The 57671-nt window shown below is 69.4% G+C and carries 49 protein-coding genes (1 of these 49 running past the window's edge); 27 read left to right on the top strand and 22 right to left on the bottom strand.

What is annotated here, in order from left to right:
* Together CBQ26_RS01670 and CBQ26_RS01665 are read left to right on the top strand one after the other, a co-directional pair.
* On the top strand, window positions 1–243 hold the final stretch of the coding sequence (locus CBQ26_RS01670; protein WP_244897968.1) for a hypothetical protein. 1806 nt of this gene lie to the left of the window's left edge; the window shows 243 of its 2049 coding nt (coding positions 1807–2049); its start codon lies beyond the left edge, outside the window; its stop codon occupies window positions 241–243.
* A gap of 31 nt (window positions 244–274) precedes the next feature.
* Window positions 275–1315, top strand: coding sequence for a zinc-dependent alcohol dehydrogenase family protein (locus CBQ26_RS01665; protein WP_088246877.1), 1041 nt, complete (start codon window positions 275–277; stop codon window positions 1313–1315).
* A 68-nt stretch (window positions 1316–1383) separates the two neighbouring features.
* Here the strand turns inward: CBQ26_RS01665 and CBQ26_RS01660 are convergent, their stop codons facing one another.
* On the bottom strand, window positions 1384–2814 hold the full coding sequence (locus tag CBQ26_RS01660) for a replication initiator protein A (RefSeq protein WP_172417869.1): 1431 nt from the start codon (window positions 2812–2814) through the stop codon (window positions 1384–1386).
* 922 nt (window positions 2815–3736) lie between these two features.
* Between CBQ26_RS01660 and CBQ26_RS01655 the strand changes: the two genes are divergently transcribed.
* Window positions 3737–5125, top strand: coding sequence for a hypothetical protein (locus CBQ26_RS01655; RefSeq protein WP_088246876.1), 1389 nt, complete (start codon window positions 3737–3739; stop codon window positions 5123–5125).
* 41 nt (window positions 5126–5166) lie between these two features.
* On the opposite strand, the gene CBQ26_RS01650 is transcribed toward CBQ26_RS01655, so the two are convergent.
* The 11 genes from CBQ26_RS01650 to CBQ26_RS01605 all read right to left on the bottom strand — a co-directional run bounded on the left by CBQ26_RS01650 (window position 5167) and on the right by CBQ26_RS01605 (window position 14856).
* Window positions 5167–5613, bottom strand: a complete 447-nt coding sequence (locus CBQ26_RS01650; RefSeq protein ID WP_088246875.1) for an HD domain-containing protein — start codon at window positions 5611–5613, stop codon at window positions 5167–5169.
* A gap of 213 nt (window positions 5614–5826) precedes the next feature.
* Complete coding sequence (locus tag CBQ26_RS01645) at window positions 5827–6279, bottom strand: hypothetical protein (protein ID WP_088246874.1); 453 nt, start codon at window positions 6277–6279, stop codon at window positions 5827–5829.
* Window positions 6280–6321: 42 nt separating this feature from the next.
* Window positions 6322–7809 carry a xylulokinase gene (locus tag CBQ26_RS01640; protein ID WP_088246873.1) on the bottom strand — a complete coding sequence of 496 codons (1488 nt, stop codon included), beginning with the start codon at window positions 7807–7809 and terminating at the stop codon, window positions 6322–6324.
* The gene (locus CBQ26_RS01635; RefSeq protein ID WP_088246872.1) at window positions 7793–8626 is read right to left on the bottom strand and encodes an ATP-binding cassette domain-containing protein; all 834 of its coding nucleotides are present in this window, start codon (window positions 8624–8626) and stop codon (window positions 7793–7795) included. The genes CBQ26_RS01640 and CBQ26_RS01635 overlap by 17 nt, the downstream gene beginning before the upstream one ends.
* Complete coding sequence (locus CBQ26_RS01630) at window positions 8623–9597, bottom strand: ABC transporter permease (protein WP_088246900.1); 975 nt, start codon at window positions 9595–9597, stop codon at window positions 8623–8625. The genes CBQ26_RS01635 and CBQ26_RS01630 overlap by 4 nt, the downstream gene beginning before the upstream one ends.
* A 174-nt stretch (window positions 9598–9771) precedes the next feature.
* On the bottom strand, window positions 9772–10782 hold the full coding sequence (locus CBQ26_RS01625) for a sugar ABC transporter substrate-binding protein (RefSeq protein ID WP_088246871.1): 1011 nt from the start codon (window positions 10780–10782) through the stop codon (window positions 9772–9774).
* 47 nt (window positions 10783–10829) lie between these two features.
* A complete protein-coding gene (locus tag CBQ26_RS01620; protein ID WP_088246870.1) occupies window positions 10830–11915 on the bottom strand; it encodes a LacI family DNA-binding transcriptional regulator in 1086 nt (361 codons plus the stop codon).
* Between the two features lie 386 nt (window positions 11916–12301).
* Window positions 12302–13105, bottom strand: a complete 804-nt coding sequence (locus CBQ26_RS01615; RefSeq protein WP_088246869.1) for a hypothetical protein — start codon at window positions 13103–13105, stop codon at window positions 12302–12304.
* 30 nt (window positions 13106–13135) lie between these two features.
* Entirely contained in the window at window positions 13136–13417 is a 282-nt protein-coding gene (locus tag CBQ26_RS01610) for a hypothetical protein (RefSeq protein ID WP_088246868.1), read from the bottom strand.
* Complete coding sequence (locus CBQ26_RS21170; protein WP_143341909.1) at window positions 13393–13590, bottom strand: hypothetical protein; 198 nt, start codon at window positions 13588–13590, stop codon at window positions 13393–13395. Before CBQ26_RS21170 ends, CBQ26_RS01610 begins: the two co-directional genes overlap by 25 nt.
* Before the next feature lie 132 nt (window positions 13591–13722).
* Entirely contained in the window at window positions 13723–14856 is a 1134-nt protein-coding gene (locus tag CBQ26_RS01605; protein ID WP_088246867.1) for a hypothetical protein, read from the bottom strand.
* A gap of 126 nt (window positions 14857–14982) precedes the next feature.
* Between CBQ26_RS01605 and CBQ26_RS01600 the strand changes: the two genes are divergently transcribed.
* The 9 genes from CBQ26_RS01600 to CBQ26_RS01560 all read left to right on the top strand — a co-directional run bounded on the left by CBQ26_RS01600 (window position 14983) and on the right by CBQ26_RS01560 (window position 22057).
* On the top strand, window positions 14983–15912 hold the full coding sequence (locus CBQ26_RS01600) for a ribokinase (RefSeq protein ID WP_088246866.1): 930 nt from the start codon (window positions 14983–14985) through the stop codon (window positions 15910–15912).
* A gap of 9 nt (window positions 15913–15921) precedes the next feature.
* Window positions 15922–16242, top strand: a complete 321-nt coding sequence (locus CBQ26_RS01595) for an ArsR/SmtB family transcription factor (RefSeq protein WP_088246865.1) — start codon at window positions 15922–15924, stop codon at window positions 16240–16242.
* A 9-nt stretch (window positions 16243–16251) separates the two neighbouring features.
* A complete protein-coding gene (locus CBQ26_RS01590) occupies window positions 16252–16713 on the top strand; it encodes an arsenate reductase ArsC (RefSeq protein ID WP_088246864.1) in 462 nt (153 codons plus the stop codon).
* A 1-nt stretch (window position 16714) separates the two neighbouring features.
* Entirely contained in the window at window positions 16715–18022 is a 1308-nt protein-coding gene (locus CBQ26_RS01585) for an arsenic transporter (protein WP_088246863.1), read from the top strand.
* A gap of 46 nt (window positions 18023–18068) precedes the next feature.
* A complete protein-coding gene (locus tag CBQ26_RS01580) occupies window positions 18069–18503 on the top strand; it encodes an arsenate reductase ArsC (RefSeq protein WP_088246862.1) in 435 nt (144 codons plus the stop codon).
* Window positions 18500–19213, top strand: coding sequence for a metallophosphoesterase family protein (locus CBQ26_RS01575; protein ID WP_088246861.1), 714 nt, complete (start codon window positions 18500–18502; stop codon window positions 19211–19213). Before CBQ26_RS01580 ends, CBQ26_RS01575 begins: the two co-directional genes overlap by 4 nt.
* A 90-nt stretch (window positions 19214–19303) precedes the next feature.
* On the top strand, window positions 19304–19624 hold the full coding sequence (locus tag CBQ26_RS01570) for an ArsR/SmtB family transcription factor (RefSeq protein ID WP_088246860.1): 321 nt from the start codon (window positions 19304–19306) through the stop codon (window positions 19622–19624).
* Between the two features lie 40 nt (window positions 19625–19664).
* Window positions 19665–20240 (top strand): DUF6428 family protein, encoded by a 576-nt coding sequence (locus tag CBQ26_RS01565; protein ID WP_088246859.1) that lies wholly within the window; start codon window positions 19665–19667, stop codon window positions 20238–20240.
* Between the two features lie 314 nt (window positions 20241–20554).
* Window positions 20555–22057, top strand: a complete 1503-nt coding sequence (locus CBQ26_RS01560; protein WP_088246858.1) for a SulP family inorganic anion transporter — start codon at window positions 20555–20557, stop codon at window positions 22055–22057.
* A gap of 195 nt (window positions 22058–22252) precedes the next feature.
* Here the strand turns inward: CBQ26_RS01560 and CBQ26_RS01555 are convergent, their stop codons facing one another.
* The 8 genes from CBQ26_RS01555 to CBQ26_RS01520 all read right to left on the bottom strand — a co-directional run bounded on the left by CBQ26_RS01555 (window position 22253) and on the right by CBQ26_RS01520 (window position 34659).
* A complete protein-coding gene (locus tag CBQ26_RS01555; protein ID WP_088246857.1) occupies window positions 22253–24166 on the bottom strand; it encodes a glycogen debranching N-terminal domain-containing protein in 1914 nt (637 codons plus the stop codon).
* A gap of 73 nt (window positions 24167–24239) precedes the next feature.
* Complete coding sequence (locus CBQ26_RS01550; protein ID WP_088246856.1) at window positions 24240–25760, bottom strand: carbohydrate ABC transporter permease; 1521 nt, start codon at window positions 25758–25760, stop codon at window positions 24240–24242.
* Window positions 25757–26851, bottom strand: a complete 1095-nt coding sequence (locus CBQ26_RS01545) for a carbohydrate ABC transporter permease (RefSeq protein ID WP_088246855.1) — start codon at window positions 26849–26851, stop codon at window positions 25757–25759. Before CBQ26_RS01545 ends, CBQ26_RS01550 begins: the two co-directional genes overlap by 4 nt.
* Before the next feature lie 129 nt (window positions 26852–26980).
* Entirely contained in the window at window positions 26981–28222 is a 1242-nt protein-coding gene (locus CBQ26_RS01540) for an extracellular solute-binding protein (RefSeq protein WP_088246854.1), read from the bottom strand.
* A complete protein-coding gene (locus CBQ26_RS01535; protein ID WP_088246853.1) occupies window positions 28219–29196 on the bottom strand; it encodes a LacI family DNA-binding transcriptional regulator in 978 nt (325 codons plus the stop codon). The genes CBQ26_RS01540 and CBQ26_RS01535 overlap by 4 nt, the downstream gene beginning before the upstream one ends.
* Before the next feature lie 512 nt (window positions 29197–29708).
* Window positions 29709–31187 (bottom strand): replication initiator protein A, encoded by a 1479-nt coding sequence (locus CBQ26_RS01530; protein ID WP_088246852.1) that lies wholly within the window; start codon window positions 31185–31187, stop codon window positions 29709–29711.
* A 793-nt stretch (window positions 31188–31980) separates the two neighbouring features.
* Complete coding sequence (locus CBQ26_RS23000; protein WP_088246851.1) at window positions 31981–33354, bottom strand: AIM24 family protein; 1374 nt, start codon at window positions 33352–33354, stop codon at window positions 31981–31983.
* A 99-nt stretch (window positions 33355–33453) separates the two neighbouring features.
* Complete coding sequence (locus CBQ26_RS01520) at window positions 33454–34659, bottom strand: PucR family transcriptional regulator (RefSeq protein ID WP_088246850.1); 1206 nt, start codon at window positions 34657–34659, stop codon at window positions 33454–33456.
* Between the two features lie 157 nt (window positions 34660–34816).
* Between CBQ26_RS01520 and hpaE the strand changes: the two genes are divergently transcribed.
* The 8 genes from hpaE to hpaI all read left to right on the top strand — a co-directional run bounded on the left by hpaE (window position 34817) and on the right by hpaI (window position 42344).
* Window positions 34817–36337 carry a 5-carboxymethyl-2-hydroxymuconate semialdehyde dehydrogenase gene (hpaE, locus tag CBQ26_RS01515; RefSeq protein WP_088246849.1) on the top strand — a complete coding sequence of 507 codons (1521 nt, stop codon included), beginning with the start codon at window positions 34817–34819 and terminating at the stop codon, window positions 36335–36337.
* The gene (locus CBQ26_RS01510; RefSeq protein ID WP_088246848.1) at window positions 36334–36897 is read left to right on the top strand and encodes an SMI1/KNR4 family protein; all 564 of its coding nucleotides are present in this window, start codon (window positions 36334–36336) and stop codon (window positions 36895–36897) included. The genes hpaE and CBQ26_RS01510 overlap by 4 nt, the downstream gene beginning before the upstream one ends.
* A gap of 33 nt (window positions 36898–36930) precedes the next feature.
* Complete coding sequence (gene hpaB, locus CBQ26_RS01505) at window positions 36931–38424, top strand: 4-hydroxyphenylacetate 3-monooxygenase, oxygenase component (protein WP_088246847.1); 1494 nt, start codon at window positions 36931–36933, stop codon at window positions 38422–38424.
* 1 nt (window position 38425) lies between these two features.
* A complete protein-coding gene (hpaD, locus tag CBQ26_RS01500) occupies window positions 38426–39394 on the top strand; it encodes a 3,4-dihydroxyphenylacetate 2,3-dioxygenase (RefSeq protein ID WP_088246846.1) in 969 nt (322 codons plus the stop codon).
* A gap of 175 nt (window positions 39395–39569) precedes the next feature.
* A complete protein-coding gene (locus CBQ26_RS01495) occupies window positions 39570–40355 on the top strand; it encodes a fumarylacetoacetate hydrolase family protein (RefSeq protein WP_088246845.1) in 786 nt (261 codons plus the stop codon).
* Complete coding sequence (locus CBQ26_RS01490; RefSeq protein ID WP_088246844.1) at window positions 40355–40747, top strand: 5-carboxymethyl-2-hydroxymuconate Delta-isomerase; 393 nt, start codon at window positions 40355–40357, stop codon at window positions 40745–40747. Before CBQ26_RS01495 ends, CBQ26_RS01490 begins: the two co-directional genes overlap by 1 nt.
* Window positions 40744–41556, top strand: coding sequence for a 2-oxo-hept-4-ene-1,7-dioate hydratase (hpaH, locus tag CBQ26_RS01485; RefSeq protein WP_088246843.1), 813 nt, complete (start codon window positions 40744–40746; stop codon window positions 41554–41556). The genes CBQ26_RS01490 and hpaH overlap by 4 nt, the downstream gene beginning before the upstream one ends.
* Entirely contained in the window at window positions 41553–42344 is a 792-nt protein-coding gene (gene hpaI / locus CBQ26_RS01480) for a 4-hydroxy-2-oxoheptanedioate aldolase (RefSeq protein ID WP_088246842.1), read from the top strand. Before hpaH ends, hpaI begins: the two co-directional genes overlap by 4 nt.
* 202 nt (window positions 42345–42546) lie before the next feature.
* Here the strand turns inward: hpaI and CBQ26_RS01475 are convergent, their stop codons facing one another.
* Together CBQ26_RS01475 and CBQ26_RS22180 are read right to left on the bottom strand one after the other, a co-directional pair.
* Complete coding sequence (locus CBQ26_RS01475) at window positions 42547–43800, bottom strand: vWA domain-containing protein (protein WP_088246841.1); 1254 nt, start codon at window positions 43798–43800, stop codon at window positions 42547–42549.
* 162 nt (window positions 43801–43962) lie between these two features.
* Window positions 43963–44628 carry a MerR family transcriptional regulator gene (locus tag CBQ26_RS22180; protein WP_088246840.1) on the bottom strand — a complete coding sequence of 222 codons (666 nt, stop codon included), beginning with the start codon at window positions 44626–44628 and terminating at the stop codon, window positions 43963–43965.
* A 596-nt stretch (window positions 44629–45224) separates the two neighbouring features.
* On the opposite strand from CBQ26_RS22180, the gene CBQ26_RS01465 reads away from it, so the two are divergent.
* Genes CBQ26_RS01465 through CBQ26_RS01435 form a run of 7 tightly spaced genes read left to right on the top strand, consistent with a single transcriptional unit; the run spans window position 45225 to window position 56995 of the window.
* Window positions 45225–46376: a hypothetical protein gene (locus CBQ26_RS01465; RefSeq protein ID WP_088246839.1), complete on the top strand. Its 1152-nt coding sequence runs from the start codon at window positions 45225–45227 to the stop codon at window positions 46374–46376.
* Window positions 46376–46705 carry a hypothetical protein gene (locus CBQ26_RS01460; RefSeq protein ID WP_088246838.1) on the top strand — a complete coding sequence of 110 codons (330 nt, stop codon included), beginning with the start codon at window positions 46376–46378 and terminating at the stop codon, window positions 46703–46705. The genes CBQ26_RS01465 and CBQ26_RS01460 overlap by 1 nt, the downstream gene beginning before the upstream one ends.
* Window positions 46706–49921, top strand: coding sequence for a tubulin-like doman-containing protein (locus CBQ26_RS01455; RefSeq protein ID WP_088246837.1), 3216 nt, complete (start codon window positions 46706–46708; stop codon window positions 49919–49921).
* Window positions 49922–49924: 3 nt separating this feature from the next.
* Window positions 49925–51148 (top strand): hypothetical protein, encoded by a 1224-nt coding sequence (locus CBQ26_RS01450; RefSeq protein ID WP_088246836.1) that lies wholly within the window; start codon window positions 49925–49927, stop codon window positions 51146–51148.
* 2 nt (window positions 51149–51150) lie between these two features.
* Entirely contained in the window at window positions 51151–51753 is a 603-nt protein-coding gene (locus CBQ26_RS01445) for an OmpA/MotB family protein (protein ID WP_088246835.1), read from the top strand.
* Window positions 51754–51755: 2 nt separating this feature from the next.
* Window positions 51756–54338: a hypothetical protein gene (locus CBQ26_RS01440; RefSeq protein ID WP_088246834.1), complete on the top strand. Its 2583-nt coding sequence runs from the start codon at window positions 51756–51758 to the stop codon at window positions 54336–54338.
* Window positions 54335–56995, top strand: coding sequence for a right-handed parallel beta-helix repeat-containing protein (locus tag CBQ26_RS01435; protein ID WP_088246833.1), 2661 nt, complete (start codon window positions 54335–54337; stop codon window positions 56993–56995). Before CBQ26_RS01440 ends, CBQ26_RS01435 begins: the two co-directional genes overlap by 4 nt.
* Window positions 56996–57671: the final 676 nt, after the last annotated feature.

The raw sequence follows: 57671 nt of genomic DNA, 5'->3' as shown, positions 1-57671 counted from the left end.
CACGCGCAGGCGCACGTGACGCCGGACACCGCCGTCGTGATCCTGGCGATCCGCTGGATGGCGCACGCGCACAACACCCTGCGGGACGTGGCCCGCGCGCGCGGCGTGCCGTACGTCATGCACCCCGGCGGCCTGTCGCCCAGCAGCGTCGCGTGGCAGATCGGGCGGCAGGTCAGCCAGCAGCTCGGCCAGCAGGCCGGTCAGGACGCCGGCCCGGCACTACCGGACAACACAGGCGATTGACCGGCCCGCCCGGCCTGCTACGGTGGGCGGCATGCGCGCCCTGGTGTACGAAGAGTTCGGAGTGCTTCCCACCCTCCAGACGGTTCCCGACCCGGAACCCACGCCCGACGGGGTGGTCGTCGAGGTCGGCGCGAGCGGCGTGTGCCGCAGCGACTGGCACGGCTGGATGGGCCACGACCCGGACATCCGCCTGCCGCACGTACCGGGCCACGAACTGGCCGGCACGGTCGTCGCGGTGGGGCGGGACGTCACGGCCTTCCGGGTGGGGGAGAGGGTCACCGTGCCGTTCGTGGCCGGCTGTGGCCGCTGCGGGCCCTGCCGCGCCGGGGACCAGCAGGTGTGTCACGCGCAGTTCCAGCCGGGCTTCACGCACTGGGGATCGTTCGCGCCGCTGGTGGCGCTGGGGTACGCCGACCAGAACCTCGTGCGCCTGCCGGACCGCCTGGATTTCGTCACGGCCGCCAGCCTCGGGTGCCGGTACTCCACGGCCTTCCGCGCCGTGTCGCAGCAGGGCCGCGTGCGCGGTGGGGAGTGGGTGGCCGTGCACGGCTGCGGCGGCGTGGGCCTGTCGGCCGTGCAGATCGCGGCCAGCCTGGGCGCGCGCGTGATCGCCATCGACATCGACGATTCGAAACTCGCCCTGGCCGCCCGTCTCGGCGCCGAACACACCCTGAACGCCACGCGCACCCCGGACGTATCGGCCGCCGTGGCGGACCTGACCGGCGGCGGCGCGCACCTTTCCCTGGACGCCCTGGGGCACCCGCAGACGCTGACCAACTCGGTGCTGTGCCTGCGGACGCGCGGCCGGCACGTGCAGGTGGGGCTGCTGCTGGCCGATCAGTCCCGGCCCGCCGTGCCGATGGACCGCGTGATCGCGCGGGAACTGGAACTGCTCGGCAGCCACGGCATGGCCGCCCACACCTACCCGCAGATGCTGGGCCTGATCGAGCGGGGACAGCTGAACCCGGCGGCGCTGATCGGGGCGCGCATCGACCTCGCCGGGGCCGCGCAGGCACTGGCGGGCATGGACACCTTCACGGGTGTCGGCGTGACCGTCATCGACCGTTTCTGACGGAGAACGCTACGCGGCCCGTCCGCCCGGATCGAACGGCGGGACGGCCCGTTCCACCGGAATCCGCGTCACACCTGGGCGCGCAGTTCGCCCAGCAGGAGCAGCAGGTCGGCCGTGTAGGCGTCCAGCGTGCCGTCCACCTTCGCCTTCGAAGCGGCGCGGGTCGCCTCGAGCGGGTCGGGGCGGCCCACGATCAGGCCCATGCGCAGCAGGGCGTACTCGCTGACGCTCAGGCGTTCGCGCAGCAGGAACTGCAGGGTCTTCAGGGCCGAATCCACCTGCGCCTCCAGCGGTTGCGGTCCGTCCACCGCCTCGGCCAGGGTGGGCATGTACGAGGTCCGCGCCGCGCTCCTGGCGTCACCCGCGTCGGCGCTCGCGGGAACGGGGCGCGGGTCCGGGCTGTCCGGGTACTTGCCGTCCTGATCGCGGATGACGTCCACCAACAGTGCCGAGCGGCTGCGCACGCGGTACCCAGCGCCAATCAGACGCTGGAACTTCTCCAGACGGGACTGCACGTGCGCCTCCCCGAACTCCTCGATCAGGCGCTGCGCGACGGCCAGGGAAACCCGGTGGCGCCGCAGTTCCTCGGTGAGGGCCGGGATGACGGCCGGCGGATCCGGCCGGGCCCCGTCCGTCTCCGCGAACCGGTACGTGAGTTTCTGGGTGCGGCCCCGTCCCTCGTAGTCGACGCCGCTCAGGTAACGCCGCTCCATCAGTTCCTCGTGGGCGCCCTGCAGGGTCGCGCGGATCTTGTTGCTGCGCTGATCGACGATCTTGCAGGCCTCGGCCCAGTCCATCAGGTTCACCGTGAAGCTCGGCAGGGGCACCGTGGGGTCCTCCGGCGGGTACCGGCGGGCGTCGAGCAGGCGGTACAGGGCGCGGGTCAGGGGCCGGTCGAGGCTGGTCAGGAATTCCAGGTCGAGGGGCTTGGTGTACTGCGAGCGGATGGACCGCACGATGGGTTCGGCCAGCCGGATCTTGAGGGTGCTGCTGCGGCTCAGGCCCAGGTCCTCGTCGCCGCTGGTGAATTCCAGACCTTCGAGGTAGTTGAAGGTGACGGTCGTCCAGTTCCCGCGCCGGTGGTCCCGCCACGCCTCCGAGGCGGTGTAGGTGGCGGTCCGGAGCCGGAACAGCGTCTGGCGCAGGTTCTGGTAGTAGCGGCCCGAGTCGTCCAGCCCGGCCCGCTTGAGGATCTGGTACGCGCTGGTGTTCAGCAGGCCGTCGGCGGGACTGCCGGTCTCGACGTACAGGTCGATCAGGGCAGTGGCAATGTCGCCGTCCAGGCCGTGTGGTACGCCGCCGTACTTGGGCATGGCGTCGCAGGTGAGCCGGGCGGGGCGACCGTCCACCCTGAAATCCACTGTCCAGGAGGAGAACGAGTCCGGCACCCGCTCCTGAATGCTGATCAGGCCCAGACGGCTGACGTTAGCCTCCTCGATCCGGCTGACGTCTGGCAGGGGAGTGGGGGCTGGTTTCTCCGGGCGCTTTCTTCGCGTCAACCCTCGGTCCTCCTGTGGGTAATACCCTTCATCATACGCCCACGACGGTCAGGGGCGCTATACCGGACAACTCAGGCGATTTGGAAAACTCACTACCGGACAACTCAGGCGATTGCTCAGCCCCGGAAAGCGATCGGCAGCGTCCCGCACGAGAAATACTGCCCTCTGCAGAACGGAGCAGCAGACTACCGGACAACTCAGGCGATTTGGGCTCCAGAGTACCGGACAACTCAGGCGATTCGGGCTCCAGAGTACCGGACAACTCAGGCGATTTGCCTCTGTCGACTACCGGACAACTCAGGCGATTCGGTCAAAAAGTACCGGACAACTCAGGCGATTCGGTGTGGTCAGATACCGGACAACTCAGGCGATTTGGGCTCCAGAGTACCGGACAACTCAGGCGATTCGGCCGAAAACTACCGGACAACTCAGGCGATTCTGACCCGGAAATACCGGACAACTCAGGCGAAAAAACCGAAAAACGTCGTGTTTATCGCGATCGACCGGCCGCCCTTGATGATGATCATCAAATATCTTTTAAAATCTTTTCTCAAAGAAAAAGATCATCATCAGCGATCGCACCCCCTGACTGATCCCACCAGGTGATGCCTCCCGCCCGCCGACCTAGCTGGATAGGTCCGAAACAGGCAGATCGGACCCACATTGAGGAACCATCAGGAAGTGGATGGTCATTCTCGGCTCTCCAGGGGGCCTACAGCTGCCTACGCAATTAGGTCCCGACTCGCACTCCATGAAAAGCATCGGAGACACCTTCTCGGCCTTTACAGGCGGAAGTTCCATGCGGTGGCCTTCCGGGTATGTTGTCTAGACATAATGGCGGGTTTAGCTGGCTCTCAAATCGGCGCCCCTGGCCTGTCCACCCTGCCATCATGGAGTTCACTGAAGAGGAGGACCGCCGCCGATGCATGAACTCATCCCTGGGGAGCGCCTGGACATCCGCCGACAGTTCGGGCCCACCGGACTGGAATCCCTGAACGTCCACCTGGGCCGCGCACCCACCGGCACCCGGCTGTGGATCGTGGCGACCGGACCGTCCAGTGCCCTCCCGGCTCCTGCCGACCTGGTCCGCACCGGGCCCTTCACTGCCGAGATCCGCCTCGGCCACGCCCCGGCGAGCGGCGTGACGCGCGTGACCATCGGTTGCTCGTGGCGCGGCCGGGCCGGCTGGACCGGCACACTGACCCTGGCCAGCCTGAACGCACCCCCGGCCGCGGCCGACCTGACCGTTCCCGCTGCCAGCGGTCCCGCCGACCGGGAGCGCACCCTGCTGCTGTGCGAGCTGTACCTGCACGACCGCCGCTGGCGGATGCGCGTGCAGGGCGAGGAAACGCGCGGCGGTCCGGAAGGCGCGGCCACACTGCTCGGTGTTCCTGCCGCGTCCCTGCGCCCCCCACCCGGCCCGGTATCACCGCCCGCCGTGTCCCCCGTCCAGCCGCGACCCGGCCCGGCCGCAGGAGCAGTCCCCCCGGTCTCTGCGGGAACGAGCCCTGCACCTCCGCCCGCTGCGCGGCCAGCCGCACCGCCCCCGCCTCCCACTTCCGTCACGCTGCCGATGGGGGCCGCCACTGCGCCTGGCAGCCCACCGCCCGCCGCGCCGTCCCCGACCGCAGAGGCGACGCAGGATTCCGTCCTGACACGCTTCCAGCGGGCGTGGCAGGCGCTGCTGGGACCGGCCGAGCCCGCGTCACCGACAGTCCGCGCCACGCCGGACGCTCCGGTCAGTCCGGCGCAACCGGGCGCGGTGACGGCCCGCACGCTTCAGGACCTGCGCCGCCGCCTCGACCTGATCGCGCAGGACCTGCGCCCCGCCACCCAGCTGGACGCGAACGTCGCGCGGCTGCGCGTCCGGCACGGGCAGCTGCTCGAAACGCACGCACGTATCCTGCGGGAAGCGCGGGACCTGGAGGACCAGCGCGGACGCCTGCGCGCCCTGAACCTGCTGGCCGCGCAGGAACCGTCCCTGCGGGCCGTCGAGAACGAGATCGAGCGGGCCGTGCGGGCGCTGGCAGGAGCCGTGGACGCCCTAGCGACCGAACTCGTGACCGGACGACTGGAAGACAGCCGCGCCCGCCTGGGAGCCGAGGACCGTTACCTGCGCGGCCTGCGTCCCGGCGGGGACCGCTCGCTGACTGACCCGCCGCCGGCGGGAGCCACTCCGCCCACCCGTCCGCCATCCACGCCGGGAGCCACGCCGCTGGAGCCGCCCGCCGGCCGCACGGCCCCCGCCCCGGACCGGCCGGACCCGTCGGACGACGGGCTGGTCATTCCCTGGCTGAACCGCGACAGCTGAACCACCTGCGCCGCGCCAGCCGGGTCGCGGGTCACGCGGGTTCAGATGGTCACGGTGAGGGTTTCCGCCTTTCCGGCGGCGGTGCTCATGTACCGCGCGTCGGGTTGCATGCCCACGCGCGTCAGTTCCAGGCGGTCGGCGTCCCAGCACGCGCCGATGGTGGGGTCACGGCTGACCTCACCGAGTTCGTGGCGTTCGCAGGCGCGAGCCAGCAGGTCCACCTGCGCGTCCGAGAGGGGCAGGCGGCCGCGCCACGCCCGGACGAGGGCCGCCGCGCGCGCCCCGTGACCCAGGTCGTCAGCTTCGTCGAGACGTTCGGCGTCATGGAACCACGCGAAGTACCGCGCCACCGTCATGTCCCCGCCGGACGCCAGCGCCAGCCGCTCGGCGTGCGCCTGCACGCGCGCCCAGTGGGCAGGTCCGTGAATGGAGCGTCTTCCCAGTCGGAAGTGACGGATCAGGTCGGCGCGCAGCTGGGCGTCAGGCATGCGGCCCAGCATAGAGGCCGCGGACGGCGCCGGAGGCCGCAGGTGCCCGGATGGTCATACGGACTGCCGTTTGTTTCGCCAACAATCCGGAATTTCACCGGATTGCTGACTCCATGTCCGGAACCCGTGTCTCTCCTACTCTGCGGGGCAGCTCTACGAGTCGCATCCGCTCGGACCCAGCGGGCTTTGCAGCCCATTCAATCGGAGTCCGTATCAGGCCGGGCGGGACGAGCCGCGCAGCGTCAATTCCAGGCCGTCCACCGTGAAGCGCATGCCCTGGGCGGTGTTCCGGAACCCCAGGAAGGAACCGGCCGGAAATTCCAGCGCCATCACCCCGTAACGGTCGAACAGGTCGCCGGTCGCGCGGGCGAACTGCGCGGCGTCCTCCTGGCCGCGCTGGCCGGCGGTCGCCTGGAAGGCGGAGGCGTCCACCCGGTACGCCTCGGCGGCCGCGCGGTGGTCCGCCTCTCCCATGAACGCGAAGGCGAGGTCCTGGGTCGTGAACACGTCCTGTTCGGTCAGGCCCAGCAGGGCCGTCTGACCGGCCGGGAGGTCCGGACGGGCCGCCAGGGACGTCACGCCGCGCTGCACCATCAGGCGCGTCAGGTCGTCCGTGAATGCCGGCAGGGGAAAGTCGGACAGGGAGCTGGACTCGGGATGGGTCATGCGTCCAGGGTAGAGCAGAGGCGGCCATGCGGACGTGGCCGGTCAGTCCGGGCGGGCGCGGCGCATGAGCTGATCCGCCGCGCGGCCGAAACGCTCCCGCCGGTCCTGACTGATCCGGTCCGCTGAGGGATGGACCGTGACCCGTGCAGGCCCGGCCTCACCCGTCCAGGGAACGCCCAGGCCGGTCCAGGCGAGGCGGGCGGCGCCGCGCAGCGAGGCGTCGGGGGCGTCCGTGACGTGCAGCGGGCGGTTCAGGGCGTCCGCGAGCAGCTGCTGCCACCAGGGTTCCAGGGTGCCGCCCCCGGCGAGACGCAGCGGGTGCGCGCGGGGCAGGTCGAGCTGTTCGGCGGCCTGCGCGATGGACAGCGCCACGCCCTCGAACGCGGCGTAGGCGAGGTGGCCGGGACCGTGATCGGCTCCCAGTTCCAGCCATCCGGCGCGGGCGTGGGGGTTCAGGTGGGGGGTGCGGTCGCCGGTCAGGTAAGGCAGGAACAGCGGCGTGGCTGGCCCGGCCGTCTGCTGCGCGCCCAGGTACATGTCCGGCCAGGAGAGGCGCAGGGTGCGCCGCACCCATTCCAGCACGTTCCCGGCGTTCTGCACGGCGGCCAGCTGGTACCAGCCCTGCGCGGCGTCCCGGAAGGCATGTAGGGCCGGGTGCGGTCCGGGCAGGTCGGCGCGGCTCACGGCGATCTGCGCGCCGGTTCCGACGGTCAGCTGCGCCTCGCCGGGTGCGGGGTCAGCGGCGTGCAGGGCGGCGGCGGTGTCGGCCGCCCCGGTCAGGACCGGCAGGCCCGCCGGAAGTCCCAGGGCGCGGGCGGGTGCGGGCCGCAGGAACCCGGCGACGCTGCCGGACGGCCGGATGGGCGGCAGCAGCGCGGCCGGGAGGCCCAGGCGCTCCAGCAGTCCGGCGTGCCAGTCCTGCCGCTGCGGGTCGAACAGCAGCGTGCCCGAGGCGTCCGAGGGGTCGGTGGCGGCCTCGCCGGTCAAGTGCAGGCGCAGCCAGTCCTTGGGTTGCAGCGCCCAGCGGGCGGCGGCCAGGGCGGCGGGTTCGTGCGCGGCCAGCCACAGCAGGGTCGGGCCGGCGAATCCCGTGACGGGCGGGTTGCGCAGGTGGCGCAGCAACGGCTCTGGCAGCGCGTGGTACGCCTCGAGCTGCGGGGCGCTGCGCGTGTCGGACCACAGCACGGCAGGCCGCACGGCCTCGCCGGTGGGGGCGGTCAGGGTCACGCCGTGCATCTGCCCGGACAGGCTCACGGCCCGCACGCGCGCCGGGTCGCGGCCGCGTAGCACGTCCTGTGCGGCGCGCTGCGCGGCCGCCCACCAGTCGTCCGGGTGGCTCTCGGACCAGCCGGGCTGGGGACTGTGGGCCGGGTAGGCCTGCGCGGCGCGGCGCAGGACGTCACCGCCCGCCGTGATCAGCGCGGCTTTCAGGCTGCCGGTGCCGAGGTCCAGGGCCAGCACCACGTCCGGCCCGCCCGCCGGACGCGCGTGGCGGGCGGGCCGGGCTTCAGCTTCAGTGGGCCAGGACATCGGCGCTGAGATCCGCGGCGGCCAGGGCGCCGGTCATGACCGAGACAGTGTCGGCCATGCTGATCTTCTTCGGGTTCAGCAGCGCGGCGCGCCGGCCCATGCGGTGCACGTGGATGCGGTCGGCGATCTCGAAGACGTGCGGCATGTTGTGGCTGATCAGGATGACGGGCAGGCCCTTGTCCCGCACCTTGCGGATCAGGTCCAGGACCATGTTGCCCTCGCGCACGCCGAGCGCGGCGGTGGGTTCGTCCATGATGACCACGTGCCGGGCGAAGGCGGCGGCGCGGGCCACGGCCACGCCCTGCCGCTGACCGCCACTGAGCGTCTCGACCGGCTGGTTCATGCTCTTGATGGCGAACTGCAGGCCCTGCATGTGCTGCGTGGCCTCGGTCAGCATGCGCCGGCGGTCAATGACTTTCAGCAGGCGGCCCAGCGGCCCCCCGACGTACAGTTCGCGGCCCAGGAACAGGTTCTCGGCGATGGTCATGGCGGGCGCCACCGCGAGGGCCTGGTACACGGTCTCGATCCCCTCGCGGCGGGCGTCGCTGGGCGTGCGGAAATGCACGGGCCGGCCGTCCAGCAGGATCTCGCCCTCGTCGGGGATCAGCGCGCCGGACAGCGCCTTGATCAGGCTGCTCTTGCCCGCGCCGTTGTCACCGATGACGGCCATGATCTCGCCGGGACGCAACTCGAAATCCGCGCCGCCGATGGCGGTGACGTGCCCGTAGCGCTTGACGAGGTTCCGGGCTTCCATAACCAGTGGCCGGGCGGTCTGCGGGCCGGGCGGGGTGACGGGCAGGTGGGCGGCGGCGGTCATGCTTTCCTCCGGGAGAACTGGTCGGCGGCGACCGCCAGGATGATCAGGATGCCGGTGATGAGGTTCTGGTACACGCTGTCCAGGCCCATGAAGGTCAGGCCCGAGCGGAACACGCCGACGATCAGCACGCCGATCAGGGTGCCCATCACGTTGCCGCGCCCGCCGAACAGGCTGGTGCCGCCGATCACGACGGCCGTGATGCTCTCCAGGTTCTCGGTGGTGCCGGCCTCGGGGGACGCGCCGCCGATGCGTTCGAGCAGCAGCAGGGCCGCCACGCCGTACAGCACCCCGGCGAAGGTGTACACGCTGAGCAGCAGGCGGTTCTGGGGAATGCCGCTCAGACGCACCGCTTCGGGGTTGTTGCCCAGCGCGTAGATGTGCCGCCCCGGCGCGGTGAAGTTCAGGTACAGCCACGTCAGGACGAACAGTGCGACCATCAGCAGGCTGCCGTACGTGAACGGCGTGCCGAACACCGTGAAGCGCTGCGCGAGGAAGGTCAGGCCGTCGGCGGGCATGGGGACGCTGGTGGCCTTCGAGTAGATCTTCACGGCGGCGAACACGATGGAGTACATGCCGAGCGTCACGATGAACGGCGGCAACTTCCATTTCGTGATCAGCAGGCCGTTCAGCCAGCCGGCGAACGCCCCGACCGCGAAGCCCGCCAGGATCGCCAGCGGAATGGGCACGCCCTGCTCGACGGCCAGCTTGCCGATCACCATGCTGGCGAGCGCCATGATCATGCCGCAGCTCAGGTCGATGCCGGCCGTCAGGATGATCAGGGTCTGCGCGATGGCGATCACGCCGATGAACGACGCCTGTTGCAGGATCAGCGAGAAGGTTCCCAGCGTCAGGAAGCGGTCGGACTGCGTGGCGAAGAACAGGCAGGCGAGCAGCAGGGCGATCAGTGGCCCCAGGGTGCTGAGGTTCGGCAGCTGGAAGCGCCGGGCGGGTGGGGTGGTGGGTTGCGTCATGCTCATGGGTCTCCCCGGTTCAAGTGGTTCGCCACGGCGCGGCTCTGTGGGCGCGGGCCGTGGCGAAGGGAGGGTGAGGGGCAGGGGCGGGTCAGGAACGCCACTCGGCGCCCGGGGTGGGTTCACGCCTTCTCGGTCGGGTGGGGTGTCCGGATCACTCCGCCCACCGGAGGCTCACTGCCCCCAGCAGTTGGCGAGGCCGAACTTGCCGTTCTGGCTCTTCACGCCGCTCATGGCCTTGTTGGTGATCAGGGTGACGCCGGTGTCGGTGTACCCGCTGACCTTCTTGCCGGTCTTGGCGTAGTTCACGCCCGCCGCGACGCCCATGCTGGCCATCTTCAGGGGGTACTGCTGGCTGGTCGCGCCGATCACGCCGCCCTCGACGTTGCGCACGCCCGCGCAGCCTCCGTCCACGGAGACGATCAGGACGCTCTTCTCCTTCCCGGCGGCCTTCAGCGCCTGGTACGCGCCGGCAGCGGCGGGTTCGTTGATGGTGTACACGACGTTGATGTCCGGGTTCTTCTGGAGGCAGTTCTCCATGGCGGTCTGGCCCTTGGTCTGATCCCCGAAGGAGTCCTGCGCGCAGGCGACGCCCGTGTTCACGAGGTCTTTGGTGCTGGCCGTGATGCCCTTGACGCCGAAGCCCGCCAGGAAGCCGTTGTGCCGCGCGATGCCGACCGGATGGCCGGGGAACAGGTCCAGCGTGGCGATGACGGGCTTCTTGGTGCCCATGGCCTTCCTGGCCCACTGGCCGATCAGGATGCCCGCCTGGTAGTTGTTCGTGGCGAACAGGGCGTCCACGGCGCTGGCGGGTTCGGTGGGGCTGTCCAGCGCGATGACCATGACGCCCTGCGCGCGGGCCTTGGCGATGGCAGGCACGATGGCCTTGGAGTCGCTGGGCGTGATCAGGATGGTCTTGGCGCCGGCGGCGACCATGTTCTCGATGGCGGCGACCTGCCCGGCGTTGTCCCCGTCGGCCTTCCCGGCGGCGGTCAGCAGTTTGGCGCCCAGGCGGGTCGCTTCCTTCTGCGCGCCTTCTTTCATCTTCACGAAGAAGGGGTTGGTCTCGGTCTTGGTGATCAGGCCGATCACGGGTTGCGCGCTGCTCTGGGCCTGCACGGAAGTGACGGTCACGGCGGTCGCGGCGAGAAGGGCAGTGGCGGCGATCAGTCTGGCGTGGCGCATGGTGGGTCTCCTGGGTGTGAGAGGGGCGTCGGGGCGGGGGTGGACGGTCAGGCGCGGGGTGGACCGGTCGAGGGGGTGACGGGCGGGTGGGCGGCGGATGGATCCGGGCCGGACGCGCCGGAACGGGGCCGGGCGGGGGGCGCGGTGGAGTGACGCAGGATCAGGGTGGTGGGCAGCTGCACGCGGGCCGGTGTGCGGTTCCCGGAGGCGCTCAGGCGCCGCAGCAGCAGCTCGCAGGCCTGCACGCCCAGGTCGTAGGCGGGCTGCGCCACGACCGTCAGCGGCGGGGTCATCGTCTGCGCCCAGCGCGAATCGTCGAAACCCACGATGCTCAGGTCCTCGGGGATGCGCAGGCTCAGGGCGCGGGCGGCCAGGACCGCGCCGACGGTCATCTCGTTGTTGCCCACGAACAGCGCGGTGGGACGGTGGTCGGCCGGGAGGCTCAGCAGGTGCATGGCGGCGCGGTAGCCGTCATCCTCGCGGTGGTTGCCGGGCAGGACCAGCGCCGGGTCGTAGGTCAGGCCGGCGGCGTGCAGGGCGGCGCGGTAGGCGTCGTGGCGTTCGGTGGCGGTGCTGATGTCCTGCTGGCCCACGATCATGCCGATGCGGGTGTGGCCCAGTTCGATCAGGTGGCGGGTGGCGGCCGCGCCGCCGCCGGTGTTGTCGGTGGTCACGGTCGTGGCGTCCGGGCGGCCGGTCACGCGGTCGAGTTCAACGACCGGCAGGTCCGGCATGGCCTTCAGGTGTTCGCGGGCGCCGCTGGTGGGCACCAGGATCAGGCCCTGGGGCAGGTGGCCGCGCAGGGTGTCCAGGGCGCGGCGCTCCTTGGCGGGGTCCTCGTCGCTGTTGAACAGGAACGCCACGTAGCCGTGCCGGTCGGCGGCGTCCTGGATGCCCTTGGCGAGCGTGGCGTGGAAGGGGTTGAGGATGTCCGTGACGATCACGCCGATGGTGCGCGTCTCGCCCTGCCGCAGGCCGCGGGCCAGCACGTTGGGCTGGTACCCGAGCTGCCGGGCGGCTTTCAGGACGCGTTCACGGGTGGTCTGCGCGACCATGTCGGGGCGGGAGAGGGCGCGGGAAGCGGTGGCCGTGGAGACCTGGGCGAGCTGGGCGACATCCTGGATGCTCGGCATTGAAAACGATTACACCTCCCTGACGGACATGTATATTCGAGCGGTTTCCCAGACGAGGAAACCAGTTGCAAACGATTACATTGAGATGCGGCTAGTGTGAACTCCCGGTCACCACTTGTCAAGTGCCCGCCCGGCGCGCACAACTGGCGGTCGTGGCCCGGACCGTTTTATCGCTCCCAGTCCACGACCGCCGACCGCTTCACCCAACTGATCCGCCCGAACCGTTCATATGGACTGCCGTTTGTTTCGCCCACCATCCGGAACTTCACCGGGGATGGCCGGCTCCACGTCCGGAGGGGCGTTTCTCTCCCACTCTGCGGGGCAGCTCTCCGAATCGCTTTGCTCGGACCCGGCGGGCTTTGCAGCCTGTTCAATCGGAGTCCGTGTCAGTTTTCCCTGACCGTCACCTCAAACTCGACGGTCGCGTCGCCGGTCGGGGGAAGCGCGCCGCGGAACGCCACGGTGTCCGTCTGATGCTCGAACTGATTCCCGGCCGGTCCGCTCACGTTGAAGAGGGTCAGGTAACTGGTCCGTTCCGTCACCTCGAACTCGACCGGTCGCCGGCCAGCGTTGTGCAGCCGGTACGTCACCCGGTATTCCCGGATGGCGCGCGTGACCGCCCGCCCGTGGCGGTCCACGTCCTCCGTCTCCGTGGCTGCGCTGCTCAGGAGCGTCACGGTCCGGTGGTAGGTCACGTTCGGGTCCTGACCCAGCGTGAAGGCCACCTCCTGCCCGGCCGCCGTTTCCCCGACCCGCGGCTGCCCGACCAGGTACCCCTGGTCCCGGACCGTGACCCTGGCCTCCAGCAGCGGCCGTTCCGGCACCAGGCTGTAGCGCCGCTGGAAGGCACCCCGCTGCTCACTGGCGAACGACATGACGAGCGACGCGACGTTCGTCAGGCGGGTGTGGCGCAGCGGCACGTCCTCGAACGGCACCGTGACGTTCGACCCGCCGGCCAGCCGGGGTGGGTTCAGCAGTTGATACCGGTACAGGCCCGCGATTTCCGGGGCGTCCTCCGGATCCTCCCAGCTGGGCGAGGCGTTCTGGGCGAAGTACGAGGTTCTGTCACGCGGTAGCCTGAATCCCAGCGTGGGCCGCTGGCCGCGCACCTCTCCGGCCACGAGCGTCAGGACTTCCGGTTCCAGCGGCAGGTCCCCACGGTTGTGCAGGGTCGCGTCGGCGCGCAGCACCCCGCCCCCCTGACCGTCGATGTCCAGCTGTTACTGCGCGGACCAGGTCAGGGACCGGGTCAGGTAGGTCAGGACGCCCTCGCCCGGCCCGCGCAGGGCGAAACTCAGGCTCACCACTCCCCGCTGGCCCTGCGGTGGCGGCGCCTCGGGCAGAAGCAGGTCCTGCTGCGACGCGTGGAAGTACGCGCCGTTCGCGTTCTGCACGAGCAGATCGTCCGCGCGGATCAGCGTGACCTCCTCGGTCCCGTGCGCGGCGCGCAGCCAGACACGCCGCCCCTCGAAGGCGGTCAGCCAGCTCTCGCGGGCCAGCATGGTCTTGCTGGCGTACGGCAGATCAGGGTGATGGACTCGGGATCCACCGACTCCCAGGTGGTCGCCGGGAACGTCAGTTCCAGCCGGTCAGCCTCACTCTGGACGAGGGTGCGGACCTCACTGAAGTCCGGGTAGATGCGCAGTTCGACGGCAGGCGGGCGGGACTCGGTCATGAACGGACTCCGGTGGGGCGCGGAGGAGAGGCCGGGACCGGCCGGGCCGGGCGGCGCGGCGGCAGTCACGGCAGCGAAGGGTCCCACCGACAGCGTGGCAGAAACGCCGCCGCCGCGCGATGGCAGGTGACGTTACGGCGCCTGCCGGTCGGGCAGCTGCCAGACCCGCCCGTCCTGCGTGCCCAGGAAGGCGCCCCGCGCCGAGGCCAGGACCGCCGAGGACGGAGCGGCCGGGAGCGTCAGCTCGTCCGGCCCGAGGGTGCGCGTCTGCTCCTGCGTGCCGAGCCACACGCCTCCCTGCCAGACGCCCCCGGTGACCAGACGCTCGCCCAGCCGGTGGTTGCTGACCAGGGGCGACCCGGTCACGGGCGTGGCCGTCAGGCGCGTGCCGGTCAGCGCGTAGCGGTGCAGCGCGCCGCCCAGGTGGGGGGTATGCACGGCGTAGAGGTCGGCGCCGTCCGTCAGGGGGGCCAGCCAGCGGCCACCGCGTCCGAAATCCGGCCCGGCGGCCAGTACCCGCAGCGTCCCGCCCTGAAGGCCGACGACCGTCAGCGCCCCGCCTCCCTGCGGGGAGGCGCGCACCACCGCCAGCACGTCCCGCCCCGCCGCGCGCAGTGGGCGCGCCTCCCAGTCCTCGAACACCAGTGGGGCGGGCAGGGTCAGGGTGGCCCGCACGGCCAGCGAGACGGGATCCAGCGCGACGAGTCCGGCCGCTTCCACGGCGTCACCCAGCACACCGTGCGCGTAGCGGGTGGTCGGACGGGTCAGCAGCACCACCCAGGGCCGACCGTCGCCGTTCAGGTCCGCCAGGTGAGGGCGGGCGTCCGGCAGGGCCGCGACCGGCATGCGCCGCGACACGGTTCCGGCGCGGCTGATCAGCAGGGCCTCGCCCGCGCGGCTGATCGCCAGCAACTCGCCTGACGGCGTGCAGAGCGTCCCGGCGCTGACACTCAGGTTCCCGGCGCCCCGGCGCTGGCCCCACCACAGCTGCCCGCCACGCTGCGTGGCAGCCACCTGCCCCGCGCAGCTGGTCAGGGGCGCATCGGTGGACAGCCCGGCCGCGAGGCGGACCGGTGTGCCCGCCAGATTCCACAGCTCGCCCGCGCGGGTCAGGGCGTGAAGGTCGCCAGTCATGGTCAGCGAGACCGCCGGGTCCGGCAGCTGCGCCACCACGCGCTGCGCCCCGGCCAGACCCGCCCCGGCCCACAGGATCACGCACAGCAGCAGGGGACGCAGGAACAGGAAGCGTGAGGAGTGTCGGACCATCCACCCAGTCTGCACGGAACGGAAGCGGCAGGTCTGTCGCGCGGCCCGGCTTGCTAGGCTGGGCGGGGCCGCTCCGGCGCTGTCTGCGGCGCACTGCACACGGAAGCTGGCCGCCTGGAGGTCTGTGTGATTCTCGTTGCCGGCAGTGCCAACCTGGACTTCATCACCCGCGTCCCCCACCTCCCCCGCCCCGGCGAGACGGTCCTCGGCCCGGCCTTCACCACCGCCCCCGGCGGCAAGGGTGCCAATCAGGCGGTCGCCTGCGCCCGCAGCGGCCACCCCACCCGCTTCTTCGGCGCCCTCGGCGACGACCCCTACGCCGCTCCCCTCCGCGAGTCCCTGTGTGCCAGTGGCGTGCAGGACACCACCCTCACCCTCGACGCTCCCACCGGCGCGGCCTTCATCACCGTCGCCGACAGCGGCGAGAACGTCATCGCCGTCGCCTCCGGCGCCAACGCCCTCCTGACCCCGGAGCACAGGCCGGACTTCACGGACGTCACGCACCTGATCCTGCAACTCGAACTGCCGCTGGTCACCGTGCAGGCCTACGCCCGCTCGGCGCGGGAGCGGGGGGTGACGGTCGTCCTGAACGCCGCACCCGCCCCCACCTCGCCCCTTCCGGCGGAGCTGCTGGCGAATGTGGACGTGCTGGTGGTGAATGAGGGGGAACTGAGCACCCTGACCGGCGCGGCCCACGGCGGCCTGTCGGAGCAACTCCACGCGGCGCAGGCCCTGGGGCCGGGAACGGTGATCGTCACGCTGGGCGGGGCGGGGAGCGTGGCAGTCCACGGGGGTCAGCGGATCGAGGTGGCGGCGCATCCGGTCACGGTGCGGGACACGACGGGCGCGGGGGATACCTTCGTGGGGGTGCTGACGGGGGCGCTCGGCGAGGGCCTGAGCCTCCCGCAGGCCATGCGGGAGGCGAGCGTGGCGGCCTCGCTGGCCTGCACCCGCGAGGGCGCGCAGCCCAGCATGCCCTCCCGCCACGAACTCGACCGCGCCCTCGCGCAGGGCGGTGTGGGGGCCGGACTCCCTGCCGGCGGTCCTGGCGTCTAGGATGGGGGCGTGACCCCCACTGCCGCACCGACTGTACTTGATCAGATCAAGGCCCTGGCGCAGGACACCCGGTATGAACTGACGCGGTATCTGGCGACCGGTGAGCACTGCGTCTGCGATCTGGAAGCGCTGCTGAACATGCCGCAATCGAAGGTGTCGTATCACCTGGCGGTTTTGCGGGACGCCGGTCTGGTCACGTCGGAGCAGCGGGGGAAGAACGTCTACTACGCCCTGAGCCACGTGACCCTGTACCGGCTGGGCGGCGAACTGCTGACCGACCTGTTGCCGGATCACGCAGCCCTGACAGATCAATCCAAATCGGTATGTTAACGTGACGGGGTGACCCGTGTCCTGATCCTGTGCACCCACAACTCCGCCCGCTCGCAGATGGCCGAGGCCCTGACCCGCGACGCCGCCCACCGCCTCGGCGTGCCCCTGGAGGTCCACTCGGCCGGTACCGAGGCCACCCGCGTCAAGGACGACGCGATTACCGTCATGAGCGAACTGGGCCTGGACCTGAGCACCCACACCAGCAAGACCCTCTGGGACGTGCCGGACGCGCAGAACTTCGATTACGTGGTGACCGTGTGCGACAGCGCCGCCGAGGCCTGCCCCGCGTACCCCGGCCAGACCACCCGCCGCCACTACCCCTTCGTGGACCCGTCGGGCGGCAGTCTGGACCGCTGGCGGGCCGTGCGCGACCAGCTGGGCGTTCAATTCGAGGCCTTCGTGCAGGCCCTGAAAGACGGCCGGGACGCGCCGCCCACCTACGAGGACAGCCCCGCCGTGAGCGCGCAGTAACGTGCTGCTCGCGGCCCTCATCTTCCTGCTGACGCTGACGCTGGTGATCTGGCAACCCAGGCTGAAATGGCAGCCCGGCGGCCTGGGCATCGGCTGGAGCGCCTCGTTCGGCGCGCTGCTGGCGCTGGCTACCGGGGTGGTCAGCGTGGCCGACATTCCGGTCGTGTGGAACATCGTCTGGAACGCGACGATCACCTTCGTCGCGCTGATCGTCATCAGTCTGCTGCTGGACGAGGCCGGGTTCTTCCGCTGGGCGGCGCTGCACGTGGCCCGCTGGGGCCGGGGAAACGGTCACCGGCTGTTCGCACTGGTGGTGCTGCTGGGCGCGGCCGTGTCGGCCCTGTTCGCCAACGACGGCACCGCCCTGATTCTCACGCCCATCGTGCTGGCCATGCTGACCTCGCTGGGCCTGCGCCCGGCGACCACGCTGGCGTTCATCCTGGCGACCGGGTTCATCGCGGACGCCGCCAGCCTGCCGCTGGTGATCAGCAACCTCGTGAACATCGTCACCGCCGATTACTTCGACCTCAGCTTCAGCGCGTACGCCAGCGTCATGGTGCCCGTGAACCTCGCGGCCGTCGCCGCCAGCCTGGGGACGCTGTACCTGCTGTTCCGCCGGGACCTGCCCGCCACCTACGCACTGGACCGCCTGGAAGCGCCGGGGCAGGCGGTACGTGACCCGCAGGTGTTCCGGACGGGCTTCTGGGTGCTGGGCGTGCTGCTGGTCGGGTACTTCGCCGCCGAGCCGCTGGGCGTGCCCGTCAGCGTGGTCGCCGTGCTGGGCGCCGCCCTGCTGTACCTCGTCGCGGCGCGCGGAAACGTCATCAGCACCCGCCGGGTCCTGGCCGGCGCGCCGTGGCAGATCGTGCTGTTCTCGCTGGGGATGTACCTCGTGGTGTACGGCCTGCGCAATGCCGGACTGACCGACCTGCTCGCCGGGGTACTGGACCGCCTCGCGGACGGCGGGCTGTGGTCCGCGACGCTGGGAACCGGCGTGGTCATGGCCGTGATTTCCAGCCTCATGAACAACATGCCCAGCGTGCTGATCGGCAACATCGCCATTCAGGACAGCGCCGCGACCGGCCTGATCCGAGAGGGCATGATCTACGCGAACGTCGTCGGGAACGACCTCGGGCCGAAGATCACGCCCATCGGGAGCCTCGCCACGCTGCTGTGGCTGCACGTCCTGAGTCTCAAGGGCGTGCGGATCGGCTGGGGGCAGTACTTCAGGGTCGGCATCGTGCTGACCCTGCCGGTCCTGCTCGTCACGCTCGGCGCCCTGGCCCTGCGGCTGTCTGTCACGCCTTGATATGTCCGTCCGCCCGGTCCGTTCACACCCTGTTCAGGAGGTTGCCATGAATACAGTCGAATCCCGTCCAGTCTCTGTCCTGTTCCTGTGTACCGGCAACACTGCCCGTTCCCAGCTGGCCCAGGTGCTGCTCGAGCATCATGGCGGCGGCCGTTACGCGGTCACGTCGGCCGGGCTGGAGCCGGGCAGCGTCAACCCGCTGACCGTGCAGGTGCTGCAGGAGTCCGGTCTGCCCACCGGGCACCTGCAGGCCAAGGGCGTCAGACCCCTGATCGCGGAGCACTTCACGTACGTGATCACGGTGTGTGACCGTGCGGAGGCGAACTGCCCGATCTTCCCGAACGCCACGTACCGCCTGCACTGGCCTTTCGAGGATCCGGCCGCCGCCACCGGCAGTGAAGAGGAGCGCCTCGCGGTGTTCCGGCACGTGCGGGACGAGATTGACGCTCGCATTCAGGCGTGGGTGGCGGCGCGCGTATGAGGGTTGCGGTTTTCGGGGACGTGCACGGCAACCGCTTCGCGCTGGAAGCGGTGGCCGGGGACATCGAAACCCACCGGCCGGACGCCTGGGTGAACCTGGGCGATCAGGTGTTCGGCGGCGCGGACCCGGCCGGAGCGTGGCACCTTCAACAGCAACTGAAAGCCGGGTACGGCGTTCTGGAAGTACGCGGCAACACGGATGAACGCCTCGGCCAGCCCCTGACCGAGACGACCGAGAAACGCGGGATGCTCACGTGGCTGCACACGCAACTGCCCAGGGGGGCCGGCGCGTCCGTCGCGGCCCTGCCGACCTCGGTCACGCTGGCGGACGGGGAGGTGCTCGCGGCGCACGGCACGCCGGATTCCGCGTGGACGTACCTGCTGCGCGACGGGGGGGGCTGGGCCGGTGACGACCTCGTGCAGGAGCGCCTGGGGAACGTCGGGAACGCCCGCGTGGTCATCGTGGGCCACTCCCACCTGGAGCAAGTGCGCCAGATCGGTCCCGTGACCGTCGTGAACGCCGGAGCGGTCTCGAGACAGAAGGACGGTTCTCCGCTGGCACGCTGGGTGCTGCTCGAGGGCGGGGACGGGATCTGGACGGTCACGTTCCGGCGGGTGCCGTACAACATTGAGGCGGCGGCCCGCTGGGCCGAGGCGCACGCGTACCACGGTGTCAAGGAGGCGGCGCAGCTGCGCACGGGGCGCGGGTAGGCCCGGCGGTGGGGGAGGGGTGGCCGGACACACTGACGCCCCTCCCCTGAACGCATTGACATTCTTCGATGAATCGGCGACCATGCATCCATGGATTTCGATGGAACGGCCGCCGTGTTCCGGGCGCTGGGTGACGTGCACCGCCTGCGGGCCCTGCACTTCCTGGCGACCGCCGACGCCACCTGCTGCTCGACCGGGCAGGGCGTGTGCACCTGCGACGTCCAGGCCATGCTGGGCCTCAGCCAGCCCACCACCAGCCACCACATGAAACTGCTTGTCGAGGCCGGACTGGTCACAGCGCAGAAACGCGGCCGCTGGACCTACTACGCCCTCAGCGCCCACGGACTGCACCTGGCCCGCACCGCCATCGGCGCGCTGCTGGCCGCCGCGCCACACCGGGACGCCGCCTGACCGCCACCCCCCAGCCGCCCCCAACCCAAGGGAGAACGCCATGACCCAGACCACCCAGCCCACCGCCCAGCCGATCCCTGGCCTGACCGAACAGACCACCGCCGCCCTGATCCGCGACCTGCGCGCCCAGCCCCAGCGCCCACTGGAATTCTGGCTGAACGGCGAGGTGCTCGTGCCCGCCGGCTACCACGTCACCGAGGTCAAGGCCGTCACCATCGAGGCGATGGACTGCGGCGGACGGGCCAACCTCTGGCGGGAAACCGTCATCCAGCTGATGAACGGTACCGCCGCCGAGGCGCAGGCCGGATTCATGACCAACCGCAAGTTCCTGGCCATCTACGACCGCGTGGTCCGGCACATCCCCGTGCGCGACGGGGCCGAACTGCGCTTTGAGTACGGCAACGACCGCGCGCCCGCCCTTCAGTACCACGTCAGTCACCTCGAAAGCCGACCGGAGCGGCTGATCATGCACCTGCGCACCCCCGGCGTGCAGTGCAAGGCCGGTGAACTCTGCGGCCTGCCCGCCCCGGACAGCACCGATGCCCCGGACATCACCGACGCCTGCGAGCCCGGCAGCGGCTGCTGCGGCCCGCAGGCTCCCATCTCGCTCCGCTGAACGCGGCCGCCACCCACCGCTGAACGGCCACCACTCCACGCTTTCCTGAGGCCCGGCCCGTGCCCGGGCGGAGCGAGTGAACGGAACCGGCCGAGCAGAAGGGCAGCGGCACAGCGGCAACCGCCGGGACAGGCGCCCCCATCCCGGCGGTTGCCGTGTGGTCCTTCATGCGGCATACTCCGGAAGCCGCGGGCGCGGCGTCCCACTTTGAGTGACGCCCCCGACGATAACTGAAACCCAGGGCCCATCCCGGCGGCCCTTCCCGGTGGGGCGCTGCCCCTGCCGGCAGTTGTCACGGCACCCCTGAGGTGCATATGACCGCAAGTCCCGTTTCAAGATTCGACCTCGCGCAGTACAGGCGCGAATGGTTCGGCAATCCCCGCCGGGACATCCTGGCCGGGATCGTCGTGGCGCTCGCCCTGATCCCCGAAGCGATCGCCTTCTCGATCATTGCCGGCGTGGACCCCCAGGTGGGTCTGTACGCGTCGTTCATCATCGCGATCGTCACCGCGTTCCTGGGTGGGCGGCCCGGCATGATCAGCGCCGCGACCGGCGCCATGGCCCTGCTGATGACCGGTCTGGTCCGGGATCACGGCCTCGAGTACCTGTTCGCGGCGACCGTCCTGACCGGCGTGTTCCAGATGATGTTCGGCTGGGCGCGGCTGGCGCGCTACCTCAAGTTCATTCCGCGCAGCGTCATGGTGGGCTTCGTCAACGCGCTGGCCATTCTGATTTTCATGGCGCAACTGCCCCAGTTCGTGGGCGCGAACTGGCAGATGTACGCGATGGTCGCTGCCGGCCTGGCGATCATCTACCTGCTGCCCCGCGTGTTCAGGGCCATTCCGAGTGCCCTGGTCGCCATCGTGGCCCTGACCCTGGTGGCGGTCTTCACGGGAGCCGACGTGAAAACTGTGGGCGACATGGGCACCCTGCCCACCGCCCTGCCACCCTTCAGCTTCCCGCAGGTGCCCCTGACCCTCGAAACGCTGGGCATCATCACGCCCGTGGCGCTCACGCTGGCCCTGGTCGGCATTCTCGAGAGCCTGCTGACCGCGCAGCTCATCGACGAGCGGACCGACACGACCAGCGACAAGAACGCGGAATCCCGCGGGCAGGGCGTGGCGAACATCGTGACCGGCTTCTTCGGCGGGATGGCGGGCTGCGCCATGATCGGCCAGAGCATGATCAACGTCTCCAACGGCGGGCGCGGCCGACTCTCGACCTTCGTGGCAGGCGCGTTCCTGCTCGTGCTGATCCTGCTGCTGCAACCGCTGCTGGTACAGATCCCGATGGCGGCGCTGGTCGCGGTGATGATCGTCGTCTCGGTCGGCACCTTCGACTGGAGCAGCCTGAAAAGCCTGACCGTCTTCCCGAAGAGCGAGAGCATCGTCATGCTGGCCACCGTCGCCGTGACCGTCCTCACGCACGACCTCAGCCGGGGCGTGCTGGTCGGCGTGATTCTCAGCGCCCTGTTCTTCGCGCGCAAGGTCTCGCAACTCTCGCAGGTGACGCACACCGACAGCGCCGACGGCACCCGCACCTACCGCGTGCAGGGCCAGCTGTTCTTCGTCAGTACGCACGACTTCCTGCACCAGTTCGACTTCACGCAGCCTGCCCGCCGCGTCGTGATCGACCTGACGGACGCGCACTTCTGGGACGGCTCAGCGGTCGGCGCGCTCGACAAGGTCATGTTGAAATTCAGGCGCCTGGGCACGCCCGCCGAACTGATCGGCCTGAACGGGGCGTCCGCCACCCTGATCGACCGGCTGGCCGTGCATGACAAACCCGGCGCCCTGGACCGCAGCGCCGGTCACTGATACGGACTGCCGTTTGTTTCGCCGACAATCCGGAACTTCACCGCCCCTGCCGGCTCCACGTCCGGAACCCGTTTTGCTCCCACTCGCTTCGCTCGGATTGAACGGTCTTTGCAGCCCATTCAATCGGAGTCCGTATGATCCCCTCCCTGCAGGTGACGCAGACGGATCGGGAGGGGACCGGTCCGTCTGTTTCGTTCACGGTCCGCAAAGGGGCGCCAGGGTGCCGGCCCGATGCCGGGCATCCGTTTCAGTCGCGGCGGGGGCCTGAAGGAGTCCGGCCAGTGCGAGTGGAATGGCGGCGTCCCAGCCCTGCGGGTGGCACGCGGCGGGGTACGGGACGGGCGGGGTGCCGTCCTCGCGGGGGAATCCGGCGAACAGTTCGCTCAGGCGGCCGTCCGGGGCGGCGCGGGCCGCGTCGAACAGCGCGCGGGTGACCTGCGCCGCCTCGGCGTGCAGGCCCAGGCGGGCCATGCCCAGCGCCGCCAGGGCGGTGTCGTGCGGCCAGACGCTGCCGTTGTGGTACGACACCGGATTGAAACGCGGCTCCCCGCTGCCCAGCGTGCGGATGCCCCAGCCGCTCCAGAGTTCCGCGCCCAGCGCGGTGCGGGCGACCTGCGCGGCGAATTCCGGGGCGATGATGCCGGTACACAGGGTGTGCGCGGCGTTGCTGACCAGCACCCGCAGGGGCCGCTTGTCGCCGTTCAGGCCGTGCACGTAGTACCCGCGTTCCGGCCACCAGAAGGCCGCCTGGAAGGCCCGCTGAAGCTGCGCGGCGCGGTCCTCCCACTCGGGGGCGCGTTCCGGCTCGCCCAGCGTGCGGTACAGGCGGGCGGCGGCGCGGTAGGCGGCGTACGCGTACCCCTGCACCTCGATGACGGCCACGTGCCCGCTGACGTCCTGGCCGTCCTCGGTGAAGGTGCTGTCGCTGCTGTCCTTCCACACGGCGTTCGTGATGCCGCCGGGGTCCGGGGTGTACTCGATGAAGCCGTCCCCGTCCGGGTCGCCGTCGGTCAGCAGCCAGTTCAGGGCGGCCTCCCAGTGGGGGCGCAGTTCCCGCGCAAGGTCCGGGTGCGTCTCCGAGAGTTCCCCAATCAGCCACACGAACAGCGGCGTGGCGTCGGCGGTCGCGTAGTACGGGCGGTGCGGCGTGCGGCCCAGCCGCGTCAGTTCCCCGACGCGCATCTCGTGCAGGATCTTGCCCGGCTGCTCCAGCGTGACTGGGTCGTGCCGCTGCCCCTGGTGCGCCGCGAGAAACCGCGCGACGGTCAGCGCCAGCTGCGGCAGGTGACGGTGGACCATCAGGGCGATCAGCATGGAGTCCCGCCCGAACGGCGCGACGAACCACGGCAGGCCCGCCGCCGGGAACGCCCCGAAAGCGGTTTCGAAGCTCAGGCTGCGCAGGTCCGCGACGCTGCGCTCCAGAATCCGCTGGTCCTGCGGGTCCGGCAGGGTGAGGTCCGCGCGGACCTGAGCGTTCAGGCGGGCGTACTCGGCGTGCAGGGCGTCCGGGTCGCCGGGGGTGGGCGTCTCGTCGCCCTGCAGGGGGTAGACGCTGACGCGCACGTCCGTCTGCGCGTCCGTGAGGGTCCAGACGAGCGCCCCGTCCTCCCAGCGGGCGGGCAGGCTGGTGCGCACGCGGGTGCGGCTGCGCAGGCCGTCCAGGGCGGTATGCTCGAAGTCCACGCCGTCCGTGGTGGGGCGCACCTGCACGTCCCGCGCGCCCAGTTCGCCGGGCCAGCCGCGCACCTCGAACATGTCGAGGTAATCGGCGTTTAGGTGCAGCCGCAGTTCGTGCGGGCCGTCTCCCAGGTAGCGGGTGACGCGCAGCGTGTCGCGCAGTTCGGTGGCGGTCAGTTGCAGGTCGCGGCGCAGGCCGACGCGCATGGTGTAGCCCACGTTCGCGTTCGCGCTCTGCTGGTGCAGCCAGTACGGGCCGTGCTCGTGTTGCACGAGCGTCTGGGGCGTCTCGCCGTCCAGTCGCCACTCGTAGCGGGACAGGACGCGGGTGTCGCGGCGGTACAGGCCGCTCTCGCCGTCCTCGACGCGGTAGTGGGCGTCCCCGACGAGGTACAGGTCATTTTCTTTCAGGACGGTGCGGGTGTTCAGCATGGTGGGAATCCTTCGGTGAAGAGTCGGAGCGGGGAGGCGCCGGGGCGGGAGGGGCGGGGGAGGGGTGGGCCGGTCAGCCCTTGACGGCGCTGTCGGCCCCGGTGTCCACGAAGTACCGCTGGAACACCACGAACAGCACGATCACCGGAATGGCGCTCAGGACCGCGCCGGCCAGGATCAGGCCGTAGTCGCCCTGCCCGCCGTACAGTTCCCGGAAGTTCGACAGGCCCACCGTCAGCGTGAAACTGGCGTTGTCCCGCAGGATCACCAGCGGCCAGAAGAAGTCGTTCCAGGCACCCTGAAACTGCGTGATGGACAGTGCGATCAGGGCCGGCCCGGCCTGCGGCAGCATCACCCGGAAGAAGGTCGTGAGCGGTCCCGCGCCGTCGATGGCGGCGGATTCCTCCAGTTCGCGCGGCATCCCCTCGAAGAACTGCTTCATCAGGAACACGCCGCCCGCCGCGACCAATCCGTTGAGCCACAGGCCCCACAGGTTCAGCAGGCCCAGGTCCTTGAGCAGCACGTAGTTGCTGACCAGGTTCACCTGACTGGGCACCATCTGCACGAACAGCACGGCCACCAGGAAGATCAGGTTGCGGCCCGGAAAGGTCATGCGGGCCAGGGCGTACCCGGCCAGCGAGCAGAACACCACGGCCGCCGCGACCCGCAGGAAGGCGTACAGGAACGAGTTCAGCACCCACGAGAAAAACAGGCTGCGGCCCGAGGCGGGGTCCGCCGTCTCCCGGAACGCCCGGCGGTAGTTGTTGAAGGTGTAGCCCAGCACGCCCGGCGTGACGTTCCGGAACGCGAAGGACCGCCCGAAGTCCTGCCGGTCGCTGGGCGGCAGGGTGCTGCCCACGATGCTCTGGCCGCGCTGCACGTCCACCTGCAGCGGCGTGCGTTCGAACACCGGGCCGCGCAGGGTGTACCCGGCGGGGCCGCGCGTGAGTTCCACGGTCTGCCCGGCGTTCAGTTCGTATTGCCGCTCCTGCGCCTGCGGGGTATCCAGGCGCACGGGGACGGTCTGCCCGTTGCCCAGGCGGGCGCGCAGGTCCGCGTCGGGTTCGGTCAGGGTGGCGCGGACGGTCTCGCCGGTCTGGCGGGTCAGCAGCGGACTGCGGACCGTCACGCGGTACGTGCGGGTGTCGCCGCTGCGGGCCACCTCGCGGGTGTCCAGGGTGGCGTAGTCGCGCGCCTGCGCCTGCCGCGCCACGGCGACCAGACTGACCGGCTGGTACGGGAACAGCGTGACGGCGGGGGGGTCCTGCGGCGCGCCGGGCGGGGACTGCACCTGCACCTCGAAGGTGACGGTCCGGCCGGGGTGCAGGCCGCCCTGCCAGCCGTCGCCGCTGCCCTGCACGCCCAGCGCCCAGGCGTGCCCGATCACGGCGGGCGTCAATTGCGGGATGTTCAGGGTGGGCGGGTACTCGTTGGGGTTGTCCTTGAGGCTGCTGAGCAGGCCGGTCACGAACGGCCCCAGGAAGAAGAAGCTCATGACGAGCATGAACGCGTACAGCCACGCGGCGCGCGCCCAGCGGCGCCGGGCCAGCCAGCGTTCCCGCACGGCGGGTCTGACCGGAGCGGGGGCGGTCATGGGGCCTCCGACGGGAAGAAGCGGCGCTGCGCGGCCACCATCACCAGAATGATCAGCGCCAGGATGATCGCCCCGGCCGACGCCATGTTCACGGGCGCGGCCCCGGCCTTGAAGGTGTTCGAGTACACGTAGTACGCCAGCGTGATCAGCGTGTCGCCCGGCGCGGCGCTGCCGATCACGGCCACCTGATCGAACATCTGCATGGTCCCGATCCGTCCGACCGTGATCACGTAGAACGTCACGGGCCGCAGCATGGGCACCGTCACCCGCGTGAGTTTCTGCCAGGGGGTCGCGCCGTCGATATCGGCCGCCTCGTACAGCGCGCCGGGAATGTTCTGCAACCCCGCCAGGAAGAACAGCATCAGGGTGGGAATGGTCGTGAAGGTGTTCTGGATGATCACGACCAGCATCGGCACGCTCAGCACGCGCACGCCGCCCACGCTGATCCAGCGGTCCGCGAAGTACTGGTAGTCGAAGGGCGGCACCTCGCGCGCCGCGACCACGCCCGTCCAGGCGAGCGCGGCCGTCACGGCCACCGCCAGCAGCGCACTCGTGGCGGCCAGCGCCGGGTCCAGCCAGCCGGCCGGCAGTCGCCGCGAACGTTCCCACAGCACCTGCGCGACCTGCGCGGCGGCCAGCACGCCCAGGAAGGTCAGGATCAGCGGCTGGAACGCCTGCCACTGCGTGATCAGGTAGTTCGCCACGCCGCGCCGCTGGAACAGCCACAGGAAGATCAGCGTGATCACCACGCTGCTCGTGATGGACGGCATGTACCACGCCGAACGGAAGAAGCCCATGCCGCGGATGCGGGTGTTCAGAGCGACGGCCATCAGCAGCGCGCCCACGGTCTGCAACGTGGTGGTGATGACCGCGAACACCAGACTGTTCGCCAGCGCCCGCCGGAACGACGGGTCGCCCAGCACGTCCGCGTACGGTTTCACGCCGATCAAGCGCGGATCGTTGAACAGGTTGAAGTCCGTGAACGAGTAGTAGATGGCCCGCCCGAACGCATAGAAGAAGAAGACGGCGGTGGTGATCAGGAACGGCGCGAGAAACAGCAGCGCGGCGGGCGTCTGGCCTCGTCGGAGCATGGCAGGCCCTCCAGGGGGGTGCCGGCGCCCGGCAGGGCCGGGACCGGGCAGGAAGAAGAACGGGCGGAGCGCGGCGGGCAGGGGAGAGCCCTCCCGCCACGCCGCATCAGCGCATCAATGCCCCGGAAGTCAGCGTTTCTGGAAGGTGTTCATGTCCGCCTGCGCCTTCTTCAGGGCGTCGGCCGCGCTCTTCTGGCCGCTCAGGACGGCGGCGAGCGCCTCGTTGATGGGTTTGCTCCAGTCGGCACCCTGCGGGCCGAACGTGAAGGCGCGGACGTTCCCGTCGTCGGCTCCGTCGAACACGAGGCGGCTGTTCTGCGCGCCGGGGTCGGTCTTCCTGAAGTACGCGTTGCTGGTCAGCGCGGTGCGGCTGGGAATGGCGAGGCCCTGTTCCAGGACGTACTGCTGCACCTGTGGGCTGGTCAGGATGTTCAGGACTTTCAGGGACGCCGCGCGGTTCTTGGTGCCGCTGTTGATGGCCCAGCCGACGGTGTACAGGAAGTTGCCGCGCTGGCCGGTCTTCGTGTTCTTGGGCATCAGGGCCGTGCCGAACTTCAGGTTGGGGGCGTTGTCGCGCAGGAAGTTCACGACCCAGTTGCCCTCGATGCCCACGGCGACCTTCCCGGTTTTCAGGCAGCCGCCGGTCCAGCCTTCGCTGACCTCGCTGGGCTGGACGCCGACCTTGTTGCGGGCCAGTCCGGTGTAGAAGTTGAACACTTCCGCGAAGCGCGGGTCGGCGAGGTTGGTGCGGCCCTTACTGTCGAACTGCGTCCAGCCGGTCGCGAACGCGAAGGCCCCGAAGCGGTCCCAGTTGGGTTGCAGGCAGATCCCGGCGTAGTCCGGCCCGAGCTTCTGCTTCAGGGTGGTCAGTTTGGTCTGCAGGGTCGCCCAGGTGTCGGTGCCGTCGGGGTATTTCACGCCGGCCTCGTCGAACAGCGAGCGGTTGTACACCAGGGTCAGGGTATTGAAGTCCTTGGCGACGCCGTACAGGCGTCCGCCGCGCGTGAAGGCCGCGTTCAGGCTCTTGATGAACGGGCTGGTGTTCACGAGACCGTTCAGTGGCAGGACCTTGCCGGTAGCGACGAAGCCGTCGAGTGTCTCGGCCGGCAGGTAGAACACGTCCCCGGCGTTCCCGGCGGCCAGCAGGGTGGTCAGGGACTTGTTGTAGTCGCCCTGCAGGGGTTCGTACACGACCGTGATGCGGTCCTTGGCGAGGGCGGGTTTCACGAAGCGGTTGATCAGGTCGCCGACGACGGCCGGGTCGGTGCCGCCGTACCCGTTGATCTTGATGGTCGTCTGCGCGTGGGCGCTGCCCAGGGCGGCACAGGCGGCGAGGGTCAGGCCGAGCAGGGTGCGTCGGGGTGCGTTCATGGGGTGCCTCCGGGGGGCGGCGCGACGGTCGCGCCGGGAAGAAGCTGCACGGGAATGAATTCGCCCCTGGCGGGCTGGCCGCCGATGGCGTCCTGCACGAGGGCCAGGGCGGTGGCGGCGATGCGGGGAATGTCCTGCGCGACGGTCGTGAGCGTCTGGCGGATGGGCAGTTCCGGCAGGCCGTCGAAACCGACCACGCTGACCTGACCGGGCACGTCCACGCCCAGGTCCTCGAGGGCGGCGACGGCCCCGGCGGCACTCTCGTCGCTCTGGGCGAACAGGCCGGTGAAGCGCGTGCCGTTCTCCCAGGCGCGTCGGACGGCGCGGTACCCGCCGAGGACCGTGAAGTCGCTGGTGATGGCCTGCACGTCCAGCCCGGCGGCGTGGGCGCTGTCGCGGCAGCCGCGTTCGCGGTCCTGGGCGACCTGACTGTGGCCGTGTCCCAGGAAGGCCAGCTGGCGGTGTCCGGCGCGGATCAGGTGCTCGGTGGCGAGGCGGGCGCCGCCCACGTCCTCCGGCGCGACCCAGAACTCGCCGGGCTGATGCCCGATCAGGACGCAGGGCACGCCGCGTGAACGCAGGTAGGCGGGTCGGGGGTCGCCCTCGACGGCGTGCATAACCAGGACGGCGCTGGGCAGCCGGGCCATGCGGGTCAGGTCGGCGCGCAGGTCCACGAGCTGCACGCCCTGCGGGGCGGTCTGGCTTTCCAGGGCGCGGCGCAGCAGCACGTGGTAGGGGTGCAGCAGGGGGTCGTCGCGGTCGAGGGACAGGCCGAGGGTCTGGCCGGTGCGCCAGCTGAGGTGCCGCGCGGCGGGGTCGGGGGCGTAGTCCAGGCGGGCCATGACGGCCTGCACGCGGGCGCGGGTGCGGTCGGCGACGGTCGGGTGACCGTTCAGGACGCGGCTGACCGTGCCCTTGCTGACGCCGGCTTCGCGGGCGATGTCGTCGATGGTGGTCCGGGTGCCTGGGTTCATGGAGTGATTGTGCCGACCTTTGCCGCGTGGCGGGGAGGGGTGTGTGGACGGGTGGACTCGACTTTCTTGTAACCGGTTACAACAGCAGTGCGAACAACATCGCCCTCCGCAATCCGGTGCACCAGACCGGAAGGACGTCCGGGCCCGGCGGCCCGAGGAATGTAAGCGGTTACAAAACCACTGTGGCACCCGCCCCGCCCTGTGTCAATCCCCGCTCACAGCCGGCTCGCTCAGTTCAGACGGACGCTCCCCCGGGCAAGGAGTTCAGTGGGAAGCAGCAGACCAACAGGAGAGCACTTGCGACCTCGATTTGGTCAGAGGAGATGGCCGCAGCCGACACGGGTGAATTCATATCCAACCTCAGTGCACCAGAGCGGCGCTGTAAGGCCCGTTAAGGTCCCTGCAAACCCCTCTCCCGACCCCTTCATCAGACCTGAGCCTAGAAGACCTTCAGTGGCCTGACAGCGCCGCACAGACCCTGACAGGGCCAACGCACGGTCAGGCATCCGCGACTATCCGTTCCCAGGCTCGTGCGCTTCGCGGAGCCGCTGCGCGAATTCCGGCAGGCGCAGTTCACTCGCCGCGCGGATCACTTCCCGCTGCACCTCCAGCGGATCGGCCTCACCGGACAGCATGGCGGCCATCAGACCCCGCAGATGATGTTCGCGCAGCTCACGCCCCACGAACATCCGCACCTGCGTCAGGGCGCGCGCCGCCTGCTCGTCGCGCGGCAGGGCATTGAACTCCGAGTTCATCCGCTCGGTCAACTCATCGAGTTCCGTGGACGGCGCACCTGCCGCCTTCTTCGTTCGACTGGGCCGCTCTCCCACCGGCGTCTGCGTTTCCAGCTTCCCGGTCAGAGCAGGCAGATCCTGCACCACCCCCGTGTACTTGCCGTCCTCGTCCTTGATCACGTCGACCAGCAGCGCCGAGCGTTTCTTGGGAGAGTACCCGCTGCTCAGCAGCGACTGGAAGGCCTCCAGACGGGTCGTGACGTGCAGTTCGCCGTACTGATGCACCAGTTTGCGCGCCACAGGGAGCACCACACCCTCGCGGCACAGCGCCTCGACCAGCGGCGAGTCCGCGATCACCTGCAGGCTCGGTTCGGGGGCCGGCGGATTGACCTGCACGTCGCCGAATTCATACACGATGGCGGTGCTCAGGCGTGTGCCCTCGTATGTGACGCTGCGCAGGTACCCCCGGTCAATCAGTTCCTGATGCGCGCCTTCCAGGTTGCGCCTGATGCGGGCGGGCATGGTCTCCAGCAGCTTGCACTCCCGCGCCCACTGCTGAAGCGGAATGTGCAGGACTGTCACCGGTTCACTCAGGTGCACCGGATCGTACCGGCGGGCGTCCAGGATGCGGTACAGGCTGCGGGTCAGTGACCGGTTGAGGCTCTGCACGAAGGTCATGTCCAGCGGCTTGACGTACTGCGCCCGCAGGCTCTGCACCACGGGCCGCGCCAGCCGGATGCGCAGCAGCGTGCCTGACCCGAACGCCAGACCGCCCGCCGTGTCCGCGTCAATCTGTTCGATGATGTTGAATTTGACGGTCGTCCAGCGGTCATAGCGTTTGTCACGCCAGGATTCACTGGCGGCGTACGTGGCGCCCTTGAGGCGGTCCAGGGATTCCTGAAGGGCCTGGTAGTACTGGCCGCTGTCCGGGAAACCGGATTTGCTGAGCAGCTGATACGCAGTGGTGTTCACTTCCCCGGAATCCGGTGAGCCCTGTTCGAGGTACATCAGATTCAGGGTGGTCGCGAAATCGCCGTCCAGGCCGTGCGGAACTCCCCCGTACTCGCTGGGTGAGATGCAGGTCAGGCGGGCGGTGCGGTCCTCGACCGTCCATTCGTGGTCCCAGCGGGTGTAATCGCTGGGAATGCGTTCCTGCACACAGATCAGACCCAAACGCGCGGAGTTTGCCTCGTCGAAGCGCGTGATCTCAGCGGGACGCTGGGGGTGAACCGTCACTTTTTTGCGGGGGCGTGGCATATCGGGAAGTCCTCAGGGTGCACTCTACCAGTCAGTCACACCAGATTCAGGAACCCGGGGCGCACTGGTGAGGAGGAACGGATCGGGGCAGGTTCGACTCCCCTTGTTGTTGGTTGTTTTTGTTTGTTTTTAAAAGATTAAAAAAATGTTGTTAACAACAACAACAAGGGAGTGGGGGCCGCCTGCGTGCCAGACGGCATTTTTCAACCTAACATGCCGAGTAAATCGGGCTTTTTCTGTGGATAACTCTGCTGAAGCTGCCGAGTAAATCGGTAGTTCTGCCGAGTAAATCGGGCTTTTGGCAGACAAACCTGCCGAGTAAATCGGGCTTTGACCCGGTCTATCAACCACTGAACCTGCCGAGTAAATCGGGCTTTGTCTGTGGACAACCTGCCGAAAAAGCCGAGTAAATCGGGAGTCTCATACGCCTTCGAAATGCCAACCTGCCGAGTAAATCGGGTTTTGCCTGTGGATAACCTGCTCAAAAAGCCGAGTAAATCGGGCCCGCTGCCGCCAGGACTACCGATTTACTCGGCAGGTTCAAAAAAGGCGAAAATATCCTTCCAGGGCGGTATCCGCCCTCGATCCGGTCCGAACAGTCAAAAACAGACTACCGAGTAAATCGGTAGTGTCCTTTTCAGCCTTTCGCCTGCTCTCCTGCCCCAAAACTGCCGAGTAAATCGGGCGAGTCCGGCCAGTCACCGCACCGATGAGAGCGTCTCCCGTCAGACACGACAGGCGGACCTGTGAATGGGTCCGCCTGGCGCGCTTGACAGTTCCGTGGAGGCCAGACTCAGTGGCTGGGCAGGTTCTCCATGGCCGAGGCTTCTTCGTAGGGTTGCACGACCACGAAGCCGTCGCCCTGGAAGGCCATCTGGAGGGTCTCGCCGCCGCCCCGGCCGAACATGGAACGCAGGTCCTGACTGACGCGCAGGTCCGGGCGCAGGTGCTCACTCCAGGCGATGGTGGCGTTCGGGTCCGTGAAGATCGGCTCGTTCGGCGTGACCCGCAGCGTCAGGGGCTTGCCGTGACTCAGGATGGCGACCAGTCCGTTCCCGCGCACCTGCACGCTGAACATCCCGCCGGCCACCATGCCCGCCACCGAACGCTGCATGGTGATCTCGTGCGTGACGGTGTCCTCGAAGGCCAGCAGGTCCTTGCCGTTCACGTTCAGGGCGTCGCCCTGCAGGCGGATGATCGAGATCTCCTTGCCCTGGTCGGCGAGGTAGCACACGCCCTGCCCCTCGATGCTGACCAGCGGGCCCATCTCGCCGCTGCCCATGCGCATCGCCGCGCCCAGCAGCGCGCCCATCCCGCCGCCCGAGCGCAGGCCGCCCACGAGGTCACGCAGGGTGCTCGACCGCTTGAATTCCAGGCGGCCCCGGTACGCGACCATCGCGCCGATCTTGCTCCAGACGCGGCCGTTGACCTTGACTTCCAGCATCTTGCTGCTTTCCAGTTCGAACACGTCGCCGGGTCGGTCCTGCTCGGCGCTGCGGCGCAGGAAGTCCGCGACGCTGCTGCCCTGCCCGGTCTCTGCCGGGGATGCGGGCGGGGCGGGCGGCACCGGTGCCGGAGCAGGGGGCACAGGCGGCGCGGCCGGTGGCGGCGCGGCGGCCGGACTGGCGGGCGCGGGTGCCGGGGCGGCTCCGGCCACCTGTCCGCCGAAGTACCCCAGCAGCGAGTCCAGGCCGCCCTGGAAGCCCTGCGCGACGCTGCCCAGCCGCCACCCGCTGGTGTGGCGGTACAGTTCCGCGATCATCACGGCCCGCTCCGCCGTGAACTGGGTGCCGCCGAGGACCACGACCGCCCGCTCCGCGGCGCCCTGCGGGTCCTGCACGGCCAGGCGCAGCTGCCCCAGGCGGCTCATGGGGGCGTCGTCGTGCGAGATCACGAACACCAGCCGCTCGATGCCCGGCGGGAGCGCGCCGAGGTCCAAGTCGAAGGTGGCGCGGCTCCCGTCGAGCTGCAACCTGACCTCCTGGCCGGGGCTGCTGAGCTGGTTGTAGAACACGAAGTAACGGTCGTCACGCAACTGACGCTCGCCGTCCAGGCCGAACACGCTCACGTCGGCCTGCGGCAGGTCGTGCGTGACCTGCACCCGCAGGCGCGTGCCGGAAATGAAGTCGGACAGGGAACGTTTCTCGCCGGGTTGAAGCTGAGTCATGAATCACCTCGCAGGAGGAATACGGACAGGGGACGGGCACGGACGGAATTCGGTTCCAGTGTACGCGGCCAGGACGTGCCTGATCCCGGCCGGGCGACCTCAGGGCGACCCGGCGAACGCGAGGTACACCCGCGCGACGAACGCCGGGTCGTTCAGCCCGCCGCCAAGCAGGTCCTCGGCGCGGCGCAGGCGGTAGCGCAGGGTGTTCAGGTGCAGGTTCAGGTCGTCTGCCAGCGCGGCGAGTGAGCCCGTGTGGCCCAGGTACGCGCGCAGCGTGGCGGCCAGTTTCCCGTCCGGGTCCCCGGCGCGCAGTCGGGCCTGCCAGTCGGCGGCGTGCGCGGCCCGCTCGGGGCTGTCCAGCAGGGGCCGCAGCGGGTCCGGTTGCGTGAAGGTCGCGGTCCCGCGTGCCGGGGCGAGCGTCAGGGCCTGCGCCGCCTCGCGCAGCGCGTCCGGCGCGGCGGCCGCCCCCGAGTGCGCCCGGCTGACCCCCAGCCGGAAGGCGGCGGTGGTGGCGTGCAGCAGCGCCTCGTGCAGCCCGGCCGCCCCGGCGGGATCGGCCGCCGGCCACAGCCACACGCTCACGTCATGGTCGCCCTGGGCGCGCACGGCGGTCATGCAGGTCAGGCCCCGCCGGTAGAAGAAGCCCTCGCCGACGCTGCACAGCACGTCCAGCTGCGCCGTGCGGGCCTCGCGGGCGCGGGCGGAACGCGGGGGCGGGCCGCCCAGCCGCAGCGCGGCCACCGTGAACCCCTCGCCGGGCGGCAGCTGCGCCGCGTCGCCTGAGAGCAGCGCCTCGAACTGCCGCTCGCCCACCCGCCGCCGCGCCGCGCCCGCCGCCGCCGCCTGCAGGCGCGCCAGCCGGAGCAGCTCCGCGATCAGCGCCGCCAGATCCGCCCAGCCGGGCGCGGCGCGCAGCTGCAGGGTGCCGACCGGGCGCCGCTCGAATGCGAGGGGCACCTCGGTCAGTTCCGCGCCGTCCGGGGCGTGCCCGGCGTGCGCCACCACGTCGCCCCAGCTGGCCCGCACCGTCACCTCGCCGCCCGTGACGCCCGCCAGCCAGCGGGCCAGCGCCCCCTCCGGCTGTGGGTGGTTCAGGGCGCGCTGCGCGCCGTCCAGCAGGGCGCGCAGGCCCGGCAGGTGCGGCCTCAGGGCTTCGGCCTGGAGGCGGGTGAACGCCGCGCGGACGTCCACCGCCGGGAATTCGGGCAGCGCCCGGACGGCGGCCTCCGCGTCCCCGATCTGCTCGTCACCGGAGATGGGGGACAGGCCCAGCGCCCCGCGCAGCGCCGCCAGGGTCACGCCCATCCAGCCATCCTCCGACTGATCATTGTCGGATCATACAAGAGCCCTTGTGATTTCTGTGCGTCGCGCCGTTGAGCGCCTTGCCCGCGCGGGCCTACGCTGCAGGGAAGCACAACTCACGTTCCGGGCGCATCCCGACGCGCCCTTCCCTGGAGGGTTCATGACCGTCACGACGCCGTCCCCCGTGGACGCCCTGCACGACCGCCTGCGCGAGCCGCTGCGCCACTTCATCGGTGGCGAGTGGGTGAGCGCGCAATCCGGCGATACCTTCGACTTTCACGCGCCCGGCGACAACCGCGTGCTGGGACGGGCCGCCAGCGGCGACGCCCGCGACATCGACCGCGCCGCGCAGGCCGCGCACGCCGCCTTTCCCGCCTGGAAAGCCCTGAGCGGCAAGAAACGCCGCGCGCTGCTGTACCGCGTGGCAGACCTGATCGAGGCCCGCGCGCACGACATCGCCGTCGCGGAGAGCACCGATACCGGGCAGCCCATCCGCTTCATGAAGAGCGCCGCCGTGCGCGCCGCCGAGAACTTCCGCTTCTTCGCCGACCGCGCCGAGGGCGCCCAGGACGGCCTGAGCCTCCCCACCGACGGCTTCCTGAACTACACCGTCCGCCAGCCCATCGGGCCGGTCGGCGTGATCACGCCCTGGAACACGCCGTTCATGCTGAGTTCCTGGAAGATCGCGCCCGCGCTGGCCGCCGGGTGCACCGTCGTGCACAAACCCGCCGAGTGGAGCCCCGTGACCGCCACGATCCTCGCGGAGATCATGCACGAGGCCGGCATTCCCGCCGGGGTGGTCAACCTCGTGCACGGCTTCGGCGAGACCGCCGGGAAGGCCCTGACCGAGCACCCCCTGATCAGGGCCATCGCGTTCATCGGCGAGAGCCGCACCGGCAGCCTCATCCAGAAGCAGGGCGCTGACACCCTCAAGCGCGTGCACCTCGAACTGGGCGGGAAGAACCCGGTCGTGGTGTTCGACGACGCCGACCTGAGTCGCGCGCTGGACGCCGCGATCTTCATGATCTACTCGCTGAACGGGCAGCGCTGCACGAGCTCCAGCCGCCTGCTCGTCCAGCGCGGCGTGCATGACGGGTTTGTCGAGCGGCTGGCCGCGCGCGTGGCGAACATCCGCGTGGGCGACCCCCTCGATCCCGCCACCGAGGTCGGCCCGCTGATCCACCCGGCGCAACTGGAGAAGGTCTGCTCGTACTTCGACGCGGCCCGCGCGGACGGTGCGACCATCCGGGTGGGCGGCGAACGCCTCGGCGACACCGGGAACTACGTGCGGCCCACCCTCTTCACGGACGCCCGCAACGACATGCGGATTGCCCAGGAGGAGATCTTCGGCCCGGTCCTGACCGTCATCCCCTTCGACACGGACGGGGACGCCCTGCGCCTCGCGAACGACGTGCCGTACGGCCTCGCGGCGTACCTGTGGACGAACGACCTGACCCGCGCGCACACCTTCGCGCACGGCCTGGACAGCGGCATGGTCTGGGTGAACAGCGAGAACGTCCGCCACCTGCCCACCCCCTTCGGCGGCATGAAGGCCAGCGGCATCGGCCGTGACGGCGGCGACTACTCCTTCGACTTCTACATGGAAACGAAGAACGTCGCCATCAACCTGAATGGGCACCGCGCCCAGCAGCTCGGGATGCCGGGGCAGGGGGAGTCGTGAGCGGGATCGCGCGCGCCTGGGAGCGCATCGAGGCGTGGTACGCCGCGCAGAACGCCGCCGACCGGCTGCTTCCCGGCGCGACCCCGGAACAGATCACCGCGCTCGAAGGATTCCTGGGATTCGCGTTGCCCGCCGAACTGAACGAGTCGCTGTTGCGCCACGACGGCAGCCAGGAGGGCGGGTGGCCGACCGGCACGCTGCTCGGCACGGCGGGCATCCAGTCCGAGGCGGACACGTGGCGCGACCTGCTGGGCAGAGGGATGTTCGCCGGGAACGCCGACCACGACGCCTCGGAAGGCCGCGACGAGATCCGGCGCGGCTGGTGGGCGCACGGCTGGATTCCGCTGGACGCCGACGGCGCGGGCAACGGCGCGGCCATCGACACCACCCCAGGTCCCGCCGGCCGGGCCGGGCAGGTCATCGACATGGACCACGAGGTCGGCCCCAGCGGCCCGCAGCACCCCACCCTGGCCGCGTACCTGCATGCCATCGCCGACCGGCTGGACGCCGGTGAACTCGTCATGGACGCGGGCGAACTGACCGAAGCGCCCGGCACCTGAACGCACACCCCCCACACCCCAAGGAGCACCGACATGGCCCGTACCGGACAGCAGTTCCTCGACCGCCTGCGCCACAACCCGCCCAACCTGTACATCGACGGGCAGCGGGTGGAGGACGCCACCACCCACCCCGCCACGCGCAACATCGCCCATTCGCTGGCCGGGCTGTACGACCTGCAACACGACCCCCGTTACCGTGACGTCCTGACCTTCGAGGAGAACGGCGAGCGCCACGCGACCGCGTTCATGGTGCCCCGCACCAGGGAGGACCTGCGCCGGATCGGCGAGGCGCACCGCATTCGCGCGAACTACTCGCTGGGCACGCTGGGCCGCGCGCCGGACTACATGAACACGAACGTCATGGCCGCCGGGATGGCGAGCGCGTACTTCGACGGGTGCGAGTCCAGCGGCGAGCCGGGCTCGGGCCGGAACTTCAGCGAGAACATGCGCCGCTACTTTGAGTACGTGCGCGACCACGACCTGTGCTTGACGCACGCCCTGACGAACCCGCAGGTGAACCGCAGCAAGCAGGCCAGCGAACTGCCCGACCCGTACATCGCCATGGGCATCGTCGAGGAAACTTCAGAGGGTGTGATCGTGCGCGGCGCGCGGATGCTCGCCACCCTCCCGATTGCAGACGAGATCCTGATCTTCCCGTCCACCGTCATCCGGGAGAACGGCGACCGTAGCCGCTACGCCATCGGCTTCGGGCTGCCCACGAACACGCCGGGCCTGTACTTCCAGTGCCGCGAACCCTTCGACCTGGGCCGCGACGTGGAAGACCACCCCCTGTCCAGCCGCTTCGACGAGCAGGACGCGTTCGTGATCTTCGACGACGTCCTCGTGCCGTGGGAGCGGGTGTTCCTGATGTACGACATGACCCTCGCCAACCAGGCCTACGCGAAGACCGACGCCGTGCTGCACATGGCTTACCAGGTCGTGAACCAGAAGGTCAGCAAGACCGAGGCGTTCCTGGGCCTCGCGCAGAGCATCGTGGACACCGTCGGCAGCGGGGGGTTCCAGCACGTGCAGAGCAAGGTCAGCGAGATCATCGTGACGCTGGAGATCATGAAGGCGCTGGAGGTGGCCGCCGTGGAAGGCGCGCAGCTCAACGCGTACGGCGTCATGACGCCCGCACGCGGCCCGCTGGACGCCGCGCGGAACTACTACCCGGCGATCTACCCGCGCCTGAACGAGATCATTCAGCTCCTCGGCGCCTCGGGGATCATCATGATGCCCGGCAAGGCCGACCGCGAGGGACCGCTGGGGCACTTCATCGAGAAGCACCTGCAGGCCACGAACGCCAGCGCCGAGGAGCGACTGAAACTCTTCCGCCTCGCGTGGGACCTGACCCTGAGCAGCTTCGGCGCGCGCCAGAACCTGTACGAGAAGCACTTCTTCGGCGACCCCATCCGCATGCACAGCGCCCTGTACGAGGTGTACGACAAGGGGCCGTACGTGCAGCGCATCCGCGAGTTCATCCACCAGCCTCAACCCAACCAGTCCAAAACCGTGGCGGCGGACTGACATGCAGACCCCGAACACCATCCGCATCGCGCACGGCATCTTCTACGTCACGGACCTCGCCGCCTCCCGGTACTTCTACGTGGACCTGCTGGGCCTGAACGTCCTGCACGAAACCGAGGGAGCTCTGTACCTGCGCGCCAACGAGGACCGCGAGTGGACGCTGAAACTCGAACTCGCGCCCGAGGCGGGCGTGAAGCACCTCGCGTACCGCGTGGGCACGGACGCCGACCTGGACGCCCTGACCGCCTTCCTGGAAGCGCAGGGCATCCCCTGGCGCTGGGAGACGGAACTCGACCGGCCGCGCCTGCTGCGCTTCCAGGACCCGTACGGCGTGCCCGTCGCGTTCTACGCACAGTCCGTCAGGTACCCCTGGCTGCTGCAGGACTACCACCTGCACCGCGGCGCGGGCCTGCAACGCATCGACCACATCAACGTCATGACGCCCGACGTGGAGGGCGTGATGCGCTGGTACATGGACCACCTGGGGTTCCGCCTCAGCGAATACACCGAGGACGACCACGGGCGCATCTGGGCCGCGTGGATCCAGCGCCGGGGCAGCGTCCACGACCTCGCCCTCACGAACGGCATGGGGCCGAGACTGCATCACTTCGCGTACTGGATGCCCGATATGCAGAGCATCATCCGCACCTGCGACATCCTCGCGGGCGCGCGCATGCCCGAGCGCATCGAACGCGGCCCCGGCCGCCACGGCGTCAGCAACGCCTTCTTCCTGTACATCCGCGACCCCGACGGGCACCGCATCGAGCTGTACACCTGCGACTACCTGACCGTCGACCCGGACTTCGAACCGATCCGCTGGCACCTCGACGACCCCCGCCGCCAGACCCTCTGGGGCGCCAAGACCCCCAGAAGCTGGTTCGAGGAAGGCTCCCTGCTCGAAGCCTACGAAGGCGGCTGGGTGCAGCCCCGCGAGAGCGACCTGAAAGGCCTGCCCGTCCACGTGATTTAAGTTGAGCTGGAAGAACCCCTCCGCCCCCTGAAGGGGGCACCTCTGCTCCGCAGCTCTACGAGTCCCCTAAGAGGGGAGGCTTGTCTCTACGCGGTTTGGCTCCCCTCTAAGGGGAGCTGGCCGCGAAGCGGACTGAGGGGTTCACCCACGACTCCGTTCCCAACCGAGGTTTCCAATGAAAACTGCGAATTTTATGGCCCGTGGCCGTCAGCACCGTGGCGTGCTCCGGGATGGCATGTTGATCGACGCGGCGGGTGAGGCGCACCACCCGGACGAGGTGCAGTTCCTGCTGCCGGTGAATCCCGGCAAGGTGATTGCGCTGGCGCTGAACTACGCGGATCACAACGCGGAACTGGGCTTCAAGACGCCGGAGGAGCCGGTGATGTTCCTGAAGCCGAACACGAGTCTGCTGCCGCACGGCGGCACCGTGGAGTACCCGCGCGGGGCGCAGTTCATGCACTACGAGGTGGAACTGGGCATCGTGATCGGCCGGGACGCGCGGCGCGTGAAGGCGAGGGACGCCGAAGCGTATATCGGCGGGTACACGATCGCGAACGATCTGGTGGTGCGCGATTACGTCAGCAACTATTACCGTCCGCCCATGCGCGCCAAGGGCTGGGATACCTTCGGGCCGCTGGGGCCGTACCTCGTGTCGGCGGACGAGGTGCCGGACCCGTACAACCTGGGCCTGCGCGCGTTCGTGAACGGGGAGCTGCGCCAGGAGGGCAACACGCGCGACATGATCCTGCGCGGGCCGGAACTGATCGAGTTCATGAGCCGCTTCATGACCCTGCAGGCGGGCGACGTGATCCTGACCGGCACGCCCAAAGGCGTGTCGCACGTGAAGCCGGGGGACGTGATGCGCCTGGAGATCGACGGGCTGGGCGCGCTGGAAAACGACGTGGCCTGGGAGTCGGAGGATGCCGAGCCGCTGATCGCGCAGGAAGGGCAGCGGATCTGATGCCGCACCTGACCGTCGAGTACACCGACAACCTGCCCAATGCGCGCGTGCCGGAGCTGCTGCGCGCCCTGAACGGGGTGCTGCTGGCCCGTCCGGACGTGTACCCGCCGGGCGGCCTCCGCGCCCGCGCGCACCGCCTGACGGAGTACGTGGTGGCCGAGGGCGAGCACGACGACGCGTTCGTGCATGTGATCCTGAAGATCGCCGCCGGGCGCAGCGAGGCCGTGAAGGCCGAGACGGGCGCGGCGCTGTTCGAGGTGCTCAAAAGCCACTTCGCAGCCGACTTCGACTCCCGCACCCTGGCCCTGTCGCTGGAGATCGCGGAGTTCAGCGAGGCGGGCACCTTCAAGCACAACAACATCCACGCCCGCTACCGCCAGGTGACGTCATGAGCGGCCTGACCGACGCGCAGGTGCAGGACGCCGCGCGCCGCCTGCACGCCGCCGAGCAGTCCCGCGTGCCCATGAGGCAGCTGTCCGGCCAGTACCCCGGCCTGACCATCGCCGATGCGTACCGCGTGCAGGACGCCTGGGTGAGCCACAAGCTCACGCAGGGCCGCCGCGTGATCGGGCACAAGATCGGCCTGACGTCGCGCGCCATGCAGCAGGCCGTGAACATCGACGAACCCGACTACGGCACCCTGCTGGACGACATGGTGTTCAGCGAGCTACAGCCCATCCCGTCCGGGCGCTTCATCGTGCCGCGCGTGGAGGTGGAACTCGCGTTCATCCTCGGGAAGGACCTGCGCGGGCCGAACGTGACCGTCATGGACGTGCTGGACGCCACGCGCTGGGTGGTGCCCGCCGCCGAGATCATTGACGCGCGCATCGAACGCGTGGACCGCGAGAGCGGCGCGACCCGGAAAGTGACGGACACCATCAGCGATAACGCCGCGAACGCCGGGATCGTGCTGGGCGGGCGGCCCGTGCGTCCGACCGACGTGGACCTGCGCTGGGTGGGCGCGCTGCTGTTCCGCAACGGCGTGATCGAGGAGACCGGCGTGGCGGCCGGCGTGCTGAACCACCCGGCGGAGGGCGTGGCGTGGCTGGCAAACCGCCTCGCCCCGCACGGCGTGACCCTGCGGGCGGGGGAGACGGTGCTGGCCGGTTCGTTCGTGCGCCCGGTGGATGCCTCGCCCGGTGACATCTTCCACGCGGATTACGGCCCGCTGGGCAGCGTCACCCTGAGGTTCGCGCGGTGAGTGGCCCGGACCTGCACAATCCCCTCAAGGCGGCCCTGGCGCGAGGGGAGTTCCAGCTGGGCCTGTGGCTGGCGCTGGCCGACCCGTACAGCGCCGAGATCATCGCCGGGGCGGGCTTCGACTGGCTGCTGATCGACGGCGAGCACGCCCCGAACGACGTGCGCAGCACCCTGTCCGTCTTGCAGGCGCTCGCCGCGTACCCCGTGACCCCCGTCGTGCGGCCCCCCGTCGGGCAGACGCACCTGCTCAAGCAGTACCTCGACCTGGGCGTGCAGACCCTGCTCGTCCCCATGGTGGAGAGTGGCGCGCAGGCCCGCGACCTCGTCGCCGCGACCCGCTACCCGCCGCGCGGCGTGCGGGGCGTGGGCAGCGCGATTGCCCGTGCCTCGCGCTGGAATGCCGTGCCGGACTACCTGCACCGCGCCGACGATCAGGTGTGCCTGCTCGTGCAGGTCGAGAGTGCCGCCGGACTGGCCGCGCTGGACGACATCCTGGCCGTCAAGGGCGTGGACGGCGTGTTCGTCGGCCCCGCCGACCTGAGCGCCAGCCTGGGCCACCTCGGGAACCCCGCGCATCCGGACGTGCAGGGCGCCATTGTGGACGCCGTGACCCGCACCCGCGCGGCGGGGAAGGCGGCGGGCATCCTCTGCACCGAGGCTCAGGTGCCGCACTACCGCGCCTCAGGCTGCACCTTCATCGCGGCGGGCGTGGACACCACCCTGCTCGCCCGCGCCGCCCGTGACCTCGCCGGGCGATTCCAGACGGACACCGGCCAGGACGTGTACTGATACGGACTCCGATTGAAGGGGCTGCAAAGACCCTTCAATCCGAGCGGATGCGAGTGGGAGCAGGGCGGGTTCCGGGCGTGGAGTTGGCAACCCGGCGATGTTCCGGGTTGTCAGCGAAACAGACGGAATCCGTATGACTGTGACGCGAGGGAGGGGAGGAGTGACCTGAATCGGCCCTCCTCCCCTCCCTGATCCGCCGTGGTCAGAGTCCGGGTTTGCTGCGGCGGACGTTGTAGCTCTGGCTGGCGGCGCGTTTGCGAGCCAGGCGTTCGTCGGTGGCGAAGTCCTGGTCGAGGCTCAGGAGTTCGTCCACGTCGCTCTGCAGCCCGTCGATGTGCAGGGCGCTCAGTCGCTGGCTCTCGCGGGTCAGGGCGGCGCGGGACATGTGGAGGTCCCCGGCGGCGGCGTACGCGACGGCCTGTTCGCGCACGCGGGCGGCGCGCAGGCGTTCGGCGGCCAGGGCGACGCGGGGATCGTCGGGCAGCGCGGCGTACGCATCGGCGTTCAGGACCGGGAGGGTCAGCTGCGCGCGCAGGGTCTGCCGGACGCCCTGCCGGTCGTTCCAGGCGAGGCGCACGCGGGTCACGCCGGTCGCGGGCGCGGCATCCTGCGCGGGGATATGCAGGGTCAGGACCACTTCGAGCGGCTGTCCGGCCTTCAGGTTCGGGAGTTGCCAGCGGCCGTACGAATTGCGGGGCAGGTCGTTCAGCACGTCGCAGCGCAGGCTGCCGAGCGCCGGGTTGGGTTCGATGCCCAGGCTGACGGTCTGCCCGGTGGTGCGGGTCAGGCCCTGCAACTCGGCGCTGAAGAACGCGGGGAGGCCTTCCTCGTTCTCGATGTGTTCGTAGTTGCCGTCCCCGGCGTCGGCCATGGCCTGCAGCAGCGTCTCGTCGTAGTGGCGGCCCAGGCCGACGGTGCTGGTGCTGACGCCGCGCGCGGTGAGGCCCCGGACGTGCTGCGCGATCACGTCGGTGCGGGTCTCGCCGGCGTTCGCCTGCCCGTCGCTGAGGATCAGGACGCGGTTGAGGGCCTGCGGGTCGAGGTGCTGTGCGGTCAGCATGGCGCCCTCCAGCCAGCCGCCGTACAGGTTGGTGCTGCCCCGGTCCGTGACGCGTTCCACGGCGCGGCACAGCGTCTCGGGGTCAGTGACGTGCTGCGGCGCGATCACGGTGTCGATGGAGTCGTCGAACGCGACGACACTGACGCGGTCGTGGGGTTGCATCAGGCGGATGGCGGCCTGCGCGGCGCGGCGGGCCATCTCGATGGGCTGGCCGCTCATGGAGCCGCTGCGGTCGATCACAAACGACAGGTTCAGCGGGGGCCGCGTGGCGTTGCCGCTGGGGGCCGGTGCCGGGTGGACGCGCAGCAGGACGGTCAGTTCGCTGTTCTGGCCGGCGGGAAGGGCGGCGCGCAGGGGCAGCAGTTCGAGGGTCGGTGTCTGGGGGGAGTAGGTCATGGCGGGCTCCTGTGGTGCGTAGGGGGGTGGACCGGCCGGTCAGGGTCGGGGGACGGGTCGGACTGGGTGGAACTGAATCCAGTCTGACTCTGACAATCCAAATTGTCAACAGTCTGTATTGGTTACGTTTCCTTTCCTGTCCCTGCTCGCAGTGTCACCCGCCTACACGTCATCCACTGACGCGCCGCGCTGCCGCTCCTGCACGTCACGCAGTGACTCGCGCACCTCGTCCAGCAACTCCGCCCAGGCCGCCTCGTCCCGCGGCCAGCGGAACTGCTCGCCCACCAGCACCTCCAGTCCACGGCGCACCAGCACCTGTGAGCGCATCTGCACCGCCCGCGCCGCCCGCCGGTCCGGAACCACCTGCGCCGGGGACGACAGGCCCACCGCCTCGCCCGTCATGCCGGCCCGCAACTTCCGCAGGTAATCCAGCGCCACCGCTCCCTGAACAGGGGCGGGCGCTCGAACTCCCAGAATCACGGCCTCCTGCGGCGCCGCCTGGGCGCCCCACTGCGCCAGTTGCTCCAGATCCGCCTCCGACCGTCCCGACAGCGCCCCGAACAGCGCCTTGCCACTCAGGCCGTCCGCCATCAGGCGGCGCAGCGCCAGCAGGTGCAGCAGGTGCCGGCGGTCATATCGCGCCTCGCGACCCTCCCGGCGCGGCGCCGGCACCAGCCCCGAGGTCGTGTAATGCCGCACGAGCCGCGCGTTCACCTCGTCCTTCGGGCGACCCGCGCGGTCCTCCGGCAGCAGGCGTGACAACCACACGTTCGCCTCCATGACGAACTCGTCGATGCCCCCCACCCAGTCCTGCGCAATCGCCAGCATCCCCCCACACTACCAGCGGCCCCACATCACTGACAACGCAGAGTGACAACGTCAGCGAGTGGCGGAACGATCTACCGGACCAGTCCGGGGATTCCGGTCTGCCAGCATTGCTGCCGCTTCGTACGGACTCCGATTGAATGGGCTGCAAAGCCCGTTCAACCCGAGCGAAGCGAGTGGGAGAGAGACGGGTTCCGGACGTGAAGCTGACAAGCCGGCGATGTTCCGGGTTGTCGGCGAAACAAACGGAATCCGTATCAGGCGTCCGGCAGTCCTGACGCGGCCGTAATGAGGAGGGAGGTAATGAGAGATTTCTCCCGTTGTCAGCCTAGTAAAATGGACTAATTCACAGGAAATCAGCTGAAGTCGATAATTTCTCATCTGCGTCCACAAATGAGGCAACATCTCTTCAGCGGACGGTCCATACTCCGCGACATGTGGGCACACACTTCTAATTTTCCCTCTCTCTGCGGGGATCGCCTGTGAACCTGATGCGGACAGCCGTTCTGTCAGCGGCTCTGTTGAGTGGCGCAGCGGCCCAGGGGTCCGGGAAGGCAGAGCTTGACCGCAACAGTGTCACCCCAAGCGCCGAACGTCTGTTGCAACAGGTTCAGGAGGCCGTCACGACAGCCGGTGGTGACCTGGAACGGTCCCAGGTGAACTGGGTCATCGCCTTCAGCACCGGACACTACAAAGCCGATCCGCTGGGCGCACAGGCGGCGCGTGAACTCGCCACGCAGTTCGTGCAGCGCGCCGCTGTGCAGGGTGATCAGGTCACGGCCCGCGCCTGGGAGATGGACATCTGGGAGTACCGCAACCCCAGTGGCCTGACCCAGATCATCGGGAATGATGCCCAGGCCGACCTGGAGCGTACTGCCAAGCTGTGGCCTACCACGCCGGCCGTGGGCAGCGTGGGGGGGCACGACACCGAACGCGTGGCTGCGACCCTGACCCGCGAGTTCGAGGGCACGCCGGGCACCGTGCTGATCCTCCTGACGAACACGGCTGCCAGTGTCGGCGCCGCCGGCATCCGCGTGATGGGGACCAACGCGCCGGAATACCAGGAGGTGCTGACGAACTGGACCCGCGTGGCCGGCACACAGGACGGCGCGAGCCTGAACCTGCCCTACGTGATCACCACGCCTTCCCGTCAGATTCAGGGACAGATGCAGGCGGTGGTCTTCGTGCCCAAGACATTCACCGGAACCCCCCTGACGGCCGGGACCCGCACGGAGCAACGCGCTGGTGCTCAGGCCCCCGCACAATCTTCCGGTGGCGGCGGAGCCAACCCGGCGGGACTGCTGGTCGCGCTGCTGGTTCTGGGCGGCGCTGGGTTCGCGGCCTGGAAGCTGATAGGCAAGGGCGGTGGTTCGGGAAGCGGGTCGGTGCGGATCGGAAGCAGCAGCTTCAGCGTGCGCGACATGCCCGCCGGGCGGCCCTTCTGCGTGATCGCCGGGGCCGGATACGCCGCCGAGGACGACATGCCGGTCGTGCCGGTCGCCGGACTGCCCCCCGTACCCGTCGCGCAGATCACGCGGGTGGGCAAGGACTACCGCGTGCGCGGCGTACACGACGACATCCGTCTGAGCAGCGTGGGCGGGCGGGTCGTGGCGGGAGACAGCGCCACCGTCACGCTGCGCCCGGAAACGCCGGACGCACCGCTGGAATTCACGGGCGAGGTGCGCGGTCCCGGCGGCGTTCCCAAGGAAATCACTCGCAGCGTCGTGATGTCGCTGGATGGAGACAACTGATGAACCTAGCAACCTTCTTCGGGCCGGTCGTTCCTCTCTTCACGCAGGTGAACTTCTGGGTCACGGTCGCTGTGACCATGCTCCTGTGGTACGGCGTGGCCGTGGGACTGGCCCACATTCTGTTCGGCGCGGGGGGCCGCACGCCGGTCGATTCGGCCAAGCAGGGCATGGGCCTCGCACTTGTGCTGCTGTTCGCCGCTCTGGCCTGCGCCGCGTACTTCCTGTTCAAACCGGCGGACCTGATGTACATGATCGCCGTCAGCGTGACCTTCCTGCTGCTCACGCTGCTCGTCTCGGCCGTCTTTACCCGCATGGGAGTGGAACGCTAAATGGCAGACAACATGAGAGTCTTCAAGACCCTGGTCATCGGACTGGGCAGCACCGGCACGGAAATCCTCGAAGCACTGGCCGACCGCATCGACTGGGAGGTCGGCGGACTGGGCCGCGCCCCCTGGGTGGAATTCCTGGCGGTCGAGACCGACGTGGCCAAACCCAACCGCTTCAACGGGACCGACGATTTCAAGACGCTGGGCGTCCCGGCCACCTCCTGGCGGGACATGATTGAGCGTCCGGAACTGTACGACAGCAGCATCGCCCTGCGCACCTGGGCGGACCTGGAAACGCTCAAGCAGCTGCCGGCGCAGAGCATCGACTCCGGCGCAGGGCACATCCGCATGGTGGGCCGACTGGCGCTGCTGTACCCGCCGAACTACAACGAGATGAAAAACGCCATCTCGCAGCGGGTCGCGCGCCTGCGCAGCCTGACTGAGGCGCAGGCGAAATCGGCGCTGAATGCCAACAACGCCGGGCTGGAAGCGAACGTGCAGTTCGCCGTGAACGCCGCGAGCGGCCAGACCGGCGTGCGCGTGATCGTGGTCGGCACCCTGTGCGGCGGCACGTGCAGCGGCACCGCCAGCGACATGGGCATCCTGCTGCGCACCATCCTCGACGACGAGGAAAAGACGCTGGGCATGTTCACGCTGCCGCACCCGGACCTGGGCATCGCGCAGAAACCCGACGCGGAAATCTGGAAGACCAACGCCTATCACGCGCTGGCCGAACTGAACCAGTACCACCTGCACACCGACACCGAGCGCTACAAAAGCATCAAGTTCCCGGACAAGCCCGAGGGCACCCAGGTCCTGCCGAACGACGCCATGCCGTACGACCTGGTGTACCTGCTGCGTCCCAGCAGCACGGAAGGCAACGACCTGGCCCGCCTGTCGAACGCCATCGCGGACCGCATGTTCCTGAATGTGTTCGTGCCGGAAACCGACCCGATGGCGTACATGGTGAACGCCGGGCCGGTCACGGTGCAGCAGGGCCGCGCCTTCGCGTTCTCGACGTTCGGCCTGTCCACCATCGAGTACCCCATGCGCCGCATCCTGGAAGCCCTGAAGTACCGCACGCTGGTGCACGCCGTGGACCGCTGGAAGGACCGCAAGTTCGAGGGGAACGTCAGTGACGACCTCGACGCGCTGGGGCTGACCATCCCGGCGCTGACCGAGACGCTGCTGATGGACGAATCCGGCGCCAGCATCCGCGCCAGCCTGGACGCCAAGAAGAACGAGATCATGCGCGCCGTCCGCACCGGTAAGCCCGAGGCGGCCCGCCGCGCCCTGGATGAACTACGTCTCGCCTTCGGCAAGGAGCGGGGCGATGGGCTGCGCGGACTTGTCCACGAGACCGTGAACGAGAACCGCCGCCGCGCGGCCGACAGCATCATGGGGAACGTGCGCGGCATGGTCGGCTCGCGCCTGCTGGACTACGACAGCGGCCCGAACGTGCTGCTGGAAATCATGCAGGCCGCGCAACCCCGCCTGGGTGAATTGCGTGGCTGGGAGCCCGGCGAGGGCAAGGCCAGCGGCGCCAACGGCGTCCTCGACCAGCTGGACGCGATCCGCACGAACACCCTGCTGGGCATGTTCTTCCTGAAGGGCAAGGCCAGCAAGCAGCTGCTGCCGGCCCTGAGCCGCGCGCTGGACGACGAACTGAAATCCCGCGTGAACCAGAAGGTCCGTGAAGCCCTGCAGGACCGTGGCAGCGGTCAGAGGGCCGAGGCCGGCACCCTCACGCTGATCGACGAGGAGACGCAGAAGATCGCCCGCCGCCTGATGAGCCTGCGCAAGCGCCTGACCAACCAGGCGGACCGCTGGCGCGAGGCGCGGGCGAAGCTGGAGAACGACACGCCCAACGTGAACGGCCTGTCGCTGTTCGAGCCGTCCCCGCACGGCACGGTCGACAAGGAGGAGGAACTCGCGACCGACGAGCGCGGCAAGGAAACCCACGCCTCGCGCCTGATCCAGTCGTGGCAGGCCCTGACGCGCGGCGTCATGCCCGGCGTAAATGACCCGGACTGGTTGCTGGGTCCCTGGGCGATCGGGCAGGATAACTTCGAGCGGGCGCAGCTGAACGCGCTCGAGCAGATGGCGCTCGAACCCTTCGAGGCGTCGCTGCGCAGCGGCGGCAAGGACGTCGTGAAACGCCTGTACGATCAGCGCAGCCCCAGCTTCGACCCGAACAGTCAGGCCATGCACGCCGCCACGCAGGCGCAACTGTTCCTGCAGCTGAACCAGCCGCTCGGACAGGTGGACCCCATGAGCCCGCTGCCCCGGCGCAAGCTGCTGGTCGGAATGAACATGACCACCAATTTCCGGCAGGCCGTGCAGCCCTGGGTGAACAAGGAACCGGCCGCCAAGGAAGTCACGGGGGTCGATCCGTACCGTGTGGTCATGCTCGAGGAGTGGTACCGCTTCGCGCTGCGCGGCGCGGACGACGTGCGCACCCTGTCGTTCAGCCAGCCCAAGCGTTTCAGCAACTACTTCACCCGCAAGCGCAGCGACATCGACTGGACGCCCATCAACGACCGCGAGATCAAGCAGCTCGAGGACGCCGAGCAACTGGTCTTCCTGTCGGCGCTTCACGGCGTGACCCGCCTGGACGCCGGGCACCTCGTCATGGACTGGCCCATGCAACCCGGTGAGGCCGACGAACCCGAACGCCGGGTCCGTCGCCTGCCCGGCAAGTTCGGGAAGGCCGCCCGCAAGCTCGCCTTCGAGTCGAAGGACAGCTCCAGGCCGCCCCTGAGCCTCACGAACGCTTCCTCACTGATGCACAGCGAGATCACGGCCCGCATGAAACACATCGTCGGCGCGGCCGACTCGCAGGCCGAGGGCCGCCAGGCCTACGTGAAATGGCTGCACCAGCAGCTCAAGCAGGGGCAGGCCCGCGCGGTCGAGGACTGGAACGACGCGACAGCCCGCGCCGCGCTGATGCGGCACCTGACCGCCGACGACGGCCTCCGTCAGGCGCTGCTGGAAACCTTCCCGCCCGACACCAACATGATCAACGGTCTGTACATGAACAAGGGTGAGGCGCTGCCACGCGGACTGAGCGCACCGGAAGACGGCTACTACTGTCAGGTGTGTGGTGGTCCCGTCGGGGCCACGCGCGAGGAAGTCATCCAGAACGGTCTGCTGTGCAGTTACCACCCGGAAGGCGAGAACCACCCCTTCGGCCGGCCGTACAGCCCGCTGGGAGTCTGAGCCGTGGAACTGATCGACGCTCTGTTCAAGTTACGCCCGGAAGGATGGTTCACCCTGGTGGTGTTCATGCTGCCCATGCTGGCGTACTTCGCCCGCGCACTGAACCGCGCTGCCAGCACCCGCCGGGCCGAACTGATCCGCCTGAACCTGGTGCGCCAGAAGATCAGCGCGGCGCTCGATAACGAGGACCCACCCGAATCCGACGAGGTGGCCGAGGACGCCCTGGCGGCCGTGAAGGACTTCCCGGCAAGCAGCGCGGTCCGTCAGGCGGTCGTGGCCGTGACCCGCGCGCGCGGGCTGGCCACGCCGGACGTGCAGGCGGCCTCGGCGGCGGTCGTGACGGTCAGTCAGTCGGACCTCGCGGCGGCCCGCAACATTCCCAACCTGCTGATGCTGGCCGGGCTGCTGGGCACGGTGTTCGGGCTGGCCGGATCGATCAGCAGCCTGAGCGGCCCGATCCGCAACGCCGCGCGGGCCACCGAGCCGGGTGAACTGGCGAATGCACTGGGCAACACCATGAGCGTCATGCAGGGCGCGTTCGGCGCGAGCCTGTGGGGCATCCTGCTGAGCCTGGGAACCGGCGTCGTGTACACCCTGGCGTCCCGCACGCAGGAGGCCTTCCAGGATCAGCTGACCGCGTTCGTGCACGCCGAACTGGTCCCCGCGACCTTCCCCAGGGCGATCACCTCGCAGATGGAACGCATGGGCCGCTACCTGCGGGACGCCGGGAACAGCTTCCAGGACATTCACAAACGCCTTCAGGAAGTGGCGGGCCAGCTGGAAACCGTACTGGGACAGGCCGGCGACACGCTGGGCCAGAGCCTGACGCAACTGGCCGCCACCAGCACGCAGATCGAGACGGTGTTCGGCAGCATGGACGAGTCGGTGCGGCAGCTCACGGCCGGACTGAACCAGGGCGTCAGTGATCTGGTGCAGGCGCAGGAGGGCGCGGCCACCTCGCTGCGCAGCAGCAGCCACGAGATCACGGGGCAGCTCAGCGCCCAGGCGACCAGCATCTCGCGCCTTCAGGAGACCGTCACGGCCGAGACCACCCGCCTGCTCGAACGGGTCAGTACCGTCGGCGACGCCCTGAGCCGCGCCAGCGGGAAGTTCGAGAAGGCCGGAGAGGTCTTCCAGACCGAGCAGAGCAACTACGCCGCCCGCTTGGACAGCAACTTCGAGCAGTTGACGCGCACGCTGGGCCGCGCGCCCGTCAGCGGGGACTGAGCGTGACCTCCCGTCTACAGGCCGACACCAACCCCTACATCGCCTTCAGTGACCTGACGCTGAACTTGGTGTTCGTGCTGATCTTCTTCCTGGGTGGCATCCTGGCCGTCGGTCAGGCCGGGTGGGAACAGGTCCGGTACCGCAACGCCCAGGAGAAGGTCGTGCAGGCCGTCCGGGCCGCGCCCCTCAAGGTGCGCCCGCTGCTGCTGTCGCCCGCGCAGCGCAACGACCCGCCGGGCGCGCAACGCTGGGTGTTCCGCTCGCAGGGCATGTTCCAGGGCAACACCGCGAAGCTCAGCCCGGCCGGGCAGGCGGCGCTGGTGGCGTTCGCGCGCGTGCTGCGGGCCGAGCAGGTCAGCTGGAAACGCGTGCGGATCGAAGGGCACACCCAGACGTCCAGGCCGAACACGCCGGAACGCTGGGACCTGTCCGCCGTCCGGGCCAGCGCGGTCGCTGAAGTGTTCTACCTGCGGGGCGGCATCAGTCCCAACCGGCTGGCCATCGCCGCGCGCGGCGGGCAGACCTCCTACGCCGGCGTGAAGTTCGACCCGCGTAACGAACGGGTCGAGATTGTCGTCGAATACGCCCAGAAGAGTGCGCCCTGAGCATGGCGACCCAGACCCTTCTGGAGGAGGCGGCGCTCCCGACGACCAGCCCGCAGCGGCTGAGCCTGCTGGCCTCCGACAGTGACCCACAGGTGCGGGCTCAGGCCCGCGGGCACCCGCAGTGCCCACCCCGCATCCTGAGCCTGCTGGAACTCGCCGAGACAAGCCCGGAGCTGTTGACACCCGGTCACCTGGAGTTGCTGGCCACGCTGGGACCTGCCGCTCAGGAACTCGCGGCGCGCCACCCCCATACGCCGGACCAGACGCTGGTGGCGCTGGGAATGCGTGGGCTGATGCCCGTCATCCTGAAAACGCAGGTCAGCCGCACCGAGCAGTGGTTCATGCAGCGCGCCCAGCAGGACTTCACGCTGGCGCAGTATCTCGCCCAGGACCGCTCGGTGCCGTGGAATCTGCGGCGATCGGCGCGCCGTACGTACCGGGCCGCTGCGGCCACGCCCCTGCCAGCCGCCGCTCCGGCGGACGGGTTCATTCCGGACGGCGTGGCCGTCCCTGCAGACTCGGTACGGGAGAAACTCAGGCGCCGCCGGGAACCCATCGAGTTGACGCTGGAGGAATCGTTGCTGATCGAGAACGACGTGCGGTTGCAAAGGCTCGCGGCGCGGCATCCATTCCTTCCGGTCGAACTGCTGGTGTGGCTTGATCAACGTTCTCCTCACGGGCAGGCCCGCGAGACGTTGTTGAACCGGCTGGCCACGCATGACCTGCCGGCGAAGACGCTGCTGCAGTTCTCGCGCGAGGGGGACTGGGAGGAGCGCGCGGCCGTGGCGCGCAACCCGGCGTTGCCCGGTCCCGGGCGCGAGCGGCTTCGCCGTGACGCGGACTGGTGGGTGCGGGCCGCCGTGGCGGAGAACCCGCACGCGACACCGCAGGACCTGCTGTGGCTGGCGCAGGACGCGGAGCACGTCACGATCCGCGAGGGCGTGGCGGCCCACCCGAACACGCCCGGCGAGCTCCTGACCCGGCTGGCCACGGACGGTGAACGCGCTGTGCGTCTGCAGGTGGCGCGCAATCCCAGTGCGCCCCCGGAGGCACTGGAAGCCCTGGTCGGTGACGAGGGCTTCATGGTTCGCGAGGCGGTGGCCGCGCACGCCCTGTGCCCGCCGGACATCCTGACCCGTCTGGCGGCCGACCCGAACGAGCGGGTCAACTTCGTGGCGCGCCTGCGCACCGGACCGATCAGCGAGACGGCAGCGACGGCGGCGCTCGCCACCCGGCGGCGGCAGGTGAAACTGGCGCTCAGCGCCACTCCGGGAACGCCCCGCCCGGCCGTGGAGCAGCTTGCACGCGACCGCAACCCGCAGGTGCGCGCCCAGATCGCGCTGCATCCGCAGTTGCCGGACGGCACGCGGCGGCACCTGACCAGTGACCCGGTCGCGGCGGTCAGCCTGATCGCGCGGGCGCTTGACGACGAGACGCCGCCGGACCAGCTGGCGTTCCTGCCCCGCCACGACGCGCGGGTGCGTCAGGCCCTGAGTCGCAACCGGCAGGCGCCGGAACCCGTGCTGGACGACCTGAGCGAGGACCCTCTGATGGACGTGCGGCTGAACGTGGTGCTGAACCCGGCGGCGCCCGGCACGGCCCTGAAACGCCGACTGGTGGATCAGCCGCTGCGGCCGGACATTCGCCGCCACCCGCGGTACCAGGGTGAGGTGCAAGACCACCTGCATGGGCTGGAGTACGCCGAGGCCAATCAGCCGGACGCCACGCCGGACGCGCTGCGCCTGCTGGCCCAGAGTGACGCGGGGAAGGTGCGGCGTCGGGTGGCGCGCCACGCGAACACGGCCGACGATACGCTGCTGCTGCTCGCCGAGGACAGTGACACCGAGATCCGCCGCGCCCTCCTGAAGCGCAAGCAGGAACTCCCGTACGCCCTGCAACGCCGACTGGCCGACGACGCCCTGCCAGACATCCGCTCGCAGTTGATTCTGCGTCCGGAACTGACGGCGCCCGTCTTGCTGCACCTGGCGTCCCGCGCCGACGAGGACGAGGGGCAACTGGTCGCGCTGGCCCGTCATCCCGGCGTGACCCCCGAGGTCCTGACGGCCCTGGCCCGCCACACGCAGAGCGGAGCGCGCCGCGCCGCCGCCGAGCACCCCCTGACGCCCACGCTCCTGCTGGTGCAACTCGTGAACGACCCGCAGGATCACGTGCAGCGCGGCGTGCTGCGCAATCCCGCGTGCCCGCCGGAAGCGCTGCTCGCCCTGATCCGTCATCCGCGACTGCACCTGTCCATCGCGCAGCACCCGCTGGCCGACGGGAAGGTGCTCGAAGCGCTCGTCTACGACGCGGCGTACGACCGCTACATTCGCACGGAGCGCTGGTTGAAGAGCACGCCCCTGTGGAAGACCGCGCCAGTGGAACGCTGGCGGGGCTGGGTGACCAGCCGGGCGTCACAGCGGGCGTTCGCCCAGCGGAACGTCTTCCTGGCCGTCATTGAACACGAACGGGTGACCCTCCGGGCGCTGCGGTTCATCAGTCGGCTGAACCACCCGGACATCAACCCGGCCATTCACAGGCGCCGCCAGCAACTGCTGGGCGGGCCTTCCAGCGAGGTTTCATCATGACGCAAGCACTCACGGCCGGGGACCGCGTGGCCGAGCGGTACACGGTGCAGTCCCTGCTCCGGGATTCCCCGCACGAGCGCCTGTACCGCGCCGTGACCGACTGGGGCGAGTCGGTTCTGCTGACCACCTTCGACCCGCCTCATGCGGATTCTCCGACAGGCGCGCGCGTCCGGCAGGCCTTCATGCGTCACGCGCGGCTGATGGCGCAGGTGCAGCACCCGGCGGCGCCGCGCGTGATGGACCTGCATGACGCCCCGGAACGGCAGGTGGTGGTGGTCGGTGACCGCCTGCACCGCACACTGCGCTCCCTGACGCGGAACCAGCCCCTGCGGCCGGACACGGCCAGGGACCTGGCGGTCACGTTGTTTCAAGCTCTGGCCGCCGCACACACGCAGGCCCTGCTGCATGCCCGCCTCTCGCCCGACAGCGTGTGGTTCGATGCCCAGGGGCAGGTCCTGCTGGGAGATTTTGCACTGGCCGCCCGAGCCCTTCAGGAACTGCAGCAGGGAGCCGGACCCGACCCGCGGTATGCGGCGCCGGAACTGTTGGCCGGCGCGCCTTTCAGCCCGCAGTCGGACGTGTACGCCCTGGCGGCCACGCTCCACGAGGCGGTCAGCGGAGTGGCCTGCCCGTCAGCGTCGGCGCGGGGGCAGGGCGTTCCCCTGCCGCCCCTGCCGGTGGACACGCCGGCAGGACTGCGAGCGGCGCTGGGCGAGGCGCTGCAGCTGGAGGCTTCTCGGCGCTGCGTGAGTGCCAGCGAGGTCCTGGAAATTCTGGGTCGGGCCGCTCCTGTGTCGGCGGAACCCGCTCTGGCTGAACCCCGACCGGCTGCGCCGGAAAGTCCGCCCGCACCTGCTCCCGAGCGGACTGTGCCGGCTGCGAGGACGGCGCCTCACTCTGCAGGCGCTGGCCGGCGCCCCGTGCATCGCCGCGCGCCCATGATCGCTGGGCTGGTCGTGGGTGCGTTGCTGCTGGGTGCCGCGCTCAGACTCGCCCTGCCCTCAACCGCACAGACAGCCGTAACCGCAGATGGTACCGCCACTGTCTCACAGGCGACCGCCATGTCCGCAGCGGAAACGGACGCACTGGGCGGGGCGGCGCAGGCTGCCTCTACCGGGGCGCAGACCTCGGCCGTGAACGGTGAGGTCGCGGCGTCCGTACAACAGAACGTCAACGTGGTCAATACGACTGTCCTGAACGTGCGGGCCTCGGCGGACAGCGACGGGCAGGTCATCACGAAGCTCTCGCGCGGTGACGCCGTGGCGGTCCTGGAAGATCAGGGAGAGTGGCTGCGCATTCTCGAGGTTCAGAGTGGACAGAGTGGCTGGGTGAAGGCTTCCCTGACGTTGCCGCTCCGGAGTGACGATGAAACCCGCGCGCTCGTGGCCGCGCTCGAAGGTGGCGGTGAGGTGGTGCTGCCTGACGGCGCATACCGGCTGGCCGGCCCAGTCACGATCTCCGCGCCTCTGACGCTGCGTGGTGCCGGGATGAAGGCGACCGTTCTGTTCAGTGCTGCGCCCGAGGACACCCTGATCCTGACGGACACCCAGGTGAGGATCACCGACCTCAGTGTCGCGCACGTGGGAGCGCTGCCGGCCCGGACCATCCGGCAGGACGGCGGCCAACTCAGTCTGGAACGCGTGATGATCGCCGGAGCCGTTCGGGATGACGATCTCAGCGAGTACGGGAGCGGCCTGTGGGTACAGCAACAGGCCGAGGCCACCGTGAGCGCCTCGGTCTTCACCGCCAATACGTTTGGCATCTATGTGAGTGACAGCAGTACTGCAGACGTGACGACCAGCACGTTCAGTGGAAACCGGGATGGCGGCCTGCTGTTCCGGGATGCCAGTACAGGCGTGGTCACGCGGAACACGATTGAGGCGACCGGCGCGCATGGCATCCATGTGACCGGAGAGGCCACGCCCGACGTCACGTTCAACCGGATCCGGGCAAACCAGGGACGCGGTGTCACGGTGTACGGGCAGGCCTCGCCGACCGTCCAGGGAAACACCATCGAGGACAACACATTGCAGGGCGTGGGGGTGCAGGACAGTGCCACCCCGACACTGCAGGGCAACACCATTCAGGGCAACCGCCAGAGTGGTGTCACGTACTTCGACAACGCCGCGGGTGAAGCGAGTGGAAATACCGTGCAGGGCAACCGCACCGCTGGGTTCCGCGTGATGAACTACGCCCGCCCGACCCTGGAAGGGAACACCATCGACCGTAACCGGGAAAACGGATTGGCGTACAGCGAATACGCGGCCGGACAGGCGCGTAACAACACCATCACGGGTAGCGGGAATCCCGGTATTGCCGCGTGGGGGGACGCCCAGCCGGAACTGACCGGCAATACCGTCACTGCCGGAAAGCAGAGCGGCGTGGTTCTGGCTGAACGTAGCGCAGGTGTCCTGAGGGGTAACCAGATCAGTGCGAACGCACTCTACGGCCTGATCGTCACGGGGAATGCCACGCCTGAAGTCAGTGAGAACACCCTGACGGAGAACGGCAGCGGGGGGATCTTCTACAAGCAGAATGCAGGGGGCAGCGGCTACGGCAACTCCTGCTACGGCAACCGGGGGCCGGACCTCAGCGCAGATCTGGCTGCTGACAGCGCAGGTCCTGACTTCGTGCAGGGGGACTGCGCGCTCTACTGAGGAACGCACGCGGATGGTCTGTACCGACCCACCCCCTGTCATGCAATCTCTGACACGGACTCCGATTGAATAGCGTGCAAAGCCCATTCGATGCGAGCGAAGCGACTCGTAGAGCTGCTCCGCAGAGTAGGAGCCACACGGGGTCCGGATTGCCGGCTTCACGTCCGGAACCCGTGTGAAAGTGCTGCAAAGTCCCTTCTGTACGGGCGAGGCGACTCGTGGAGCTGCCCTGCAGACTGAAAGCAGAAGCGGGCTGCCGGGTGCGGAGTGGCAGAGTCGGCGACGTTCTGGGTTACCGGCGAAACAGACGGCACTCCGTATCAGGCTTGACAGTCTGGGCCGGGGCGGGTACCTTTTAGGGCCTGTTTACAGCCCTTGCCGGGCCGTGAGCAGGAATCCTTCGGCCGATCCCTTCCTTCTGGAAGGTCAGCTGGTTCGGGGACGCGACTGGTGAACGAGAGTGACCCTGCGCTCCAGATGCTCAAGAAGGATGAGTCGGGTGTTGACAAGATTTTAGAAAGCGCCTATACTCACTGAGTTGCTGAAGGAGATCCGGAAGCAACGAAGGAGCCTCCAAGCTCCGCGAAGCATGACAACGAGAGATACTTGAGATGCAAAGGCCAGCTCGACAGGGCTGGGCGAGCGGAACACCACCCCGGTGTTCTCCAGATTCGTG

Origin of the sequence: Deinococcus indicus (genome assembly GCF_002198095.1) — a bacterium.
Classification (GTDB): Bacteria; Deinococcota; Deinococci; order Deinococcales; family Deinococcaceae; genus Deinococcus; species Deinococcus caeni.
This window is presented reverse-complemented; position numbering and strand designations above follow the sequence as displayed.

Bases quoted from the DNA above. Each gene is read 5' to 3' on its own strand.
- CBQ26_RS01665 (WP_088246877.1), top strand. From the start codon at position 275: ATGCGCGCCCTGGTGTACGAAGAGTTCGGAGTGCTTCCCACCCTCCAG.
- CBQ26_RS01655 (WP_088246876.1), top strand. From the start codon at position 3,737: ATGCATGAACTCATCCCTGGGGAGCGCCTGGACATCCGCCGACAGTTC.
- CBQ26_RS01650 (WP_088246875.1), bottom strand. From the start codon at position 5,613: ATGCCTGACGCCCAGCTGCGCGCCGACCTGATCCGTCACTTCCGACTG.
- CBQ26_RS01645 (WP_088246874.1), bottom strand. From the start codon at position 6,279: ATGACCCATCCCGAGTCCAGCTCCCTGTCCGACTTTCCCCTGCCGGCA.
- CBQ26_RS01640 (WP_088246873.1), bottom strand. From the start codon at position 7,809: ATGTCCTGGCCCACTGAAGCTGAAGCCCGGCCCGCCCGCCACGCGCGT.
- CBQ26_RS01635 (WP_088246872.1), bottom strand. From the start codon at position 8,626: ATGACCGCCGCCGCCCACCTGCCCGTCACCCCGCCCGGCCCGCAGACC.
- CBQ26_RS01630 (WP_088246900.1), bottom strand. From the start codon at position 9,597: ATGACGCAACCCACCACCCCACCCGCCCGGCGCTTCCAGCTGCCGAAC.
- CBQ26_RS01625 (WP_088246871.1), bottom strand. From the start codon at position 10,782: ATGCGCCACGCCAGACTGATCGCCGCCACTGCCCTTCTCGCCGCGACC.
- CBQ26_RS01620 (WP_088246870.1), bottom strand. From the start codon at position 11,915: ATGCCGAGCATCCAGGATGTCGCCCAGCTCGCCCAGGTCTCCACGGCC.
- CBQ26_RS01610 (WP_088246868.1), bottom strand. From the start codon at position 13,417: ATGCTGGCCCGCGAGAGCTGGCTGACCGCCTTCGAGGGGCGGCGTGTC.
- CBQ26_RS21170 (WP_143341909.1), bottom strand. From the start codon at position 13,590: ATGACCGAGTCCCGCCCGCCTGCCGTCGAACTGCGCATCTACCCGGAC.
- CBQ26_RS01605 (WP_088246867.1), bottom strand. From the start codon at position 14,856: ATGGTCCGACACTCCTCACGCTTCCTGTTCCTGCGTCCCCTGCTGCTG.
- CBQ26_RS01580 (WP_088246862.1), top strand. From the start codon at position 18,069: ATGAATACAGTCGAATCCCGTCCAGTCTCTGTCCTGTTCCTGTGTACC.
- CBQ26_RS01575 (WP_088246861.1), top strand. From the start codon at position 18,500: ATGAGGGTTGCGGTTTTCGGGGACGTGCACGGCAACCGCTTCGCGCTG.
- CBQ26_RS01570 (WP_088246860.1), top strand. From the start codon at position 19,304: ATGGATTTCGATGGAACGGCCGCCGTGTTCCGGGCGCTGGGTGACGTG.
- CBQ26_RS01565 (WP_088246859.1), top strand. From the start codon at position 19,665: ATGACCCAGACCACCCAGCCCACCGCCCAGCCGATCCCTGGCCTGACC.
- CBQ26_RS01560 (WP_088246858.1), top strand. From the start codon at position 20,555: ATGACCGCAAGTCCCGTTTCAAGATTCGACCTCGCGCAGTACAGGCGC.
- CBQ26_RS01555 (WP_088246857.1), bottom strand. From the start codon at position 24,166: ATGCTGAACACCCGCACCGTCCTGAAAGAAAATGACCTGTACCTCGTC.
- CBQ26_RS01550 (WP_088246856.1), bottom strand. From the start codon at position 25,760: ATGACCGCCCCCGCTCCGGTCAGACCCGCCGTGCGGGAACGCTGGCTG.
- CBQ26_RS01545 (WP_088246855.1), bottom strand. From the start codon at position 26,851: ATGCTCCGACGAGGCCAGACGCCCGCCGCGCTGCTGTTTCTCGCGCCG.
- CBQ26_RS01540 (WP_088246854.1), bottom strand. From the start codon at position 28,222: ATGAACGCACCCCGACGCACCCTGCTCGGCCTGACCCTCGCCGCCTGT.
- CBQ26_RS01535 (WP_088246853.1), bottom strand. From the start codon at position 29,196: ATGAACCCAGGCACCCGGACCACCATCGACGACATCGCCCGCGAAGCC.
- CBQ26_RS01530 (WP_088246852.1), bottom strand. From the start codon at position 31,187: ATGCCACGCCCCCGCAAAAAAGTGACGGTTCACCCCCAGCGTCCCGCT.
- CBQ26_RS23000 (WP_088246851.1), bottom strand. From the start codon at position 33,354: ATGACTCAGCTTCAACCCGGCGAGAAACGTTCCCTGTCCGACTTCATT.
- CBQ26_RS01520 (WP_088246850.1), bottom strand. From the start codon at position 34,659: ATGGGCGTGACCCTGGCGGCGCTGCGCGGGGCGCTGGGCCTGTCCCCC.
- hpaE (WP_088246849.1), top strand. From the start codon at position 34,817: ATGACCGTCACGACGCCGTCCCCCGTGGACGCCCTGCACGACCGCCTG.
- hpaB (WP_088246847.1), top strand. From the start codon at position 36,931: ATGGCCCGTACCGGACAGCAGTTCCTCGACCGCCTGCGCCACAACCCG.
- hpaD (WP_088246846.1), top strand. From the start codon at position 38,426: ATGCAGACCCCGAACACCATCCGCATCGCGCACGGCATCTTCTACGTC.
- CBQ26_RS01495 (WP_088246845.1), top strand. From the start codon at position 39,570: ATGAAAACTGCGAATTTTATGGCCCGTGGCCGTCAGCACCGTGGCGTG.
- CBQ26_RS01490 (WP_088246844.1), top strand. From the start codon at position 40,355: ATGCCGCACCTGACCGTCGAGTACACCGACAACCTGCCCAATGCGCGC.
- hpaH (WP_088246843.1), top strand. From the start codon at position 40,744: ATGAGCGGCCTGACCGACGCGCAGGTGCAGGACGCCGCGCGCCGCCTG.
- CBQ26_RS01475 (WP_088246841.1), bottom strand. From the start codon at position 43,800: ATGACCTACTCCCCCCAGACACCGACCCTCGAACTGCTGCCCCTGCGC.
- CBQ26_RS22180 (WP_088246840.1), bottom strand. From the start codon at position 44,628: ATGCTGGCGATTGCGCAGGACTGGGTGGGGGGCATCGACGAGTTCGTC.
- CBQ26_RS01460 (WP_088246838.1), top strand. From the start codon at position 46,376: ATGAACCTAGCAACCTTCTTCGGGCCGGTCGTTCCTCTCTTCACGCAG.
- CBQ26_RS01455 (WP_088246837.1), top strand. From the start codon at position 46,706: ATGGCAGACAACATGAGAGTCTTCAAGACCCTGGTCATCGGACTGGGC.
- CBQ26_RS01440 (WP_088246834.1), top strand. From the start codon at position 51,756: ATGGCGACCCAGACCCTTCTGGAGGAGGCGGCGCTCCCGACGACCAGC.
- CBQ26_RS01435 (WP_088246833.1), top strand. From the start codon at position 54,335: ATGACGCAAGCACTCACGGCCGGGGACCGCGTGGCCGAGCGGTACACG.